The organism is Aeromonas sp. s10, from assembly GCF_040907975.1.
Classification (GTDB): Bacteria; Pseudomonadota; Gammaproteobacteria; order Enterobacterales; family Aeromonadaceae; genus Aeromonas; species Aeromonas caviae.
Genome location: NZ_JBFOCV010000028.1, coordinates 1 through 57,265 on the forward strand (window position 1 = coordinate 1; position 57,265 = coordinate 57,265).

Consider the following 57,265-nt stretch of genomic DNA (forward strand, 5'->3'; position numbering starts at 1 on the left):
CTGTTCGAAGACTTCGCGGTGAGCCTGGTGGACAGCGACGGGGACTCGGCCTCGAACACCCTGAGCGTGCAGATTGTCGATGACGTGCCGACGGCCAACGATGATGCTGACAGTGCTACTGAAGGTGTGTTCACTCCGGTGACGGGTAATGTCATTACCGGGGCGGGTACCATCGGCGGCACAGCCGGTGCCGGGGTGGACGTCATGGGGGCTGATGGTGCGGCAATCAGCCAGGTCGTGAGCTCGAACGGCAATTCAGACAGTAATCCTGCCGGTGGATTCACCGTGACCGGGCTGTATGGGACGCTGACCATGGGGCTGGATGGCGAATACAGTTATACGCTCACGGCGGCATCGGTTCCCGTGGGGGCCTCGGAGGTATTTACCTACACGCTCAAAGATGGCGATGGTGATACGGATCCGGCAACACTGACCATCAATATTGCTCAGGATACCCGTGTTCCTGTATTGACCATCGGCAATGCGACGGTTGATGAGGAGGGACTGCCTGAGGGGACCGCTGCCAGTGGTAATTCGGAGATATTCAATGGCAGCTTCACCATCAACACCCAAGGTGAAAATCTGACTACCTTGACCATCGGTGGGCAGGCTTACAATTTGACCAGTGGCGGCAGTCAGACCTTGATCAACAATACGGAAGGAATGCTGACGGTAACCGGTGTCAGCGGCCCCACAGCCGGTGTCTACACGGTGAACTATACCTACACGCTCAAAGACAATGTGCTGACTCACAACGTTCAGGGCAACAGTGATACAGCGAATGGTCCGAGTTTCGTCGTGTCGGCTACGGATGCCAGTGGCGACAGTGGCACGGGTAACCTGCAGGTTGTGATCAGCGATGATGCCCCCATTGCCAATGCTGTTACCAATGCAGGCCAGGCGACTCAGGTGCAGAACACGAATCTGATGTTGATCCTCGATATCTCCGGCAGTATGGGTGACCCATCGGGCTATCAAGGCATGACTCGGATGCAGGTGATGCAGAAGTCCGCGTTGGAGCTGCTGGACAAATACAGCGCCTACGGCAGCGTCATGGTCAATATCGTGACCTTCTCCACTTCAGCCGCCAATCCGACCGGGGTGTGGGTTTCGATCGATGTAGCCAAGGCCATCATCCTTGGCCTTACCCCCACGGACTCGACCAACTACGATGATGCACTGAACGAGGCAATCAAAGCCTTTGGCGATACAGGTAAACTCGCTAATGCGCAAAATGTCTCTTACTTCATGTCGGATGGTCTGCCAAATGCCAGCTCGTTGAGCGGTACCCCCGCCACAGTTCCTGATGGCAACAACTCGCTTGGCGGTGGGAACGGGATCGATGGTGACGGCACGACACTGAGCGGTGAAACCAAGGACTGGGCCGATTTCCTGACGGCGAACAACATCAATTCGTACGCGCTCGGGATGGGCTCGGGAGCGACCCAGTCTGCACTGGATCCTATTGCCTACAACGGGGTCAGTGGTGCCAGCCCGGCAAATACCACCGCAGTGGTGGTGACTGACTTCAGCCAACTGACCGCGACCCTTTTGAGCACCGTGGTAGCTCCGCCCCTGGCAGGACAACTTATCAACGGTGTAGCGGCGAGTGCCGGGGCCGATGGTGGCTGGCTCAATGCCATTACCGTGGGAGGGGTGACTTATACCTACAACCAGAAGACGGACTCCGCCGGCGTCTCGGGAGGGACATCAGCCGGGACCTTCAATACAACGACCAACGAATGGACCATTACACTTGCAGGCGGCATCCTCAAGGTGGACATGGACAACGGCGCCTACACCTATACTCCGCCGTCATCCATTCCGGTCGGGGGGATAAACCAGGTCGTGGGTTACAGTGTGATAGACAACGATGGGGATACTGCGTCCAGCACCTTGTCCATCGTTATCAACCCGGCGGTCGGTCCTACCGTGGTTCGTGATGACTTTATCATCACCAACCAGGACCCTGCGACCATTCCGGATTGGGCCCTGCTTGCCAATGACACCGGGCCTCTGGCTGCGACCCAGATGATCACGGGCGTCTCGGGAGCTGTGGGAGGGACCGTCACAGACAATGCAGGCTCGGTAACATTTGACGATACTTCCGGCAATGCTACCCCCAGCTCTTACGAGGGTTCGTTCAACTACACCAATAGCACGACCACAGATACGGCCAAGGTGTATGTGGATGTGCAGAGCGGTTCGACACTCACCGGGAGCTATCTCGACGAGATCCTGATCGGGGGGTCTGGAAACGATACGCTCAACGGGAATGCCGGGAACGACATCCTGCTTGGGGGGCTCGGCAACGACACCTTGAATGGCGGTGAAGGCAATGATCTCCTGATCGGTGGCGCTGGCAACGATACCCTGAACGGCGGCAACGGCAATGATACGGCCAGTTACTTCGACAGCGCTGCTGGGGTCACGGTCACAGTCAATGGCGCCAATCAGAATACCGGAGGGGCAGGGACAGACAGCCTGAGCAACATGGAAAACCTGGTAGGGTCCATGTTCAACGACAGCCTGACCGGCGATGGCAATGCCAACGTCCTGAGCGGACTGGCAGGTAACGACATCTTGAGTGGTGGTGGTGGTGACGACCTGCTGATTGGGGGTACCGGCAGTGATACCCTGACTGGTGGGGCTGGCAAGGATACCTTTAAATGGATGGCAGGTGATGCAGGAGGCACGGATACCATCAAAGACTTCACCACGGGGGCCAATGGAGATGTCCTGGACCTGAGTGAACTGCTCAGTGGTGAGCATGCCGATGCGAGCACACTGGATCACTATCTTACCTTTGCTCCTGGTCCGGGCAGTGGCAAGTCGACCCTGACCATTGATCTGGATGGCGCGGGAAGTGGCACCACGACTCATACCATCCTCTTTGACAACGTGGATCTGACGGCCGGTAAATCTAATCTGCAGATCATTCAGGATCTGCTGGATCAGGGCAACCTCAAGGTCGATCCGTAAGCAGGGTATGGGGGCCGGGTGTGCCCGGCCCCTGTTATTTGACGGAGTGGGCAGATAAGATAGCAGCAGTATCAGGAGAGGGTCACCATGCAGTCATTCAACTGGGTCGACATCGACGGCATTCGCTACAGCTGGAACGGGCAGGACAATATCGTCTGCACCGGCCGCTTTGGTTATCAGGCCACGATGACGGGTGACACGCTCAATGGTCTGGAGCTGGAGAGCGAAGATGGTGAGGTGGCGGGGTTGCTCAATGTGGACTTTGCCGCCTCTCGTATCAGCTTCACGCCAGCAGAGGATGCGCCCCTGCCCCACATGATGGTGCTGGTCGGCCATGAGTGGGGGCAGCAGGAGTATTCGTTGCAGAGCCTGAGCGATACCTCCTTGCAGGGGCTGCTCAGCCACGGTGAGGAGCTTGACTGGGGGGCGCTGGCCGTCGTGACGACGTCCGAGCCGAATCTGCCATCACAAGGTCATGTTCTGTCGTGGGATTCGTTCCACTTTGAGGATGAATCGCTGTTTGGCAGCCAGGCGCCTGCTCCCGTGATGACAAGCCATGGCAATTCAGGAGGAGGGGAGATCAGCATCAATATCGACATGACCAATCAGGTGCTGGACCAGATCCCGCCGACACACGATATATGAATCCCAATCGACGACATGCATAATGACCTCCATCTAAATGATGGAGGTTTTTTTATGTGGCGTCCCCTTCTTACCCTATCCGCGCTGGTTGTCAGTGCTCCGTTGCTTGCCATCGAGGTTCCTCAGGCCCCCCATCTGGTCGTCAGTGGCTATGCGGAACAGAAGGCTGAACCAGACATGCTGACGCTCAATGTCGCCGTCACGGCACTGGAGAAGCAGGGCATCAAGGCCAAACAGCAGGTAGATACCAAGGTAGCTGCCTTCTTTGGCCAGCTGGAGAGCCTGGGCATCAAGCGCAGCGACGTCGAGGCGGGCAACCTGGTGATCTCCCCCGAGTATCAGTATCCCCAGAACAAGCAGCCTGAAATGGTGGGTTACCGTGCCCAGCGCCAACTGGCCGTCAAACTCTATCAACTCGACAAACTCAGCCAGTTGATGGATACCGCCCTCAAGGCGGGTCTGGAGTCCGTGACCCAGATAGAGTACGGCCTGAAGTCACCACAGGTCATCAAGGAGCAGGCCCGGCTTGGTGCTGTCGCTGATGCCACGAGCAAGGCGGAATCCCTGGCCAAGGCTTTCGGCATGAAGCTTGGCAAAGTGTATAGCGTTGAATACCGCAACAGTTCTCCCATGCCGGTCTATACCCGTGCCATGAAGGCTGCGGCAGCCCCTGCCGCCGACATGATGGAAAACAGCTATCAACAGCAGCAGATCAGCATCACTGACAATGTAGAAGCCGTCTTCCTGCTGGAATAACACAGCCCCTTTGTCCATCACTCAAACCCGAGGCAACCCCTCGGGTTTGTCATTGCAGGGGCTGGCAGGACAAGCGAGCCGCTAACTGGGTCAGGTGAAACGGGAATGGAGTAAAAAAATGCCGGTCACTGACCGGCATTTTTGTTGGAGGAGGCTCGATGCCTAGCCCAGGTTGGTCGCCAGCTTGCGTTGGCTCTTCTGTTTGAGCAGATAGCCGATTCCGAGTACCAGGACCCAGGCCGGGATCAGCTCGACCGAGATGCGGGTGCCGTCGTTCATGTACATGATCACCAGGATGGCGGCCATGAAGGCGAGGCAGAGGTAGTTGCCAAACGGGCTCCACAGTGCCTTGAACTTGGTGGTGACCCCTTCTGCAGCCTTCACCTTGCGGAACTTGAGGTGTGCCAGGCTGATCATGGCCCAGTTGATGACCAGGGCGGAGACCACCAGAGACATCAGCAGACCAAAGGCCTTGCCCGGGATCAAATAGTTGATGAGCACACACAGCAGGGTGGCCGCGGCCGAGATGGTGATGGCGGTCAGGGGCACGCCGCTCTTGTTGGTCTTGAGCAGGGCCTTGGGGCCGTTGCCCTGCTTGGCCAGGCCAAACAGCATGCGGCTGTTGCAGTAGACGCAGCTGTTGTACACCGACAGCGCGGCGGTCAGCACCACCAGGTTAAGTACGTTGGCTACCAGGTTGCTGTCGAGCGCATGGAAGATCATCACGAACGGGCTGCCGCCTTCCACTACCTTGCCCCAGGGATAGAGGGAGAGCAGTACGGTGAGGGCACCGATGTAGAAGATGAGGATGCGGTAGATCACCTGGTTGGTGGCCTTGGGGATGCTCTTCTCGGGATTGTCCGCTTCCGCTGCCGTGATGCCGACCAGCTCCAGACCGCCGAAGGAGAACATGATGAAGGCCATGGCCATCACCAGCCCGCCTACGCCGTTGGGGAAGAAGCCACCCTGGGCCCAGAGGTTGCTGACCGTGGCCTCGGGGCCGCCGCTGCCGGAGAACAGCATCCAGCCGCCGAATCCAATCATGCCGAGAATGGCGACCACCTTGATGATGGCGAACCAGAACTCCATCTCGCCGAACGCCTTGACGTTGGAGAGGTTGATGGCGTTGATCAGCACGAAGAAGAAGGCCGCCGACATCCAGGTCGGGATCTCGGGCCACCAGTACTGGACATAGATACCGACTGCCGTCAGCTCGGCCATGCTCACCAGCACATAGAGCACCCAGTAGTTCCAGCCGGAGGCGAAGCCGGCGAAGTCACCCCAGTACTTGTAGGCAAAATGGCTGAATGAGCCGGCAACCGGCTCTTCCACCACCATCTCGCCCAGCTGGCGCATGATGAGGAAGGCGATGAAGCCGCCGATGGCATAACCCAGCAGCACCGCAGGGCCCGCCATCTTGATGGTGTCGGCAATGCCGAGGAACAGGCCGGTACCGATGGCACCGCCCAGTGCGATGAGCTGGATATGGCGGTTTTTCAGACCGCGCTTAAGCTCCTCGCCGTGTTGTTGAAGATCCATGCTTCCTTCCTTACGTCGCTGAAATCACTCGGCTCGCGTCCCGTCAGCCACAGCACGTCCTCTGCCTGGCGCGGCATCTTGTGCCGAAAACGTGACGAAATCCGTATTTATATCGTTACGATTTGCCGCTGGCTGTTTTTTGTAGCGGCTACCAACCCGAGCAGAATAGTGATAATCGACCGTCCATGCACCTGTTTTCCTCATCATTGGCTGCTGTTTTGTGCGCCATGCAGGTTTTTCATGATCTGGAAAGGGGTTTTGAGAGTGATTGCTGATTTTGTGTTCTGGTGGATTTGCGCCTGTTGACGCGAATTGGTTTTTATGATGCTTTTGCCTTTTGATAAAAAGGGACTCATATGATGGAGCGTATAGTCGGTGGCCTGGTGATGGCCGTGCTCTGGCTCGGGATCTGGCTCTCCCCCATGTTGCTGACGATGGCGATGAGCAGCCTTGTTGTCTGGGGCTGGTTGGGAGCGGATTACCTGGTGAACCACGTCGCCATGGTGCTCATCCTTGCTGCCGGGATGGGGTTGGTGCCAGCCTGCTGGCTGAGCGAGCGAGTCCGCAAGGGCAGGGGACTCATCCATTTTCACGGCATGTTGATGAACAACAAGGAGCTCAACAAGCCCTGAGCCTGCTTGCCCCGCGAGTGATAGGATGCCAGCGACGATGCTGGCATCATTTTTTCATCCTGTTTCTCTGTTTCGTTATCTTGCCACTCACCTGTTTAATGGTGCGTTGTGCTGTCACAGCCTTGAAGGTTAGCAGAGCTGGCGGCGAAGGCCGGTTGCTTCCAGGATCTTGGCGCTGATCTCCTCGACCGAGTGGGAGCTGGTATCGAGGAAGCGGATCGCCTCCTGGCGGAACAGCCTCTCGACGCTGGCCAGCTCCTGTTTGCATTGATCAAGTGAGGAGTAGCGGCTGTTGGCGCGGCGCTGGTTGCGGATCTCGTGCAGCCGCTGCGGCATGATGGTGAGGCCGAACAATTTGTGGCGATTGGCCTTGAGGGCGGCGGGCAGCTCCAGCGATCCCATGTCCTGCTCGATAAAGGGATAGTTGGCGGCGCGAATGCCAAATTGCAGCGCCAGATAGAGGCTGGTCGGTGTCTTGCCGCAACGGGAGACCCCGATGAGGATGATGTCTGCCTCGTCATACTCCCTGGTGGTGATGCCATCGTCGTTGGCCAACGCAAAGTTGACCGCCTCGATGCGATCGTCGTAAAGCTTGCGGTTTTCCATGCCATGGGTGCGATGCAACCTGGGTTCGGCCTTGATACCGAGCTCCTGTTCGAGAGGGCTCACGAAGGTGTTGAGAAAATCGTGGCTGCTGGCCTGGGCCTTGAGCACCTCTTCACGCACCATGGGGTCGACGATGGTGTGAAACAGGATGGGGCGCACCCCGGTCTGGCGAAACTGCTCATCAATGCGTGCCCGTACCTGGCGCGCTTTCTCCTGGGTCTCGACAAAGGGGATGGTGACCTGTTCGAAGGCCAGGGGAAACTGGCTCAACACGGCGTGGCCGAAGACTTCGGCGGTGATGGCGGTGCCGTCGGATACATAGAATACGGTGTGCACTGCGGACTCCTGTGGTGCGCTCCAGAGGGCGGCGAGAAATAAGTATCTCTCGAAACCATATCGTTTTTGTCAACAGATCTGCCATGCCCAAGTTGTGAACTCGCTTGCAAACCTGAGTCGTTACCTTTTTGTGTCGCTATTGTAGAATGCCTGTGTCAAACGACCATCCCCAACTCTTGCTCGGGGATTTTTTTGACAATAAATAGAAAACGTTTTCATGGTCGTTGGCAACAGACACTAACAAAAACACACGACTTGGCACAGCAGGTGAATTGTCACCCTGGCCCCCCAACCTGGAGACATGCAAATGCAACAGTACGTACTCTGGTACGAACAGCTCGGTATGCAGGACGTTGAACGCGTCGGCGGCAAGAATGCATCCCTTGGCGAGATGATCAGCAACCTCTCGGGGGCCGGCGTGTCCGTGCCGGGCGGGTTTGCGACCACGGCCTTTGCGTTTAACGAGTTTCTGGAGTTAAGCGGCCTCAACGGCAAGATCCATGACCTGCTCGACAGTCTGGATGTGGATGACATCGCAGCCCTCAACCGGGCCGGTCAGCAGATCCGCGACTGGGTGGTGGAAGCGCCCTTCCAGCCCGCTCTGGAGCAGGCGGTGCGCGAGGCCTACGACAAGCTGAGCGCCGGGCTCGAGGCATCCTTTGCCGTGCGCTCCTCCGCCACCGCGGAAGACATGCCGGATGCGTCGTTTGCCGGTCAGCAGGAGACCTTCCTCAACGTGCGCGGCATCGATGCCGTCATGACTGCCATCAAGCATGTGTTTGCCTCTCTGTTCAACGATCGCGCCATCTCCTACCGGGTCCATCAGGGCTATGACCACAAGGGGGTCGCTCTCTCCGCCGGGGTACAGCGCATGGTGCGCTCGGATCTCGCCGCCTCAGGCGTCATGTTTACCCTGGACACCGAATCCGGCTTCAACGACGTGGTCTTCATCACCGGCGCCCAGGGCTTGGGCGAGATGGTGGTGCAGGGGGCCGTCAACCCGGACGAGTTCTATGTGCACAAGCCGACCCTCAAGGCCGGGCGCCCCGCCGTGGTGCGCAAGACGCTGGGCTCCAAGCTCATCAAGATGACCTACTCCGGGGATGCCGGTCATGGCCGTCAGGTGAAGGTGGTCGACACCACCGATGCCGAGCGCAACCGCTTCTGCATCACAGACGAGGAAGTGATGGCCCTGGCAAAGCAGGCCCTCATCATCGAGCAGCACTACGGTCGCCCGATGGACATCGAGTGGGCCAAGGATGGTCAGGATGGCAAGCTCTACATCGTTCAGGCCCGTCCGGAAACCGTGCGTAGCCGCCAGGAAGCCAATACCCTCGAGCGCTTTGCCCTCAAGCAAACCGGCAAGGTGCTGATCGAGGGGCGCGCCATCGGCCACAAGATTGGCGCGGGTCCGGCCCGTGTCATCTCCTCCATCAGCCAGATGGATGAAGTGCAGCCCGGCGATGTGCTGGTCACCGACATGACCGATCCGGATTGGGAGCCCATCATGAAGCGCGCTTCCGCCATCGTCACCAACCGGGGTGGACGCACCTGTCACGCCGCCATCATCGCCCGGGAGCTTGGCATTCCGGCAGTGGTGGGTTGCGGCAACGCCACCGACCACATCCAGGATGGTCAGCTCATCACCGTCTCCTGTGCGGAAGGGGATACCGGCTTCATCTATGACGGCGAGCTCGACTTTGACGTGGCGGTGACCGAGGTGGGCAACATGCCGCGCCTGCCCATCAAGATCATGATGAACGTCGGCAATCCGGACCGCGCCTTCGATTTTGCCCAGTTGCCGAATGCCGGCGTGGGCCTGGCCCGCCTCGAGTTCATCATCAACCGCATGATCGGGGTCCACCCCAAGGCGCTGCTGGAGTTCGATCAGCAGACCCCGGAACTCCAGGCCTCCATCACCAGGATGATCGCGGGCTACGAGAGCCCCAGGGAGTTCTACGTGGCCAAGCTGACGGAAGGGATCGCCACCCTGGCGGCCGCCTTCTGGCCTGAGCGGGTCATCGTGCGGATGTCGGACTTCAAGTCCAATGAGTACGCCAACCTGGTGGGGGGGCGTGGTTACGAACCCCATGAAGAGAACCCCATGATCGGTTTCCGCGGTGCGTCGCGCTACATCGCCGACAGCTTCCGCCCCTGCTTCGCCCTCGAGTGCGAGGCGATGAAACGGGTGCGGGATGTCATGGGGTTGACCAACGTCGAGGTGATGATCCCCTTCGTGCGTACCCTGGGTGAGGCGGAGCAGGTGGTGGAGATACTGGCTGAGAACGGCTTGCGCCGTGGCGAGCGCGGCCTGAAAGTCATCATGATGTGCGAGCTGCCCTCCAATGCGCTGCTGGCGGACAAGTTCCTCGAGCACTTCGACGGCTTCTCCATCGGCTCCAATGACATGACCCAGTTGACCCTGGGGCTGGATCGGGACTCCGGGCTCATCGCCCACCTGTTCGACGAGCGCAACGAGGCGGTCAAAGCACTGCTGGCCATGGCCATCGCCGCCGCCCGCAAGGCGGGCAAGTACGTGGGGATCTGCGGCCAGGGGCCGTCCGATCACCCGGACTTCGCTGCCTGGCTGGTCGAGCAGGGGATCGATTCCGTGTCGCTCAACCCCGATACCGTGGTCGACACCTGGCTCTATCTGGCCGAGCAGCACAAGGCCGGCTAAACCCGTTCCCGCTTTTTGATGACACGGCGCCGCAATGGCGCCGTTTTTGTCTGCGCCCCCCTTTTTCTGTTACAAGGGGAAAGAGCAAGGTGCTCCGCACCCATCACAGGACGATCCCATGACCTCATTGCAGTGGCAATCCGCCACCCTGGCCCTGCGTGGCCACCACACCCTGGTTATTCCCGAACTCTGTCTCACCCCGCAGGCCTGCTGGGCCTTCGTCGGCAGCAACGGCAGCGGCAAGACGGCGCTGGCGTCGGCCCTGTGCGGCGAGCTGGTCGTGCGTGCCGGAGCGGTATCGGGTCGAGTCCGGGCCGAGCGACTCTCGTTCGAGTCGCAGCAACAGCTGGGGGAGCTGGACTGGCAGCGGCGCAATACCGACATGCTGGGGGAAGAAGAGGAGGCGGGGTATCGGGTATCGACCCTGATGCAGGAGGCAGGGGGTGAGGAGCATGAGGCCCGCGCGCTGCTGGCCCGTTTTGGCATTGAATCCCTGTGGGAGCGCCCCTATCGCTACCTCTCGAGCGGGGAGGGGCGCAAGCTGCTGCTGGCCCGGGCCCTGCTGGGGCGACCCGAACTGCTGGTGTTGGACGAACCCTTCGATGGTCTGGATCAGGGGGCCAGGGCTTCTTTGATGATGTTGCTGGCCGACCTAGTGTCAGAGGGGCTGCGCCTGGTGGTGATCGTCAACCGTTTTGACGAGATCCCCCCCTTTGCCACTCACCTCGGCCTGCTCGGTGAGTGTCGTCTGCTGCTGGCGGGGGAGCGCGAAGCGGTGCTCGGCAGCCAGGAGGTTGCCCAGCTGGCACGCGCCGAAACGGTATCCCCCCGTTTGCCGCCACCGCTGACGACCCCCGAGCCCCTGCCTCCCGGCCCTCGGGTCGTCATGAAAGCCATGCGTATCGCTTACGGGGATCAGGTGATCATCGATGGGCTCGACTGGACCATTGACGAGGGGGAGCACTGGCAACTGGTGGGACCGAATGGCGCTGGCAAGTCGACCCTGCTCTCCCTCATCACCGGAGATCACCCGCAAGGTTACAACAATGAGCTCCATCTGTTCGGACGGCGGCGGGGCAGCGGCGAGAGCATCTGGGAGATCAAGCGCCACATCGGGCTCGTGAGCCCGGCGCTGCATCTGGACTATCGTGTCAGCTGCCCGGTGCAGACAGTGATCCTCTCCGGTTTCTACGACTCCATCGGGCTTTATACCCGGCCGGGAGATCGTCAGCTGGCGCTGGCCAACCAGTGGCTGGCCCTGCTGGGGCTGGCCGATCAGGGGGCGCAGCCTTTCCACTCTCTCTCTTTCGGTCAGCAGCGACTGGTGCTGATCGCCCGTGCCCTGGTCAAACATCCGCCGCTGCTCATCCTGGACGAACCCCTGCAGGGACTGGATCCCCTCAACCGTCACCTGGTGCGGGAGATGGTAGCGCGCCTCGTTGGCGAGGGAACCCAGCTGTTGTTCGTTTCCCATCATGCCGATGATGCGCCCCCCGGTCTGACCCACAGGCTGAGCTTCGTGCCAAGGGAGGAGGGAGGTTACGACTATCTGCAGGAGCGTCTGGGGAGCTGAGCCGCCCGGGCGGCATGGTCAGAGAGGGGCTGGTTCGGCGAGGAGCGGCGGCATCCCCAGCAGCGTCCACCACAGCCCGAAGAAGAGCATGATCCCCAGCCAGAGCCAGGCCAGATAGTGACGGGTGGCGGCCATACCCGTCACCGTCACCATGAGTGCTGTCCCGAAGGCGATGAGGGCGAACAGAAAGGGCGCCATGTTGTCCATCATGGCGGTCATTTCACCAGGGAGAGGATCTGGCGAAATGCCGGATGGCGGCAATCCCCCATCAGATCAAAGAGACACATCTCCACCGACGTCAGCGCAGCTCCCCTGGCCGCAAGCTGGCCGATGGCGAGATCCCGGTTGGCAGCGCAGCGAGACGACACCGCATCCACCACCAGCGAGACCCCGGCACCGCTGGCCAGAAGCCCCTGCACGCTCTGGAAGACGCAGATATGGGCCTCGATGCCACATACCAGCCAATGCTCTACCCCGCTTTCGGCCAGCGCGGTCGCCACAGTGGGCTCCCCCAGGGCGCCGAAGCTGAATTTGGGCAGCACAAGATCGCCTGCCTGCAGCGATTGCAATTCGGGCACGGTGGCACCGAGCTTGTCCGGGTTCTGCTCCAGCCAGACAACCGGCAGCCCCAGCACCCTGGCCCCTTGCACCAGCCTGGCGGTATTGGCAATCAGGGCGTCGCTCTCCTCGACCAGGCGGGCCAGCTTGCCCTGGATATCGACCACCAGCAGGCCTGGGTGATGGTGTTTGTGCATTTTTTGTCTCCTTTCTCCGTTGCGGATGAGATACAGCGCCATCCTGGGAGCCATTCTCGCGTACATCTTGATACAAATTGTGAGCTGACCGACGGCGTGGCGGGCACTAGGATGCGCGTCATGGAGCCCGTTTTCTCAGTTGTGGTGTGCATGACAAGGGGCGACGCATCAACCCGCTACTGCGTAGTTGGACGATTTTCCATTAACGATGAGAAGTACCATGAAGAAGATAATCCTGTTCGTCTCCCTGGCTGGCCTTTTGGCCGGTTGCGCCAGCCCGGCACAACGCATGGCGGAATGCCAGGCGCAAGGGATCAGCAAGGACGCCTGCTACCAGGCCGAGCAAAACCGCCAGGCGTCCATCATGAACGCCGCCGAGAAGCAGGCCTTGGAGAACGCCAGCAAGGCGGTCAAATAATCTAACCCGACTCATTACGTGTACTTCTCAGGCCCTGGATTCACCGAATGCAGGGCCTTTTGCTGGGTGGCACAGTGCTGCGATGTGTTTGCGGCGTGTGAGGACTCAATGTAGGTCATCGCCTCGATGTTGCTGCCATCGGGATCGCCCAGGAAGGCGGCGTAGTAATTGGGGGCATAGTGGGGACGCAGTCCCGGCAACCCATTGCAGGCAAAGCCTGCCTTGATCCCCGCGTGATGGAACGCATCCACCTGTGTCGCGTCGTCGGCCCTGAATGCGAGATGGCAGGAGGCGCCCTGCTGCCCCCGCTCAATCAGAAAGCCCACGTGATCGCGGCCCATCAGGCCAAAACCGGCCGCCGTCTCATCAGACCATTTGAGTTCTATCAAAAGAGGAGCCAGCACGGTGGCGTAGAAGTGCTGACAGGAGTCAAAACGCACCACCTTGATTTCAACATGATCGAACACGGTGACTCCTTGCGTGGCCTGGGTGTAGAGCAGCCCATCAGGCCCTCATGGGAACCGTTGAAATGGGTATCGAATGACCACAATAAGTCAGTTCGACGCCAGGCAGGGAGAGGGCAAGGCGCATAACTGCGTGCTCCGTCAAAGATTTTTCATCCAGTTGCGGGATGCGCTTTGCTTCGTGCTGGCCAAGCTTGCCCGGTTTTGTTGCTTGGCGAAGGCTACGAGCTCTGTTATGGTGTGCTCAGTTGGCCGTTTAGATGGCTAGATGGTTGTGCGCTGACTGCATGTTCGCGCCCCTACCGCTCACCGTTTTGATGATCATGTTGACAGGGAGTTTTTTATGCAACGTCGTTCCTTCTTCACCCTTTCCGCCCTGGCGTTGCTCGCCAGCAGCCTGCCGCTGTCCGCCTTTGCCATCGATGAGGCGAAGAAAGAGATCGTCATCGGCACCACGGTTGGTGACTTTGCCGATATGGTCACCGACGCCATCAAGCCGCAGCTCGAAGCCAAGGGCTACAAGGTCAAACTGGTGGAGTTCACCGATTACGTGACCCCCAACATCGCCCTGGCGGACGGGTCGCTTGACGTCAACTGCTTCCAGCACAAGCCCTATCTGGAGAGCTTCGCCAAAGACCGGGGTCTCTCTCTGGCGCCCATCACTCAGGTGCCGACCGGCCCCATGGGGCTCTACGCCGGCAAGCTGGGGGATCTGAAGGCGGTGAAAGAGGGAAGCACGGTCGCCATCCCGAACGATCCCACCAACCAGGCGCGGGCACTGCTGATGCTGCAGGATCTGGGCTGGCTGAGCCTCAAGGAGGGGATCAATCCCCTCAAGGCGAGCGAGTTCGACGTGGTGAAGAACCCCCACAACCTCAAGCTGGTGCTGCTGGAAGCGGCGCAGCTGCCGCGCTCCCGTGAGGATGTGGACTTCTCCGTCATCAACGGCAACTTTGCCGCCTCAAGCGGGATCCCGTTCAGCTCCGGCCTCTTCCTCGAGCGCAGCTATGACTTCATCAACTGGGTGGTGGTAAAGAGCGCCGATGCGGGCAAGCCGTTCGCCAAGGATGTGGCGGCCGCCTACAACTCCCCTGAATTCAAGGCTTATGCCGCCAAGCGCTTCGTCGGCTACAAGTATCCCGAGGGCTGGCAGCAGAAGGGGTGAGTGGCGTACAAGCGATAAAAACGGGCACCCAGGTGCCCGTTTTTTATTGGACGTCAGTAGTGGCGCAACCACCAGCGGGCGGCCAGGAGGGCGGTGAGGCTGCCAAGCAGGGCGCTTGCCAGCACATCCAGGGGCCAGTGCATGCCGATAAGGGTGCGCGAGAGGCCGATCCCGATGGCCCAGAGTGGCAGCAGCCAGGCCCCGGCGGGTGCCCGGGCCAGCCAGATCAGGCCGAAGAACTGGGCGAGGCTCATGGCGGCGATGCTGTGACCGGAGGGAAAGGCATAGTTGACCTCTGCCTGCCAGTGCTGGCCGAGCCAGGCGGGCAGCGCCAGCAACTGGGTCGCGGCGTGGACCTGTTCGCTGCGAAGGGCCTGGCTTCCCCCATAGAACTGGCGGATGGCGGGGATCAGCTCCTGGCTCTCCAGCCAGATGAGGTAGGGCCTGGGCTCCTCGGTCAGCAGCTTGATGAGGCTCTTGATGACCCAGTCGCTCGCCAGCACGGCAAAGAGGGCGCCAGTCAGCGCCAACAAGGCGCGACCGTCCAGCGTCAGCTTGTGTCTTGTGAGCAGCAGCAGGGCGGCAATGGTGAAGACCAGCCCCGGTAAGTCCACCATGCGGGTGAGGGCGTAGGGCCACCATAGCCAGCCTGATTGCAGGGCCTGGGTCATGAACGGCTGCCAGGGCAGGCAGGCGAGCAGCAGCAGGGGAAGGAGCAGGAGGGCATTGAAATGAAGCACCTTGCGGCGTGGCAACGAAGAGGAGTGAGTCGGCATCAAGGGGTCCGGTTCGGTGGCGCGAGCGGCTAGAAAGAGGCGTCATTGTGCCAGTCAGGTTGCTCTGGTCAAGGCGAAGGGGGTGAGGGCAACAGGTTGTTACATATGATGCTGCCGGACATCGTGCCCGCACCTGAGGCCGGAAGGTGGAAAGATGGCCGCAGAGAGGTCTGCCAACAAGCCTCTGAAAATCCGCCGCGTTTGGGCTAGAATGGCGCGCCTGTGGCCCTTGTGGACGAGATGCGTGCCGATGAAGATCGTCGTTGATGAAAATATGCCCCATGCGGTGGAGCTGTTTGCGGAATTTGGTGAAGTGGTTCCCCTGCCGGGACGAGAAATAAGGGCCGCGGATCTGCAAGAGGCGGATGTGCTGCTGGTGCGCTCCGTGACCCGGGTCAACGAAGCGCTCCTGGCGAGTTGCCCCAGGCTGGGGTTTGTCGGCACGGCCACCATCGGCACGGATCACATCGATCAGGGGCTGCTGGCGGCGCGGGGCATTCCCTTCTTCAGCGCCCCCGGCTGCAACAAGGTGTCGGTGGGGGACTACGTGCTCTCCGCCCTGCTGGTTCTGGCCGAACGCCATGAGCTGACCTTGAGCGAGATGAGCCTCGCCGTCATCGGCGCCGGCAACACCGGCGAGAGCGTGGCCGGCAAGGCCGAGGCGCTCGGGATGAAGGTGCTGCGCTGCGACCCGCCCCTGGCCCGTAGCGGCGCCGCTGGCGACTTCGTGGATTACCGCACTGCCCTGGATGCCGACATCGTCAGCTTCCATGTTCCCTATCTTCGTGAAGGGGATGAGGCCACCTTCCACCTGCTGGGAGCCGAGGAGATCGCCGAGCGTCCGGCCGGGCAGATCCTCATCAACGCATCCCGCGGCGAGGTGTGGGACAACCGTGCCCTGCTTGTCCGCCAGCAGGGACCCCATCCCCTGCGACTGGTGATGGACGTGTGGGAAGGAGAGCCCGAGCCCCTCAATGAACTGGTGCCCCATACCGAGCTGGCCACCCCGCACATCGCCGGTTACAGCCTGGAAGGCAAGGCCCGTGGCACCTGGATGCTCTATGAGGCGCTGTGCCGGCAACTGGGGCGCACCCCGCGCCAGGATCTGCAATCCCTGCTGCCTGCCCCAGAGGTGCGCGAGCTGACGCCGGGGCAGCCGGCGGATCAGGCGCTCATCAAGCAGCTTGTCCACCTTGTTTATGACGTGCGCCGTGACGACGCCCGTTTTCGCAACCGGATCGGGCTGCCCGGCAGCTTCGATGAGCAGCGCAAGCGCTACCCCGAGCGGCGCGAATTGGGCGCCCTGCAACTGAAAGGGCCCTTCGCCGACGACAGACTGGCCCGACTGGGCTTTGCCGTCTCGGAGCAATAAACCCGATTTCAACAAGGGGAGGGGCTTGCCCAGGCGGCGTTTTCCCCCGGCCCGGCATCATGGCGGGCCTGTCATCAAACCGATACGCGTGCCAGCCGGGGCCCTTATGCCCGGCCCCGACGGGCCGCATCACAGGAGAACAGATCAGTGAGTCAGCAATTCAACGTAGCGGTATTGGGTGCCAGCGGCGCCGTGGGTCAGGCCATGATCGAGATCCTGGAGGAGCGCGCCTTCCCGGTAGCGACCCTCTATCCGCTCGCCTCCAGTCGCAGCGCTGGGGACACGGTGCGTTTTGGCGGCAAGAACGTCGACATCCTTGATGTGGAGGCCTTTGACTGGAGCCAGGTGGAGATCGCACTCTTCTCCGCCGGTGCCGAGGTCTCGGCCAAATGGGCGCCCATCGCCGCCGAGCACGGCTGCATCGTCATCGACAACACCTCCTGCTTCCGCTACGACGAGGACATTCCCCTGGTCATTCCGGAAGTGAACCCGGACGCGCTGGCCGATTTTCGCAACCGCAACATCATCGCCAACCCCAACTGCTCCACCATCCAGATGCTGGTGGCCCTCAAGCCCCTGCACGATGAGGTAGGCATCAGTCGCATCAACGTGGCGACCTACCAATCCGTTTCCGGCTCCGGCAAGGAAGGGGTGAGCGAGCTGGCGGGCCAGACCGCCCACCTGCTCAACGGCCGCCCGGTGGAGCCGACCCTCTATCCGCAGCAGATCGCCTTCAACCTGATCCCGCAGATCGATGCTTTCACCGACAACGGCTACACCCGGGAAGAGATGAAGATGGTGTGGGAGACCCAGAAGATCCTGGGGGATGCCAGCATCGCCGTGAACCCCACCTGCGTGCGGGTACCGGTCTTCTACGGTCACGCCGAGGCGGTTCATGTGGAGCTGCACCAGCCGCTGGACGCCGAGCAGGTCAAGGAGCTGTTGCGCAATGCCCCGGGGGTGACCCTGTTTGATGATGAAGGGGACTACCCGACCCCGGTGCGCGATGCCACCGGCCAGGATGATGTGATGGTCGGGCGGGTGCGCCAGGATATTTCTCATCCGAGTGGTATCAATATGTGGATCGTGGCCGATAACGTTCGTAAGGGCGCGGCAACCAACAGCGTGCAGATTGCCGAACTGCTGGTACGCGACTACCTCTGAGGCCGGATGTCGGCCCCGGGCGGGGAGGGAACCCCGCCTTGATGTGGGCGCCCTGGCCCCGGTATGTGACCGGGAACCCACTCTCCGGTTTTTGGAATACCGTGTGATATCAGTGGACTAGGTTTTTTTCTACACTCTGGTTCGCGTCTGGGGCTGCTTTCTGGTCGCCGCCGGGCGCGAAATATGTCGGATCGCTGGCTTGAGACCGGCGCCTGATTTATATTGAGCCGATTGTTTTGGGGTAACTATCCAGATTTTTCAATGTGATAGGGCCGTCATACGAAGGAACGAATATGGGACATTCCCGCATAACGCTGGCAACGCTACTCGCATTGGGGCTTCTGGGCACGGTTCAGGCCGAAGAGGGGGCGCGAGAACCCTTCTTTGTCGAACTCAAGGGACCGGATGGCTCACCGCCCCCCGCGGTGCAACCAGAGCCCCGGGCCCAGCCCGTGGCGCCCGTCACCCTGCCCAGAGCCGAGCCCATCGTGCGTCAAGTGCCTGCTGCGTCGGCTGGCAGTTATGGTCCCGTGCGTCCCACCGATACCCTCTGGAGTCTGGCGAGCAAGCATCGCCCTTCCAACCGGGTAAGCGTCTACCAGACCATGGTGGCCATCTATGACAAGAACCCCCGAAGCTTCGCAGACGGCAACATCAACCATATTCTGGTGGGTTCCCACATCCTGCTGCCCACCGCCGCAGAGGCGGGGCGCATCACGGATGCCGAAGCACGCCGTCGCTTCAACAGCGACAACGCGAGCTGGAAGGGGCTGAGCCCCAAATACCTGGCCAACAAGCAATCCCACGTCGCCCAGCCGGTGGCGAGCAAGCCTGCTCCGGCCAAGCCGGCTGTGGTGGCCAAGAATACACCGCCCAAGGCGGCGCCGATCCCGGCGGCACCCAAGGCGACGGCTCCAGCCCCCGAGGTGAAGGAGACCGCCAAGGCGGCTGTCTCCACCCCCGTGGTGGTGAGCGCTGCTGCGAGCAGCGCCGCCAGCACGGCGCCGGCGCCCCTGCCCGCCACTGCGGTGGGCAAACCCTCCACCGAGATGGCGCTGGCCCTGGAAGATGCCAACGCCCAGCTCGGCCAGGTCACCGAGATGAACCACAGGCTCAAGCTGCGCCTGCAAGCCCTGACCGAAGAGGTGGAGACCCTCAAGGCCCAGTTGCAGGATCAGACCGCCCTGCAAAAAGAGGTGGCGGAACTCAAGGCCAATCCGACGCCTCCCGTGGTGGCGCCGGTGCCCAAACAGAGCTGGCTGATGGAGCTGCTCTCTTCGCCGCTCAATCTCGCCATGATCATCCTGCTGCCGGTACTCCTGGTGCTTGCCCTGGTCACGCTCTGGCTGCGTGCTCGTGCCCGCCGCGAGCTGGAAGAGCAGGAGAAGAGCCTCTCCGAGTCGACCTCCATGGTCATGGGAGACGAGAACAGCGAGTTTGATCAGTTGATGACGGTGGGCATCGCGGATGACGAGCCCCTCCATGGCATGCCGGATCTCAACGAGCCGGAAGTGAGCAGGAAGCAAGATGGCGCCAGTGCCGCCGCCGATGTCATCTTCCGGGATGACGAGACGGCGCTCTCCGCTTTTGATGTGGAGCCTGCGGTGACGACGGCGAACCGGGATCCGGATCTGGTGCCCGAGCTGGATCTAGCCCACGAGGGGGACTTCGATCTGCCCGTGGTGCCGGAACTCGATCTCTCCGACGAGCCCAGCTCCTCTGCTCGTGGTCATGACGAGATCATGACCGAGGAGGAGCTGCAGGCCGCCCTGTTTGCCGAGCTGGACGCGGATCTGGAAGCGGATCTGGCCCAGGCCCAGGAGGAGAGCCGCAGCCAGCGTGACGAGACACTGGCCAACTTCGATCTGAGCGATCTAGAGACCGGGTTTGGCGAGCCGACCGACGATGAGCGTGCCGCCAAGGCGCCGCACATCGACGAGACGGGGTTTGGCAAGGACGATGTGGACGACATGCTGGCCGAGCTCGGGCTGGAGCCCACCAAGCCGGCGACGTCCGAGTGGGATCCCAGCGAGCTGGCCCTGGCGGACTTCGAGGATGCCTTCGCCGAGGTGGAGTCCCATCAGGGGGAGGTGAAACCCCGCGAGCAGGTGCAAGACAGCGACTTCGTTGAAATCGACAAGCTGCTGGCCGATGCCGATGCCAGCAGCACGGAGCAGGAACCCTATCAGGGTTTCTCCCTGGATGTGGGGCTGGACGGTTTCCCCGAGGTGCTGCCGGAGTCCAACGGCTTTGATGTGGATGCCGATGACGGCGGGGTGGGGGCCAAGCTGGATCTGGCCCGGGCTTACCTCGAGATCGACGACAAGGAGAGCGCCCGCGAGCTGCTGGAAGAGGCGGTGGCCCAGGGCAGCGAGCACCAGCGCAGCGAGGCGCAGAAGCTGCTCAAACGCCTGGGCTAGGCAGGCCCTTGTCATCGATGCACCAGAGAGGGCAGCCCACGGGCTGCCCTCTCTCTTTGGGGGCCCCGCACCGCAGCCTCGCCCGGTCTGGGACTTTTGAGCTCGAGCGCGTATAATCCGCCCCGTTTCTTTCACTGCATCCTTTCATCAGAAGACACCGTTACCCATGCGAATTGCCCTTGGTATTGAATATGACGGCAGCCGGTACTTCGGCTGGCAGCGCCAGCGCGAAGTGATCAGCGTCCAGGAGGAGCTGGAAAAAGCCCTCCGCCGCATCGCCAACCACCCCGTCTCCATCCAGTGTGCCGGTCGCACCGATGCGGGGGTGCATGCCACCGGCCAGGTGATCCACTTCGATACCGAGTCGAACCGCGCAGAAGGCGCCTGGACCCTGGGGCTCAACTCCAACCTGCCCCCAGACATCGCCGTGCGCTGGGTCAGGGAGGTGGACGAGCATTTCCATGCCCGCTTCAGCGCCACCGCCCGTCGCTACCGTTACGTCATCTACAACCACAACTACCGCCCGGCGATCCTGGGCCAAGGCGTCAGCCACTACCACGAAGCCATCGATGCGACGCTGATGCATAAGGCCGGCCAGAGCCTGCTGGGGGAGCATGACTTCAGCACCTTCCGGGCCGTCGCCTGTCAGTCCAACACCCCCTGGCGCAATGTGACCCACCTGTGTGTCAGCCGTTCCGGCCCCTACATCGTGCTCGACATCAAGGCCAACGCCTTCCTGCATCACATGGTGCGCAACATCACCGGCTCCCTGCTGCTGGTGGGGCAGGGGCTTCAACCGGTGGAGTGGATTGCCGAGGTGCTGGCGGCGAAGGATCGCAACCTGGCGGGCCCGACCGCCAAGGCGGGCGGCCTCTATCTGGTGGATGTGGATTACCCGGCCGAATTCGGGTTGCCCCGGCCGCCCCTCGGCCCGCTGTGGCTGCCGGACTCGGCACCGGGTACGACCAGTTTTTAGTAACTGGGCCCGAAAATTTGTGGTTTAATGATCCGTCGTTTATTGCCATCGAGCCGTTAAGTCATTGAACAATCAAGGCTCGATGTGTTTTGTCAGGCACAAATGCATTAAGGAATTCCATGAGCTGGCTTGAGAAGATCCTTCCCAAGAGCAAGATCACCACACCGCGTCGTCACAACATTCCGGAAGGGGTGTGGACCAAGTGTACTGCTTGCGAACAGGTGCTCTACCGGGCAGAGCTGGAGCGCAATCTCGAAGTGTGCCCCAAGTGTGACCATCATATGCGCATCAGCGCACGTGCCCGTCTCGAGAGCTTCCTCGACGCCGAGGGACGCAGCGAAGTCGCGGCCGAGCTGGAGCCGCAAGACATCCTGAAATTCAAGGATTCCAAGCGCTACAAGGATCGTTTGTCTGCCGCCCAGAAAGAGACGGGCGAGAAGGATGCGCTGGTGGTGATGAAGGGGACCCTCAAGGGGGTACCGGTCGTCGCCTGTTCATTCGAGTTCTCCTTCATCGGGGGCTCCATGTCCTCCGTGGTCGGTGCCCGCTTCGTGCGCGCCGTCGAGGAGAGCATCAAGGAAGGCCGCGGCCTGGTCTGCTTCTCCACCTCCGGTGGTGCGCGGATGCAGGAAGCCCTGTTCTCCCTGATGCAGATGGCCAAGACCAGTGCGGCGCTCGACAGGCTCACCAAGGCGGGCCTGCCCTTCATCTCTGTGCTGACCGACCCCACCATGGGTGGCGTTTCCGCGAGTCTGGCCATGCTGGGTGACATCAACGTAGGCGAACCCAAGGCGCTGATCGGCTTTGCCGGCCCTCGCGTCATCGAGCAGACTGTGCGCGAGAAACTGCCGGAAGGCTTCCAGCGCTCCGAGTTCCTGCTGGAGAAGGGTGCCATCGATCTCATCATCGACAGGCGCGAAATGCGCAACCGTCTGGCCGGTCTGCTGGCCAAGCTGATGAACACTCAGGTCATCGAAGACTGAAGATGAGTTCACACATGCAACAATCCCAAAGCCGGTCGCTGGTCGACTGGCTTTCTTATTTGGAGCAGATCCACCCGGCCAACATCGACATGGGGCTGGAGCGGGTCGGCACGGTTGCCCGCCACATGGGCCTCACCGAACTGCCGTTCAAGGTGATCACGGTGGCGGGCACCAACGGCAAGGGCTCCTCCTGCGCCATGGCGGCCAGCATCCTGATGGCCGCCGGCTACCGGGTCGGTGTCTACTCCTCCCCCCATCTGCTGCGCTTTACCGAGCGGGTGCGCGTCAATGGCCAGGAGCTGGCCGATGGCGATCACTGCGCGGCCTTTGCCGAGGTGGAAGCCGCCCGGGGCGACATCGCCCTCACCTTCTTCGAGTTCGCCACCCTGGCCGGTCTGTGGCTGTTTCGCCGCGCCGCGCCCGATGTGCTCTTGCTGGAAGTGGGGCTGGGGGGGCGGCTTGATGCCACCAATGTAGTGGAATCGGACGTCGCCCTGATCACCTCCATTGCCCTGGATCACTGCGACTGGCTCGGGGATACCCGGGAGGCGGTGGCGGTGGAGAAGGCTGGCGTCTATCGCAAAGGTAAACCCGCCATCAGCGGGGAGCCCAATCCGCCGTCGACCATCGCAAGCGAAGCGGCGCGCCTCGGCGCCTGCTTGCGTCAGGTCGGCATCGATTTTCGTGGTGACGAGCATGAAGGTGACTGGGATTATCACGGCCTGCACCACTGGTCGGGATTGCCCAAACCGGCCCTGCCGCTGATGAATGCGGTCACCGTGCTGGCGGCCCTGGAGTCCCTCGGTCTGCCATTGGCGGAGTCCGCCATCCGCGACGGCCTGGCCAATGCCCGCCTGGCTGGCCGGATGCAGCAGTTGCAAACCTCGCCGCTGGTCATCGTCGACGTGGCCCACAATCCCCACTCTGCGGCCTATCTCGCCAGCCAGTTGCGCCTGCTCCCCGGCAAGGGCAAGCGCCGCGCCGTGGTTGGCATGCTCAAGGACAAGGACATGGCGGGGTCGCTGGCCGAGCTTGACGGTCTGATTGACGAGTGGTTCCTGGCAAGCCTCCACGGCCCGCGCGCGGCCACGGCCGCCCAGTTGGCGACGGCCCTTGGCAGCGGCCGGGGCGTGGCGCTCACCTTTGCCTGCGTGGGGGATGCCTACGGCGCCGCCTTGGCCGCATCGAGTCCTGACGATATGGTCATTGTGTTCGGCTCGTTTTACACTGTCGCCGACGTGCTGGCTCTGGGCTCGGTCTGAGCCGTTCGCTCCCCTGGCTCCGTCATCGTGACGACGGGCCGGGTTTTGCACTGGATAATCCCCTTTCAGGCCAAGTGGGTGGCGAGGGACCCGGCTTCGCCAGCCGGCGTGAGGGGAGGCGTTCTTTGCGAAGTGTGCAAGATTGCAATGGATCCTAAGTAACATGGGTGGAAATTAACTTGGCTTCGAAGTTTCAAAACAGATTGGTGGGGACCGTCATCCTGGTCGCCCTGGTGGTCATCTTTCTGCCGGACCTGATGGACGGCAACAAGCTGGAGCAGAAGGACGAGGCCTTCGCCAAGATCCCCCTGCGTCCGGAGCTCGAGCCCGCCAAACCTGCGCTTCAGGTCTCGGCGGCGAGCACCCTGCCTGCCGAGCATCTGGCGAGTCAGCAGCAGGCCTCTGCCGCGACCCAGTGGCAGGTAGAGGAGATTGGCGATACCGTGACCCTGGCCAATCAGGGGGGAGCCAATCCAGCGGGAGCCAGTCAGGCGCCCATCACCCAGCAGCAGCCGGTACAGGCCGTGGCGCAACCCAAGCACCAGCCCAAACCCGAGCCCAAGCCGGAAGTGATCGCCAAGAAACCGGTGGAGCAGCCCAAACCCAAGCCGGTGCCAACCAAGCCGGTAGAGGTGCAAAAACCGGTGGAGGCCAAGCCACAGGCGGGCCAGATCAAGACCATGGATGATCTCATCGCGAGCAAGATGGCCCTGCCGACTACGGCACCGGCAGCAGCAGCCCCGGCTCAGGGGAGCTGGATCCTGCAGCTTGGCGCCTTCAAGAATGCAGACAGCGTCAATGCCCTGGTGAGCAAGCTGAGGGCGGCGGGCTACTCGGCCCAGACGTCGCCGAGAACCCCGGTGCAGGGGCAGATCAACCGGGTCTTCATCGGGCCGGATGTCTCCAAGGCCAAGTTGCAGGGCATGCAGAGCCGGATCAGCCAGATGACGGGCTTGAGCGGCTCCGTGGTGGCCTACAACCCCTGACAAGACGATGAAATGAAAAGACCGCGCCTCATGGCAACATGGGCGCGGTCTTTTTTTGTGTCCAACACGGGGGAGGCAGTGTGGATATCGGGCTATCGGGCTGCCGAGGAGGCCTAGATGCACTTCACCGGCTTGGGGAGGCCTGCGATCTTGGTGGCCTGCTTGGCGGGGCCTTCCGGGAACAACTTGTAGAGGTAGCGGCTGTTGCCCTTCTCCAGGCCATACTGCTTTTCCATCGCCTTGACCAGGGCGCGGATGGCGGGGGAGGTGTTGAACTCCAGATAGAAGGCCCGCACGAAACGCACCACTTCCCAGTGCGGATCCTCCAGCACTATCCCCTCTTTCTCGGCCAGCACCAGGGCCAGCGCCTCGCTCCATTGCTCGCTGTGGCGCAGATAGCCCTGGGCATCGGTCTCGATGAGTTGGCCGTTGAACTGCAAATGATGTGGCTCGGACATGACGCTTCCTCGAAAAGGCTATCTCAATGGGGCGGGCATGGTAGCGCCTTGCGTCCCGTCCGGCAACCGGGGCGGCGCTTGGCGCCTGCCTCGGGCGGGATAGGCCCGGCGGCTATGGCTGGCTAGGTCCGGCCCTGACCTGTCAGCAACTGGCCGTCGTTGGCCAGCATCAACAGCTCGTCTGCCAACTGGCTGATGAGGGTGAGCTGCTGGCTCAGCATCAGCTGCTCCTCGCTGCTCTCCGGAGCGATGGCTGGACAGGCTCCCGCGAGCGGCGTCGGCATCTCCCCCGCCAGGTGACCGGCGGCCTGCTCCAGGGTCTGGCTGATGTGGCGGCTTATCTCCTCCAGCCCCTCGATGGGCTCGAGTTTGTCGCGATGGGCCCCAAGCGCCGAGATATAGGAGAGCAGGGCATGGTTGCGCCAGGTGAGAGTGAAGCAGAGATCCAGGAAGCGGCGGCGCTTGCTCGGCTCTACCAGCATGCTCTGCCAGGCCATGGCCAGCTCGCTGTCGGCGAGGTGGGCACACTTGCGGGCCACCCGGTAGTCCAGGGATTCATCCCGTTGGCGATGCAGGCTGGCGAGCACCGCCGAGAGGTACTTCGCATTGGCGGACAGGGAGTTGGCGATAAGGGTCGGCAACCGCTTGTATTGCCAGTCGGGCCAGAGCCAGGCCACCAGGGCGTAGGAAAGCAGGCAGCCGAGTAGGGTATCGAGCAGCCGGGGTCCGAGGATGGCGAAGCCGATGCCATCCAGCAGGTTGAACGCCATCAGCACGTAGAGGGTGATGAAGCAGACGGCGGCGCTGTAGTTGCTGCGCACCTGGGTGAAAAACAGGAAGGCGGCCAGCCCCATGATCCCCAGTTGCAGGTGCAGCTCGGGGAAGAACCAGAGCACGGGCACGCCGATGAGGATACCGGCGAAGGTGCCGAGCATCCGCTGCACCAGGCGACGGCGGGTGGCGCTGTAGCTCGGCTGGCAGACGAACAATACGGTGAGCAGGATCCAGTACCCCTTGTCCAGGTGAAACGCCTGCAGAATGCCATAGCCCACTACCAGCCCGAGGGAGAGCCGCAGGGCATGGCGAAACACCATGGAGTTCGGGGTCAGGTGCTGCCTGAGCAATGCCAGCAGGGGCAGGGCGATCGGCCGTGCCAGGGGAGGCAGGCTGGTGGGCGGCGCGGCGGGGTTTTGCAGCTCTTCGGCGCTTTGCAGCAACTGGTTGATGCTGGCCAGGTTGCGACGCAGGAACTTCATCGGTGTCAGCAGGGTCTTGGGGTAGTGCTGCTTGAGGTGGGTGAACTCCAGCTGATCGCCGAGGGCCTCCAGGGTCCAGTGAATGCGTTTGTGGTGGGTGTAGGGCTTGTGCACCAGGATGGCGTAGCCAAGCTGCTGACAGGCGTCGGCAAGCTGTGACAGCACCTCCTGGAAGCCGTCGAGGACGATGCCCTGCTTGAGCTCCGCTTCCAGCTTGCTGTAGGGGTAGTGGCTGGAGGTGGCCCGCTCCTGGATCTCCAGGGCAAGCAGGTAGAGGCGCAGCAGGCCCGCGAGCTCGGGGGCAACCCCGTGGCGGCCGGGGGCATGAAGACGGGCATTGAGCGCCGTCTTGGCCTGGTTCAGGGCATTGACCAGGTTGATGTTGAGCTGGGCCAGATTGTGGCGGATGGCCTGGGCGCCGTGTTCGTCGGCCGGGAAGAAGCGGGATTTCTCCTGCAAGTAGCGGGCGAGGGCGAAGTAGCTCTGGGCCAGTTGCTCGTGCAGGGTCTTGTAGGGCAGCAGCCAGAGCCAGACCAGGGACACCAGGCCGTACCAGAGGGCCCCGGCGCACAGGGCCAGCGGCTGATAGAGCAGATCAGGTGCCTTGGCGGCCCCCAGCATGGTGTAGATGGCAATCAGCAGGGAACCAAAGCTGATGGTGGCGTAGCGTTGGCCGAGGGCACCCACCATGACGAAGAGGAAGGTGGAGCCCGCGAGCCCGATGGCAAAGAGCCAGGGAGTGGGGAAGAGATACTGCACGCACAATGAGGCGAACAGGAAGCAGAGCAGGGTCATGGCGAGGTTCTTGACCCGGCCCCAGAGGCTGTCGTCGGTCTCGGCGATGGCACCGGCCACCACCCCGAGGGAGAGCAGCACGGTGAGCTGGATGTCACCGGTTGCCAGCGCGAAGGCGAGCAGCCCCGCGATGGCGAGCAGGACTTTGAGGGCGAAATAGATGTGGCTGTCTGTCAGTAGACGGCGTAATAAACCTGAAAAGTCCATGGGCATGGGATGAAGGCAACCCTTGAGCGAAACGAAAGCAACAGCATAACCCGTCGATAACGAAACGGCCCTGATTTGGATCAGGGCCACTTCGCTTCATATCCTTGATTTGCAACTTATCCTGACAGAAATGGGCGCCAATAAAAACCCCGCCGAAGCGGGGTCTTGTGCATCTTAAGCATCCATCAGTTACGGTTGCCGCCAAGCAGGCTCAGCAGGCTCAGGAAGATGTTGTAGATGGAGACATACAGGGTGACGGTGGCAGAGATGTAGTTGGTCTCGCCGCCGCGCACGATCTGCTGGGTGGTCAGCAGGATGGCGCCGGAGGAGAAGAGCATGAACATGGCGGACAGGGCCAGGCTCAGGGCGCTCATCTGCAGGAAGATGTTGGCGACCATGGCTACCAGCAGTACCCAGAACCCGACGAACAGCATGCCGCCGAGGAAGGAGAGGTCCCGCTTGGTGGTCAGGGCATAGGCAGACAGGCCGAAGAAGGTGAGCGCAGTACCGCCCAGCGCCGTCATCACGATCTCGCCGCCGCCGTTGTTCATGTACATGTTGATGATGGGGCCGAGGCTATAGCCCAGCAGGCCGGTCAGGGCGAAGGTGAACACCAGCCCCATGCCGTTGTCACGGTTCTTCTCGGTCAGGAACATCAGGCCGTAGACACCGATGAGGAACACGGCCCAGTGCAGGGGCGGCATGTTCATGACGGTCGCTACCCCGGCTACCACGGCTGAGAAGCCAAGAGTGAGGGAGAGCAGCATGTAGGTGTTGCGCAGCACCTTGTTGGTGTCGCGCACGGCACCCTGGGTGCCAGTGTAGATAGAACGGGTATCCATCTTGATGTCCTCTTGATTTCCGGGGTGAAGCGACCAAGTGTGCTTCGTTAACGCATTGTATGCACTGAATGTGTGGATGACGAGCGCTGATTTCAAGCGCCACCCCACCTGCGTGGTCCCTACTATCCCAGAGCAAAGATGTATTGCGCATGAACAAGGAGGCTCAAGGCGTTGCAGAGGGCGCCTGTTCCTGCTCTTTACCCTGTCTGGCGATCCGCGTCGGCGAGAAGCCGAACTGCTTTCTAAACGCCGTGATGAAATTGGCCACATGGTCATAGCCGGCGTGGGCGGCGGCGCCTTGCAGAGAGAGGCTGCGCGCCTCTAGCCTAGCCCGCGCTTCTTGCAGCTTTCGCTGGCGAAGGTAGCGCTGCAGGCTCATGCCCAGCTCTTTTTTTGCGGCTCGCTGCAAGGTGGAGACGCTCATGCCGAGGGTGGCTGCGATCTCGGTCAGGGTCATCTCGTCCACTTTTTCATCCCTGAGCAGCATCTTGAGGCGCGTCGGTTGCTCGTTCTGGCGCTGGCAACAGGGGGAGGCGGCCTGCTGGAGGTTGGTCATCAGGCTCTCCCAGACACTGAGGGCAAAGGCCTTGCGCATCAGCATCTCGGAGGCGTTCTGGCTGCTGGTGAGATTGAGCGCTTCCGCAATCTGTCCAAGGGCAGCGGGCAGGGTCCAGTCGACGCGGCTCAGATGGCGGCTGAAGGTCTGTGCGAAAGCCTTGCGATGCGCCTGTGCCAGGTTGTGGGAGAGCCAGGTGTGGTCCAGGGAGAGGACGATGCTGCGGCTGCGCACCTGGGCTTTGGCCGCCCCCTGCACGATGTCGGGCTCGGTATAGAGGATGGCGGTTGCCACTATGGGGTCGGACTCGTGGAAGCGACACCCCTTGAGCCTGTGAGTGGCGCCATAGGTCATCAGGGCCCGGCTCTCGAGGGGAATGGCGATGATCAACTGCGGCGGCAACTCCCGCTCGGTGGCGAAGTCTGCCTTGTGAACGATGTCCTTGTTGTGAAAGCGAAGACCCTCCTGGATCACCAGGTTCTCCACCCTGCCGGTGAAGCGCCCCCGCTGGCGTGCGCTGGTATCCCTTGCCACTGTGTCAGTCATGTGCAATTTGACCATGTCGAAGAGTGAAATGACCACACCGCAAAACTGCGGCGGAAGATGGAGTGATATATTAGCCCCCGGAAAATCAAATGAAAATGATTATCATCTCTATCTTGGAGTCACTCTTACTATGGTTGTCTTGAAGGATAAAGCGCGAAGCCCGCTGGCTCTGGCCATCTCTGCCGCTCTGGCCGTCACCGTTGCCGCCCCGGCAGGGGCACACACACCGGACATCAAGCCGGACGAAACCCTGGTCGTCTATGGCAATCCACTCTACGGGATGTCGCCGTCGGAGGAGACGGGAGGCTATGGGGTCGACTCGGCCACCGTCGGCACCAAAACGCCGGCGGCCCTCAAAGACATCCCCCAGTCGATCACCGTGTTGACCAACGACTACATCGAGGAGCGCAACTTCGTGGCGGTGGACGATCTGGCCAAGTACACGCCGGGTCTGCGCACCCTGGTCAACGACAGCGGTCGCTCCTCCATCTTCTCCCGTGGCTATGAATACGACGAGGTGAACCTCAACGGCCTGCCATCGCCCATGCAGAGCAAGTACGGCACCCTGCCGTCGCTGGCGGCGGTGGATCGGGTGGAGATCATGCGGGGCCCCTCCGGCCTCTTCAACAGCACCAGCGAGCTGGGGGGCGTGATCAACATGGTGCTCAAGCGTCCGACCGACGCCTTCAAGGGCTCGGTCACTGCGCGCTATGGCAGCTGGGACAGGCATTACCTGGAGGCGGACATGGGGGGCGCACTCAACGACGAGGGTTCCCTGCGCGGCCGCGTCGTGGTGGCCAACGCCGACATCAAGAACCAGGTGGACTACAACAACAACGACAACGGTACCTACTACGGCACCCTGGAATTCGATCTCTCGGATCGCACCCGCCTCTCCGTCTACGCCCTGCACCAGACCAAGGACATCCTGCCCACCAACGGCCTGCCGGCATACAAGGACGGCTCCCTGCTCGACATCGGCCGCAGCACCTACCTGGGGTCGGCTGAAGACTTCTTCGACGCCGACACCACGGATGTGGGGGCCTCGCTGCAACACGCCTTTGCCAACGGCGGGGTGGGTCAGGTCTCGGCCCGCTACATGGATCACGACATGCGGCTGGAGCAGACCTTCACCAACGGCCCCGTGGACGCGGCGGGCAACACCGGGCTGATGTTCAACGGTCAGGGGAACCAGCAGAAGAACATGGCCTTCGATGCCAACTACAGTCAGATGTTCGATCTGTTGGGGCACAAGAGCGAGTTTGTGCTGGGCTCCGACTACAAGCGCTACGAGTCGGACATCCAGACCTACACCAACCGCAACCTCGGCAAGATCAATGTGTTCGATTTCGACCCGACCCGGGTCGCCAAGCCGGACTACAGCTACACCAAGAATGACCATGAGGAGCAGTCGGAGCTCGGTCTGTATGGCAAAGTGACCTGGCGGCTGATGGAGCCGCTGGCGGTGATCACCGGGGCCCGCGTCTCCTGGTACGATCTGGATGCCGTCAGCACGACCCTGAGTTCCGGAGCCCAGAGCGGCGAGTCCAGTGAGTTCAACGGCAAGCTCACCCCCTACGCGGGGGCCGTCTATGACCTGAGCGACGCACACGCCTGGTATGCCAGCTACTCCAAGGTGTTCAAGCCCCAGACCAGCCAGGACGAGAGCGGCAACCTGCTCAAGCCCCGGGAGGGCAGCCAGTGGGAAACCGGCATCAAGTCCTCGCTGCGTGACGGCCTGCTCAACACCCGGGCGACCCTCTTCCTGATGAAGGACGACAACATCGCGGCCCAGGCCTACGACGATCAGGGCATTGCCATCACCAACACCTACTGGGCTACCGGCAAGGTGGAGACGCAAGGGGTGGAGCTGGAGGCGAGCGGCTATCTCAGCCAGAACTGGATGGTGATGGCCGGTTATACCTTCACCGACATCGAGGAGAAGGCCGGGGATCACAACCCGAAATTCGACACCATCCCCCGTCACGCCCTCTCACTCTGGACCGACTACCACCTGGCCGACTGGGTGCAGGGGCTGCACCTCGGGGCAGGAATGACGGCGGTGAGCGACTACGGCTTCAACCAGAAGGGGGTCGAGACCCATCAGGGGGGCTATGCCCTGTTCGATGCGGCGGTGCGTTACGAGATCAACGACAGAATGCAGGCGACCCTGAACCTCTACAACCTGCTCGACCGGGAGTACTTCTACCGGGTCGGCTCCACCAGCACCTTCAACATGTACGGCGAGCCGGCGAACCTGATGGCAGGCTTCACCTACAAGCTGTAACGACCGACGACAGCAGGGCCTGCGGGCCCTGTTGTCGTCTCTGTGCGCCGCCCTACGGGGGATCCCCAAGGCTGGCGACACAATCCTGGTTCATCCCATGACAAGACTCATCACCCTGCTGCTCACCATGATCACACTCTCTTCTGCCCAGGCAGACATGCTCCACTACGCCCAGCGCTTCACCCACCATTCGGCCCTGCTGGGGGAGACGCGGCAATACAGTGTCTCCCTGCCCCAGGAATATGAACGCGAGCCCGGGGCTCGGTTCCCCGTGCTCTATCTGCTCGACGGGGAGAAGAGCCTGCTGGAGGTTGTCGGCATCACCCGGGCCCTGCGGGCCGGGCTCAATCCGGCGATTCCCCCCCTCATCATCGTTGCGGTCCACAACACCGACCGGATGCGGGATTACACCCCGAGCCACACCATGACCTTGCCCAATGGGGCACAGGCGGGGCCCGGCTATGCCGTGACGGGGGGCGGGCCCCGATTCCTGCGCTATCTGAGTGAGGAGCTGCGCCCCCTCATCGAGGAGAGGTTTCGGACCCAGGCGCCAGCCCTGCTGGTGGGTCACTCCCTCGGCGGCCTGCTGGCACTCGATGCACAGGCGCAAGACGGCGGCCAGTTCCAGGGGGTGATCGCCATCGACGCCAGCCTCTGGTTCGATTACCCCCGCAATTACGAGCGCATCGCGTCGGAGTTGACCGGGCCGCTCAGGCACGCCTCCTCGCTGTTTGTTGCAGTGGCCAACAATCCCTTCACCCCGGGATTCGGGCGCTCGGCGTTTCACCGGGATCGCCTGCAGCAGTTTGCCCGGCAGGTGGTGGCAGCGCCCGGCCCGAACCTGCACGTCACCAGCCGCTACTTCGAGGAGGAGGATCACCACAGCGTCTACCACCCCGCCGTCTATCAGGGACTCCAGTGGCTGTTTCAGGGCTACCGGCTGGATCTGGCGCCCGGGCACTTCAGCCGACAGGGGGTGATCGCCCGCTTTGATGCCCTGAACCGCCACCTCGGCAGCGCACTGCGCCCGGAGCTGGGGAGCCTGCGGGACATCAGGGAGAAGGCCGCGCGCTGGCCGCAGATGGCGATCCCCGTGGATGAGGCCGATGCCCTGCTGGCCCACTACTACGGGTCTAAGCCGTGAAAAGCCGATTTTTTGCCTGTGTCTGGAATCGTCACAACGGTGCCGGAGACGGGTGTCGGTCCGGCGCCATCCCTGGGTAGACTGCCGAAACGAGGGGCGCCGGGTCGGTGCCCCGACAGAGGCAGGGAGTGAGCGATGGCGGTTGCAGGAAAGAGGGGAGGCATGCTGGCTCTGTGGTGCGGCGCACTCCTGATGTCGGGGTGCAGTGGGTTTGCGCCTGCGCCCATTCCCGTCACCTATCTGAGTCAGGATCCGCCCCCAGGCAGGCTGCCCCTTGGGGAGACCGCCTATGTGGATGACGGTCGCTGCCCACCCGGGCAGGTCAAGCGGCTCATCGGCGGGGACGCGAAGCACAATGTGCCAAGAAAGGTGGAGTGTGTGGCAAGACCGCAATGATGATGTGATTTTCACAGCCTGAAACATCCAAAAAAGAGCCCTGAGGCAGTCGCCTTGGGGCTCTTTTCGTCTGGCTGGCCTGGTCGGTGTGATGCCGCAGCGGGCTAGAAGGCATCTCCAGGGACCCGCACCCAGCCTTCCATCAGGATGCGGGCGGAGCGGGACATCACCGCTTTGGTGACCGTCCACTGTCCCGCTACCTGCTCTGCCTGGGCTCCGACTCTCAGGGTGCCGGAGGGGTGACCAACGCGCACCGCTTCGCGCTCGCCGCCCCCGGCGGCCAGATTGACGAGGGTGCCGGGAATGGCCGCCGCCGTGCCGATGGCCACGGCGCAGGTGCCCATCATGGCGTGGTGCAGCTTGCCCATGGAGAGGGCCCGCACCAGCAGATCGATCTCGCCGGCAATAATCTCCTTGCCGCTGGCGGTGCGGTAATCCTTGGCGGGTGCGACGAAGGCAATTTTCGGGGTGTGCTGGCGAGTGGCCGCCTCTTCGGGGCGCTTGATGAGCCCCATGCGCAGGGCACCGGCAACCCGGATCGCCTCGAAACGGGCGAGCGCTTGCGGATCTGTATTGATCGCCTCGCGCAGCTCGGTGCCCTCATAACCGATGTCCTCGGCGTTGACGAACACGGTGGGGATGCCTGCGCTGATCAGGGTGGCTTTCAGTACGCCGCTCTTTACAACAGACGCGGGCACCTCCAGATCGTCCACCAGATTGCCGGTGGGGAAGAGGGCGCCGCCCTCCTCACCCTCGTCGGACGGGTCGAGAAACTCCAGCACGATCTCGGCGGCGGGGAAAGTGACGCCGTCCAGCTCGAAATCGCCGGTCTCCTGCACCTGGCCGTTCGTCACCGGCACGTGGGCGAGGATGGTCTTGCCGATATTGGCCTGCCAGATCCGCACCTCACAGGTGCCGTGCTCCGGGATGCGGGACGGGTCCACCAGGCCGGCGTGGATGGCGAAGGCCCCGGCGCCGGTGGAGAGGTTGCCGCAGTTGCCGCTCCAGTCCACGAATGCCTTGTCGATGGCGACCTGGCCGTAGAGGTAGTCCACATCGTGATCGGGTTGCTGGCTTTTGGAGAGGATCACGCACTTGGCTGTGGAGGAGGTGGCCCCCCCCATGCCGTCCATGTGGGCGCCGTAGGGGTCGGGGCTGCCGATGACCCGCAGGAAGAAGGCATCCCGTGCCGGGCCCGGCTGCTGGCAGCGCTCGGGCAGGTCAGATAAGCGAAAGAAGACCCCCTTGCTGGTGCCGCCGCGAAGGTAGGTGGCCGGGATTTTTACTTGTGGTATATGGGCCATAGAGAGTGTCCTGAAAAGAGTCATGGATCCTGCTCCCTCTGGGAGAAGGTGCCCGAAGGGCGGATGAGGGGGATTTCCCCTCACACCAACCCTCTCCCAAAGGGAGAGGGTGCCTTATGCCTTCCCCTTTTTCAAAGGGGCGGAGCGGGGTTGCGATTTAGCTTGCGGCCTTTTGCGCGGTCGACGCCAGGAAGTCCTGGGCGAAGCGTTGCAGCACGCCGCCCGCCTCATAGACCGAGACCTCCTCGGCGGTGTCGAGGCGGCAGGTCATGGGCACCTGGATCACTTCGCCGCTGCGACGGCGGATCATCAAAGTGAGATCGGTGCGCGGCTGGCGTGCTCCCACCACGTCATAGGTCTCGGTGCCATCGAGACCCAGCGTGAGGCGGGTGGTGCCCGGCTTGAACTCGAGCGGCAGCACCCCCATGCCGATGAGGTTGGTGCGGTGAATGCGCTCGAAGCCCTCTGCCGCGATCACCTCCACCCCGGCAAGGCGCACCCCCTTGGCTGCCCAGTCCCGGGACGAGCCCTGACCGTAGTCGGCACCGGCCACGATGATGAGGGGCTGCTTGCGTGCCATGTAGGTCTCGATGGCTTCCCACATCCGCATCACTTTGCCGTCCGGCTCGACGCGGGCGAGGGACCCCTTCTGCACCACGCCGTTCACTACCGCCATCTCGTTGACCAGCTGGGGGTTGGCGAAGGTGGCGCGCTGGGCGGTCAGGTGATCGCCGCGGTGGGTGGCGTAGGAGTTGAAGTCCTCCTCCGGCAGGCCCATCTTCGCCAGGTATTCCCCCGCCGCGCTGCCGGGCAGGATGGCGTTGGAAGGGGAGAGGTGGTCGGTGGTGATGTTGTCCGGCAACAGCGCCAGGGGCCGCATGCCGCGCAGGGTGCGCTCGCCCGCCAGTGCCCCCTCCCAGTAAGGCGGGCGACGGATATAGGTGCTTTGAGATCGCCAGTCGTACAGGGGCGTCACCTTGGGACCCTGATCCTCTTCCTGGGTGAACATGGGGATATAGACCTGGCGGAACTGGGACGGCTTGACCGACGCCTTGACCACGGCGTCGATCTCTTCATCAGACGGCCAGATATCCTTGAGGCGAATTTCCTTGCCGTCCACCACCCCCAGCACATCTTTCTCAATGTCGAAGCGGATGGTGCCCGCGATGGCGTAGGCCACCACCAGGGGGGGCGAGGCGAGAAACGCCTGCTTGGCATAGGGATGGATGCGGCCGTCGAAGTTGCGGTTGCCCGAGAGCACCGCCGTGGCGTAGAGGTCCCGCTCGATGATCTCCTGCTGGATGGCGGGATCCAGGGCACCGGACATGCCGTTGCAGGTGGTGCAGGCAAACGCCACGACGCCGAAGCCGAGCTGTGCCAGCTCATCCATCAGCCCCGCCTCTTTCAGGTAAAGCGCGACCGTCTTGGAGCCGGGGGCGAGGGAGGATTTGACCCAGGGCTTGCGCATCAGGCCGAGCCGGTTGGCGTTGCGGGCCAGGAGGCCTGCGGCAATCACGTTGCGCGGGTTGCTGGTGTTGGTGCAACTGGTGATGGCGGCGATGATGACGGCGCCATCGGGCAAGAGGCCGTCAGCCTCCTGGGCACGAGCCTTGTCCAGATCCACCGCGATGCCCCGCGTGGCAAGTTCGGTCACCGGCAGGCGACGGTGGGGATTGGAGGGGCCCGCCAGGGTGCGCACCACGCTCGACAAGTCAAAGTGCAGCACCCTCTCGTACTGGGCGCCCGCCAGGGCATCGGCCCAGAGACCGGCCTCCCTGGCATAGGTTTCCACCAGCCTGACCTGCTCGTCGTCACGGCCGGTGAGCTTGAGGTAGTCGAGGGTCTGCTGGTCGATGAAGAACATGGCCGCGGTGGCGCCATATTCCGGCGCCATGTTGGAGATGGTGGCCCGATCGCCGAGGGTGAGGGCGGCGGCCCCCTCCCCACGAAACTCCAGGTAGGCGCCGACTACCTTCTGCTGGCGCAGGAATTCGGTGAGCGACAGCACCAGATCCGTGGCGGTGATGCCGGGTTGCGGCTTGCCGGAGAGCTCCACGCCGACGATCGAAGGCAGCCGCATCCAGGAGGCGCGTCCCAGCATCACGTTCTCGGCTTCCAGCCCGCCCACCCCCACCGCGATGACGCCGAGGGCATCCACGTGGGGGGTGTGGCTGTCGGTACCGACGCAGGTATCCGGGTAGGCCAAACCGCGATCGGCGTGGATGACAGGGGACATCTTCTCCAGGTTGATCTGGTGCATGATGCCGTTGCCTGGCGGGATCACCTCGATGTTCTTGAACGCCTGCCTGGTCCAGTCGATGAAGTGGAAACGATCCTCGTTGCGGCGATCCTCGATGGCGCGGTTCTTCTCGAACGCATCGGGGTCGAAGCCGCCGCACTCCACGGCGAGGGAATGATCGACGATGAGCTGCACCGGCACCACAGGGTTCACCTGGGCGGGATCGCCCCCCTGCTCGGCGATGGCGTCGCGAAGGCCCGCGAGGTCCACCAGGGCGGTCTGCCCCAGGATGTCGTGGCACACCACCCGCGCCGGGAACCAGGGAAAGTCGCGATCGCGCTTGTTGTGCACTATCTGGCCGAGGCACTCGGTGAGAATGGCCGGATCGCACTTGCGAACCAGGTTCTCGGCGTGGACGCGGGCGGTGTAGGAGAGCCTGTCCCAGGCGCCGGGGGCGATGGCGTTGACCGCCTCCCGGGCGTCGAAGTAGTCAAGCTGTGTGCCGGGCAGGGGCTTGCGATATTGCGTGTTGATCATCACTTGCGCTCCTTGAGCGGCACGAAGGTCAGATCGGCCGGACCGACGTAGTTGGCGCTCGGGCGGATGATCTTGCCGTCGATGCGTTGCTCGATGACGTGGGCCGACCAGCCTGAGGTGCGGGCGATGACGAACAGCGGGGTGAACATGGCGGTGGGCACCCCCATCATGTGGTAGCTGACGGCGCTGAACCAATCGAGGTTCGGGAACATCTTCTTGACTTCCCACATGGTGGATTCCAGCCGCTCGGCGATATCGAACATCTTGGTGTTGTGCTGCTCCTGGCTGAGGGCGCGCGCCACCTCCTTGATTACCTTGTTGCGGGGATCGGAGACGGTGTAGACCGGGTGGCCGAAGCCGATGACCACCTCTTTTTTCTCGACCCGGGCGCGAATGTCGGCCTCCGCCTCGTCCGGGTTCTCGTAGCGCTTCTGGATCTCGAAGGCCACCTCGTTGGCGCCCCCGTGCTTGGGCCCGCGCAGGGCACCGATGGCTCCCGTGATGCAGGAGTACATGTCCGAGCCGGTACCGGCAATGACGCGGCCGGTGAAGGTGGAGGCGTTGAACTCGTGCTCGGCGTAGAGGATGAGAGAGGTGTGCATGGCGCGAACCCAGGAGTCGCGTGGCTTGTGCCCGTGCAGCAGGTGGAGGAAGTGGCCGCCGATGGAGTCGTCGTCGGTTTCCACATGGATGCGTTTGCCGTTGTGACTGAAGTGGTACCAGTAGAGCAGCACCGAGCCCAAGCAGGCCATCAGCTTGTCGGCGATGTCCCGGGCGCCCGGGTGGTTGTGATCGTCCTTCTCCGGTGACAGGCACCCCAGCACGGAGACGGCGGTGCGCATCACGTCCATGGGGTGGGCGGAGGGAGGCAGCTGCTCCAGGGCGGTCCTCACTCCGGTGGGCAGGCCGCGCAGGGCCTTGAGCTTGGCCTTGTAGGCGGCGAGCTCCGCCACATTGGGCAGATGGCCGTGCACCAGCAGGTGGGCTATCTCTTCAAACTCGCAGCTGGTGGCCACGTCCAGGATGTCGTAGCCACGGTAGTGCAGGTCGTTGCCGGAGAGGCCCACGGTACACAGGGCCGTGTTGCCGGCGGCGGTGCCGGAGAGGGCGACGGATTTCTTCGGCTTGAAGCCGGTGGTTTCGGGCAGGGCGCTCATCACATGTTTCCTCATTCAGTCCGTTGAAGCGCCAGCCGCCAGCATGAGGCGGCTGGTCGCCGTCTTATTCCTTGGTCGACAAGTCCTGGGTGAACAGCCTGTCCAGGGTCTGCTCGTAGTGGTGGTAACCGAGAAAATCGTAGAGGGACTCCCGGGTCTGCATGGTGTCGACCACGGCGCGTTGGTGGCCGTCACGGCGAAGCGTCTGATAAACATTGAGGGCGGCCTGGTTGGCGGCGCGGGCGGCGCTCAGGGGGTAGAGCACCATGTCGACGCCATGCAAGGCGAGCGCCTCCTTGTCAAACAGCTCGGTCTTGCCGAACTCGGTCATGTTGGCGAGGATCGGCACCCCAGCCGCCTGCCTGAAACGGTCGTACTGGTCCAGCTCGGTGACCGCCTCGGCGAAGATCATGTCGGCACCGGCCTCCACATAGGCGGCGGCCCGCTCCAGGGCCGAGCCCAGTCCTTCCACCGCCAGGGCGTCGGTGCGGGCCATGATGACGAAGTGTTCGTCCTGGCGGGCATCCACCGCGGCCTTGATCCTGTCCACCATCTCCGAGACCGTGACCACCGCCTTGTTCGGCCTGTGACCGCAGCGCTTCTGGGCCACCTGATCTTCCATGTGGACGGCGGCCACACCGCCACGCTCGAAAGCGCGGATGGTGCGGGCGATGTTGAAGGCGCCCCCCCAGCCGGTGTCGATGTCCACCAGGAGTGGCACCTGTGTGGCAGCAGTGATGCGTTCGGCATCGATGAGCACGTCATTCATGGAAGTCATGCCGAGATCCGGCAGGCCGAAGGAGGCGTTCGCCACCCCGGCGCCGGAGAGGTAGAGGGCCTGGAAGCCGCTGCGCTCGGCCATCAGCGCCATGTAGGCGTTGATGGTGCCGACAATCTGCAGTGGCTTTTCGTTGGCCAGGGCTGTGCGAAAACGCCTGCCGGCCGAGGGGGAGAGGTTGGACATGGTGACTCCTTTCATGGGGTGCGTGTCTGCTGGATGTGTAGGGTGAACGGCATCATCTCACACTACGTTTACGTTAACGTCAATTATGCTTAGGTCCAAGGTCGCATCAAGTGTGCTCTCCCCTGACGGGGTTCCCTGCAACGCCAGTATCACAGACTCGTTGGAACCATTTTGGGGTGTGATGCATCGTGCGGGAGAGAGGTGAACCTGGGAAAATTACGGGTGTTTTTTGGCCAAACCTGGGCTTTGGGGGCCAATATCTTGCGCGGCGTCAAACAGGATGCAAATTGTGTCTCAGCCATCCTCCCCGACTGGGTCTCTGCGTTGCTTGCCCGTAGGCGTTTGGCTACGCTCAGTGGGTGATCAAACAAGGGGTGTGCGCCATGAAGAAAACCCAGGTTCATCTCATCGACGAAGAGGTGGATTTTCCTGCCAATGAACAGCTGGTCTCCACCACGGACCTGCAGGGTGTGATCACCTACGCCAATGATCACTTCTGCCGGGTAGCGGGGTACAGCCGGGCCGAGCTCATCGGCCAGCACCACAACATGGTTCGCCACCCGGACATGCCCAAGGCCGCCTTTGCTGACCTCTGGGGCAAGCTCAAGCAGGGCAAACCCTGGCGCGGCATGGTGAAAAACCGCTGCAAGGATGGGCGTTACTATTGGGTGGATGCCTATGTCACCCCCATCTTCGAGCAGGGGCGGATCAATGGCTACCAGTCGGTCCGCAGTCGCGCCGCGCCGGAGATGAAAGCCGTGGCCGGGCGCACCTATGCCAGATTGAAGAGCGTGGAGCGGGGGGAGCGAAAGGGCGGATTGAGCCTGCGCCCGATGCGCCACGGGCTGGCCATCGTCGGTGTCTTGCTGATGCTGGCGGGGGGAGCCTATCTGATGGGGCCCTGGGGGCCGCTGTTCACCCTGTTGCCTCTCTTGTGGCTGGCCCTGATCTATCGTGACACCCTCATCACTACCCCCCGTTATCTGCGACAGCTCGCGGACGAATATGACAGCCTGACCCGGCTCATCTATTCGGGGGAGGATGCCAGTGCCATTGCCGACTTCCACATCAAGTTGTTGCAGGCCAGGATCCGCACCGTCCTTGGACGAGTGGACGATGCGACCCTCTCCCTGCAGGATCTCGCGGTGCATCTGAAAACAGCCTCCAGCGAGGCGAGCGCCGACATCGCCGAACAGGATGTCCAGACCCAGCAGGTGGCGACTGCCATCACCGAGATGGCGGCGACAGCCCACGAGATTGCCCGCAATATCCTGGAGACGGACAACCAGATAGCCCAGGCCAAGGCGCACTGCCAACACACCGATCAGCAGCTGGAAGATACCCAGCACAGGGTGACGGAGCTGGCCACCCAGGCAGAGCATGCCTTCACGGCCGCCGTGGCACTGGCGGAGGAGTCGGACCGCATCGGTGTGCTGATGAGCGAGATCCAGGGCATTGCGGATCAGACCAATCTGCTGGCGCTCAACGCCGCCATCGAGGCTGCGCGGGCAGGGGAGCAGGGGCGAGGCTTTGCGGTGGTGGCGGACGAGGTGCGAACCCTCTCCACGCGCACCCACAAGGCGACCGAGCAGATCCAGAGCAGCATAGGCCAGATCCAGCGTACTCTGAACGGCTGGAAGGGCATGATGCAGCAGAACCTGCAACAGACCCAATCCTGCGTGACCCTGACCCGCCAGGGATCAGAGAGCCTGCATCAGGTGCTGGCGGAAATAGAACGGGTGGTGGACCTCTCGGCCCAGATCTCGACGGCGGCAGAGGAGCAGCAGGCGGTGGTGGAGGACATCAGCCGCAACGTCAACGCCATCTCCCAGCACTCCCACACCAACAGCAACAAGATGCAGGACATGGACGCCTCGAGCGACATCCTGCTCACCAAGGCTCGCCAGCTCAAATCCCTGGGGCAGACCTTCGGGTAAGAGCGGTCAGACTCATGCAATGCAAGAAGGCCACCCCTGGGGTGGCCTTCCTGTTTATTGGTTTCATGGGGGTATCGGTTCTGTGTGCCGGGAGATGAACCAGTCAGCCGGACTGCTCCGCCAGCGTGATGACGCGGCCGCCCTTGTCACAATACATGGCCCTGTCGGCCTGAATGAGCCACTGCTCCGGGCTCCAGTCATGCTGGTAGTGGCTGACGCCGATGCTGATGCCCACCTGCATCGGCTGGTCATTGACCACGAAGGGGGCCTGCATGGCCTGGCGGATCACGGCGGTGACCTCCTCTGCCTGACGGATATCGTAGCCCGGCAGCAGCAGGATGAACTCGTCCCCCGCCAAGCGGGCAAAATAGCACTGGTGGCCGATGGCGTCGTGGATCCGCCTGGCCAGCTGGCAGAGGATGGCATCCCCCTGGCTGTGGCCGAAGTTGTCGTTGATGCGCTTGAAGTCATTGAGATCGCAAAACAGCAGGCAGCCCGGATTGTCGCTTTGCACCTGGTGTTTCAACTGCTCCATCAGGCTCAGGCGATTGGGCAGCCCGGTAAGGGGATCGAGGCGGGCCAGTTGCAGTATCTCCTGCTCTCGCTGCTTGCGCAGGGCCACTTCCTGGTTGAGCCGCTTGTTGCTCATCAGAAGATAGAGGGAGAGCAGCAGGATGAGACCACCAACACCCAGGCTCAGCAGGAACCATGGACGCCAGAAGCTCCACTGTTCTGAGGGAACCTGATAGAGAAAACGGGTCAGGGAGACCGGTTTGGCAAGGAGGCCTATCTCCACCAGCTGCTGCATGATGTGAGCGAAGCGATCCGGATTCATATACCCGATCTCCACATAGAGCGGCTGGATCATCTCCTTGCTCATCTGCAACTCGTATTCCATGTGGGCCTGGCTGCGGTTGACGCCATACTCCGTGCGCAGCAGGGCGATGGCTTCCTCGGGGTGGGTGAGGGCATAGCGCCATCCCTTGAGGCTGGCTGCACGAAAACGTGCCACCCGCTCCGGATTGAGCCGCTCCTGTGCCTGGGTGGTGAAGAGAATGTCGCTGTAGAAATCGATGCCGTAGTTGCGAGGGTTGATGACGGACACCGAGATGCCGCGCTCTTCCAGATAGAAGGGCTCATTGCTCAGATAGGCGTTGAAGATGTCTATCCGGCCGGCGATCAGATCGTCGATGTTGACCGAAGTGGGTACCGGGATGAGCTGGCGCTCGTGAAGCCCCTGATAGTAGAGGGTGGCCAGCAGTTCGGCATCCTGATGACCCGGAAACATCATGATCCGTTTGCCACGCATGTCCGCAACGGTGAGAATGCCGCTGTCGCGGCGTGCCAGGAAGATGGAGGGAGAGTGCTGGTAGACGCTGGCCAGCGCCAGCAGCGGCTTGCCCTGGGCGTAGTGGGTCAGCACCTCGGTGTTGCCGACGCCAAAGTCGGCGCGTCCGGCCAGCACCTCCTGAACCGGACTTATTCCCTTGCCACCTGGCCTTATCTCGACATCCAGACCGGCGTCGGCGTAATACCCCTTGGCCTTGGCCATGTGATAGCCCACAAACTGGGGCTGATGCAGCCAGCGCAACTGCAATACCACCTTCTCCGGCAGATCACGTGTCCGTTCACTGGCCTGGAGGGGCGAGAAGCAAGTGATGCCAAGCAACAACAGCCAAAACAGGCATTTTTTCATTCGTGCGATTCTTGTGCTGAGGATCCATGAAGATGGCCTGCAGGCCTGCATTCAAGTTGTTAACAAATAACATTCTAAAGGGTTATACATGTACCGGATACAATTGCAGCACAAAGATTTCATGGTGATCAACAAGCGTCCGGGCATTGGCATGCACGATGATGCCGGCGAGCCGGGTCTCGTCAATCGGGTCAGAATGGATACCGGTCTTGACCTCTATCCGGTCCATCGACTGGACAAGATGACCTCTGGGTTGGTGCTGCTGGCCCGCACCCCCGAAGCGAATCGCGCCCTCAGCATGGCTTTCGCGGCGCGGGAAGTGAGCAAGCAGTATCTGGCCCTCTCCGATCGCAAGCCGAAGAAGAAGCAGGGCTGGGTGAAGGGGGACATGGAGAAAGGGCGAGGCGGCAGCTGGATGCTGAGCCGCACCCAGGATAACCCGGCCATTAGCTGGTTCGACTCCGTTTCGGTGCGCGAGGGGCTGCGCCTTTATCGTATCAAGCCCCGGACCGGCAAGACCCACCAGATCCGGGTGGCCTTGAAGAGCGTGGGAGCCCCCATCCTCGGAGATGAGCGTTACGGCGGCACGGCGGCGGATCGCGGTTATCTGCACGCCTGGCGCCTCGCCTTCACCCTGGCAGGTGAGAGCTTCGATCTCGTTTGTCCGCCCGATGAGGGGGCGCTGTTCCTCCTGCCCGAGTTGCATGCCGCCATCGCAGAGATCACCGAATGAGCGCTGCAACCGCGAGAGTCCCAGCCCGTGGCTGGATCCTGGCCGACTTCGATGACACCCTGGCGCCGGATGACAGCCATGCGGGGTTGCTGCGTTTCATCTTGCGCCGCCGTATCTGGCCGCTGCTGCTGTGGCCACTGATGGCGTTCGGTGCCGTGATCTATCTGCTGCCAGGTCAGCGCAGTCGCGGCATTGCACTCATCTGGTGGGCCATCACCCTCGGGCTATCCCCCCTGGCCTGGCGCGCCCTGGTACGGCAGTACAGCCTGACCCGGCCCGGTCTGTATCGGGAGGCGCGAGCCCTCCTGACGGGGGAGGGGCACCGCTGCTGGGTCATCTCCGCCAGTCCCCGCGCCCTGGTCCGTGCCCAGCTCCATCGTCAACTGCCAAGGCTCCCTCACCGCATCATCGGCTCGCGGATGGGTTACCGTTTCGGCGGCCTGGTGCCGCGCTTCTATTGCCATGGCAGGCACAAGCTGCTGCCCGAGCTCCTGACCCTGGAGGCCGCACTCACCCTGAGTGACAGCCTGCACGATCTGCCCCTGCTGGCGTTGGGGGAGCAGGCCTGGCTCATCAACCCGCAAAGGACTCGATTGCTAAAAGCGAGGGCGGTGCTGCCCCATATCGAACCCCGTTATTGGTCGCTGTAAGGCAAAGCTGACAGCCTTGCGGGACGCTAACGAGCGCAGTGCAAGGTTGGGGCTGCTATGTCACATTTCATTTACATTTTTTGGCGCGGATCCCCGCCAAACTATCTGAACGCCGCCCCTTCTCATTCCCTGCGCTCGCCACTCTAATGAAACAAGTTGTTAACAACGCCGTGCGGGCTGCCTGTCGAGCCCTTGCGGCGTGAACCGTTTCGTTATCAGTTCATCGCAAGGAGCGCATCATGACCACCCCTTCTTCCCGTACTCACACCATCAACCCCCTTGGCACCGACGGGTTTGAGTTCGTCGAGTACACGGCGCCGGATCTCAAGGGCATTGCGGCCCTCAAGGCGTTGTTCGTCTCACTGGGCTTTGCCGAAGTGGCCAAGCACAGGCACAAGCAGTGCTGGCTCTATCGCCAGGGGGACATCAACTTCGTGGTCAATGCCGAGCCCCACTCCCAAGCGGAGGAGTTTGCCCGGGCCCATGGTCCGAGCGTGTGCGGCATGGCGTTTCGGGTGAGCGATGCCGGCCGTGCCCAGCAGTACGCCATTGGCCAGGGGGCCAAGCCGTTTGTGGGCAAAATCGGCCCCATGGAACTCAACATCCCCGCCATCTACGGCATCGGCGAGAGTACCCTCTCCTTTGTCGATCGCTATGGCGAGCGGGGCTCCATCTATGACGTGGACTTTATCTTCTACCCCGACTGGCAGGCCCGCATGGCCGAGGTGGACGCGGGGCTCTATGAGATCGACCACCTGACCCACAACGTCCATCGCGGCAACATGAACCTCTGGTCGAATTTCTACGAGCGGATCGGCAACTTCCGGGAAATCCGCTACTTCGACATCGAGGGCAAGCTGACCGGACTGCACTCGCGCGCCATGACGGCCCCCTGCGGCAAAATTCGCATTCCCATCAACGAGTCGGCGGACGACAAGTCCCAGATAGAGGAGTACCTGCGCCAGTATAAGGGGGAGGGGATCCAGCACATCGCGCTCGCCTCTGCCGACATCTATCACACCATCCGCACGCTCAGAGGGCGGGGAACCGGCTTCATGCCGACGCCGGACACCTACTACGAGAAGGTGGACAGCCGGGTCGCGGGTCATCAGGAGGATCTGGCCGCGCTCAAAGAGCTGCGCATCCTCATCGACGGCTCGCCGACGAAGGACGGCATCCTGCTGCAGATCTTCACGGACACAGTCATCGGTCCCGTGTTCTTCGAGATCATCCAGCGCAAGGGCAACGAGGGCTTTGGTGAGGGCAACTTCCAGGCATTGTTCGAATCCATCGAGCTGGATCAGATCCGCCGTGGCGTGCTGGACGGATCCACGCAAGGGGAGGTGAACAGTGCCGCGCAGGGCCAGAAAAACGGAGAACCGAGCGATGCGTAACTGGATAAGCTTCCCCCATCGGGAGGGAACCCACTCCCGCCAGGCCCATGCCGATCTGCCGGAGCAGGCCATCTATGAGCGCGAGCTGGGGCGCTCGGGCTTCTTCGGTCCGGCCACCCACATGCACCACAAGCATGCCCCCACCGACTGGGTCAACTGGGAAGGGCCGCTTCGGCCACGGGCGTTTGACTTGAACGATCTGCAGGAGGAGGTGAGCTCTCTCTCCCCCTGGGTAATGCCGGATATTCTCAGCAATCCCCACTGCCGCTACCGCATCTGGCGCCTGCATGAGCCCATGCCGTTTCTGGTGCGAAACGCCGATGGCGACGAGCTCCTGTTCATTCACGAGGGGAGCGGTGAGTTTTACTGCGACTACGGGCACCTCATCTTGAGAGATGGCGACTATGTGGTGATCCCCCGTGGCACCATGTGGCGCATCGAGCCCACCGCGCCCCTCTTCATCCTGATGATCGAGGCGACGGAAGACAGTTATCAGCTGCCGGACAAGGGACTGGTGGGCAATCACGCCATCTTCGATCCGGCGGCCCTGGACGTGCCCGCCATCAACGAGCGCTTCCTGGCCCAGCAGGATGAAAACCCCTGGTCGCTGCAGATCAAGCGCCACGATCAGGTCTCGGTCGTCACCTGGCCGTTCAACCCCCTGGATGCACAAGGGTGGCACGGGGACTTGTGCGTGGTGCGCCTCAACTGGCGGGATATCCGCCCGCTGATGAGCCACCGCTACCACCTGCCTCCCTCGGCCCACACCACCTTCGTGGCGAGCCGTTTTGTCATCTGCACCTTCGTGCCGCGCCCCATCGAGAGCGACCCAGGTGCCCTGCGGGTGCCCTTCTACCACAGCAACGACGACTTCGACGAAGTGCTCTTCTACCACGCCGGGGACTTCTTCAGCCGGGACAACATCAAGCGGGGCATGGTCACCTTCCACCCTGCCGGCTTCACCCATGGTCCCCATCCCAAGGCCTTTGCGGCGGGGTTGGCCCATGCCAAGACCTTCACCGACGAGGTGGCGGTGATGCTCGACACCCGGGATGCCCTGGCCGTCGGCCCGATCTGCGAAGGGGTCGAACACCCCGGTTATGTCACCAGCTGGCAGCGTCCAGAGACGCTCGGCAAATAAGGAATTCGATATGAAACTGGCAACCCTGAACAATGGCAAGCGCGACGGCGCCCTGGTGGTGGTGAGCCGCGATCTGGCGCGCGCCGTCCATGTGACGACCATTGCCCCGACCCTGCAGTCGGCCCTCGACCAGTGGGGAGAAGTGGCGCCGCAATTGGCGAAGGTTTATCAGCGACTCAACGAGGGCGCCTGCCCCGACGCCTTCCCCTTCGATGAGGAGGCGTGCCTCTCCCCGCTGCCCCGCGCCTACCAGTGGATTGACGGCAGTGCCTACGTCAATCACGTGGAGCTGGTGCGCAAGGCGCGCGGCGCCGACATGCCAGAAAGCTTCTGGCACGATCCCCTGATGTATCAGGGAGGCTCTGACAGCTTCCTGCCGCCCCGTGGCCCCATCGTGATGGGCTCCGAGGAGTGGGGGATCGACTTCGAGTCGGAAGTCGCCGTCATCACCGACGACGTGCCCATGGGCACCCGTTCGCAGGGGGCGGCGACCCACATCAAGCTCTTGATGCTGGTCAACGACGTGAGCCTGCGCAACCTCATTCCCGGGGAGCTTGCCAAGGGCTTTGGCTTCTTCCAGTCCAAGCCCTCCAGCAGCTTCTCGCCGGTGGCCATCACCCCGGACGAGCTGGGGGATGACTGGCGCGATGGCAAGGTCCACCTGCCCCTGGTGACCCACCTCAACGGCGCCCTGTTCGGGCAGCCCGACGCCGGGGTGGACATGACCTTCAACTTTGATGAGCTGATTGCCCATGCCGCCAAGACAAGGCCGCTCGGGGCGGGCTGCATCATCGGATCGGGCACCGTTTCCAACTACGACAGAAGCCGGGGATCCTCCTGCCTTGCCGAGCGGCGGATGCTGGAAATTATCGAGTCAGGTCAAGCCACTACACCCTTTCTGCGCTTTGGTGATACAGTGTCCATCGCGATGCAGGATCGCAACGGGATGAGTCTGTTTGGCACCATTTTGCAGCGGGTCACGCAAGCAACGGCCGAGCGGGCGAGCTAGGAGAGCCCGACCCCTGGAGGGGCGGGCGACACGGCAGGTGGCAGACACCTGCCACCACAGGGACACACTATGCTGCAGTTGTTTGGATATTGGCGCTCATCGGCCAGCTTTCGCGTGCGTTTGGTACTGCAACTCAAGGGGCTCGATTATGAGCAGCACCCGGTCAACTTGCGGCAGGGTGAGCAGAAGGAGAAGGCCTATCGCCGGGTCAATCCCCAGGGGCTGGTGCCGTTTCTCGTGGACGATGACGTGCATCTGGGTCAGTCGGTGGCCATCATGGAGTACCTCGACGAGACCTATCCCGCCTACCCCCTGATGCCCTCCGCCCCCATCGAACGTGCCCGGGTGCGCCAGATCGTCAACATGATCGCCTGTGACACCCACCCCCTCAACAACCTGCGCGTGCTGCACTACCTGGAGCAGGAGCTGGGGCAGAGCAAGATGGCGCGGGATGCCTGGTATCGCCACTGGATAGACGAGACCTTCACCGCGCTGGAGCAGCTTCTCATGACCACCGCCGGCATCTATTGCGTGGGCAACGAGGTCACCCTGGCGGACTGCATGCTGGTGCCCCAGGTCTACAACGCCCGCCGCTTCGACATGACCCTGGATGACTACCCCACCATTGCGCGCATCGTCGCCAACTGCGAGCAGTTGCAGGCCTTTATCAAGGCCGCCCCCGCCAATCAACCGGATGCGCAGGGGTAACAATCGTATTTCACGCAAGCCAATGTTAGAAGGAGTTAATGATGGGGATTAAGCCTGGTCCAAAAAGAAAAAATGAAGATGGAACTCCGGATAAACGACAAAGGGTTACGCCTGAAAAGCAAAAAGATCATCCAGACCTGAAGCCGCATAAGCACAGGCCAGGTCATTGAGATGAAGGCAGCTTTATAAGCAGCCTTCATTATTGGCTAGCATCAGCGGAAGGTATGTCACTGTTTTGCTCGAAGATATAAAACCTTTAGTGTTGATCCTGGCGCTGGCCGTTCCTCCGTAATAAATAAATCTGTCTTGGCTTTGACAAGATCTGACAGTTTTTTGAAGCCATAAAGCCTAGAGTCGAAATCAGGCTGCAGTTTTGTGAGGTAACTACCAAAGGTTCCTAATTGTGCCCAACCAGCATCGTCACTTGACTGTTCTAGTGCAGCCAAGAGGAAATTTGCAGGGAAAATTGGCTTTGTTTCTGAGGATGGCAGGTGTTCTGTCGGTTTATGTTCGTTTTCAATTTTCTTATCTAATATTATTTGTTGGGCTGCAGCACCTGGACGAAGGAATTCAGTAAACACAAACTTATGACAGGCATTGCGAAAAGCATCAGGAGTCTTCTTTTCACCAAAGCCAAGAACAGTAAGCCCTTCTTCACGTAGTCGCATAGCAAGACCAGTGAAATCAGAGTCGCTTGTTATCAGACAAAAGCCATCGAACTTTCGTGTGTAGAGCAAATCCATTGCGTCGATTATTAGGGTACTGTCAGTAGCATTTTTACCTGTGGTGTATGCGAACTGCTGGATAGGTTTTATGGCATATTGTTGTAAGACTTTTTTCCAAGATGCGCTTGTTGGCGCAGTGAAGTCACCGTATATACGTTTTACAGTGGCCTCTCCAAACCGTGCAATTTCTGCCAGCAACCCCTCAATAACTGCTGCTTGGGCATTGTCTGCATCAATGAGCACAGCCAAACGTAGGGTTGGTTCTTCAGCTTCAATTTTTGCAACCAGTCGTGGTGATACCAAGGTAGCTCCTATTCTCTGATGATGTCAGCCTATGTGTCATAAACACGTTAATCATCTTACCCAGCCTGAGCAACATCATCCATCACATTAATAGGTAAACGATCAGAGAGAGTTGGTTTTTTTCATTGATGTGTTTTGATTGCGAACTTAGAAAAACAAAAGCCCCTCGAAAGGGGCTTGGTTATCTCGCAGTGAAACTGTCCGCTGGGATTATCAGTAACCCTGCTGGTGGACGTCCATCACGGCGCGACCGGAGGGGTCGGCCATCTCCTTGAACTTGGCATCCCATTCGAGCGCGGTCGGGGTGGAGCAGGCGACCGACTTGCCGTAGGGCACGGTGCGGGCGGCGGACTCCAGCGGGAAGTGCTCGTCAAAGATGGCGCGGTAGTAGTACGCCTCCTTGGTGAGCGGGGTATTGACGGGGAAGCGGAAGGCCGCGGCCTCGAACATCTGATCCGTCACCTCTTCCTCGACCATGGCTTTCAGGCTGTCAATCCAGGAGTAGCCCACACCGTCGGAGAACTGCTCCTTCTGACGCCACGCCACTTCGTGGGGCAGCAGATCCTCGAAGGCTTCCCGCAGGATGTGCTTCTCGATCTTGCCCTTGCCGCACATCTTGTCGGCGGGATTGAGGCGCATCGCCACGTCCATGAACTCCTTGTCGAGGAAGGGCACGCGGCCTTCCACGCCCCAGGCGGCCATGGACTTGTTGGCCCGCAGGCAGTCATACAGATGCAGGGAGGCGAGCTTGCGCACGTTCTCCTCGTGGAACTCACGGGCGTTGGGGGCCTTGTGGAAGTAGAGGTAGCCGCCGAACAGCTCGTCGGAGCCCTCTCCCGACAGCACCATCTTGATGCCCATCGCCTTGATGTAGCGGGCCATCAGATACATGGGCGTAGAGGCGCGGATGGTGGTGACGTCATAGGTCTCGAGGTGATAGATGACGTCACGCAGGGCATCCAGCCCTTCCTGCACGGTGAAGTGGATCTGGTGGTGGATGGTGCCGAGGTGATCGGCCACCTTGCGGGCGGCAGCGAGATCCGGCGACCCTTCCAGGCCCACGGCGAAGGAGTGCAGCTGCGGCCACCAGGCTTCGCTCTTGCCATCGTCTTCCACCCGGCGGGCGGCATAGAGCTTGGTGATGGCGGAGATGACGGACGAATCCAGACCACCGGAGAGCAGCACGCCATAGGGCACGTCGCACATCAGCTGGCGCTTGACCGCCGCTTCCAGGGCCGCTTTGAGCTCGGCCTTGTCGCTGACGTTGTGCTCGACCGGCGCGTACTCCATCCAGTCACGTTTGTACCACTGTTTGAGCTCGCCATCCTTGCTCCACAGGTAGTGTCCCGGCGGGAAGGTTTCGACGCTCTTGCACACGGGCACCAGGGCCTTCATCTCGGAGGCGACGTAGAAGTTGCCGTGCTCGTCGCGGCCGGTATAGAGGGGGATGATCCCCATGTGGTCGCGACCAATCAGGTAGGCATCCTGCTCGGCGTCATAGAGGATGAAGGCGAAGATGCCGTTTAGATCGTCCAGGAACGCCGGGCCCTTCTCCTTGTAGAGGGCCAGCAGCACTTCACAGTCGGAGTGGGTCTGGAACTGGAAGTCGACCTTGAGGTTCTTCTCCAGCTCCTTGTGGTTGTAGATCTCGCCGTTGACGGCCAATACGTGCGTGCGCTCGGGGTTGTAGAGAGGCTGTGCGCCGTTGCCCGGATCGACGATGGCCAGGCGCTCGTGCACCAGGATGGCCTTGTCGGAGCTGTAGACGCCGGACCAGTCAGGCCCGCGGTGACGCAGTCGCTTGGACATCTCCAAGGCCGATTTGCGCAGGGCAGTGGCGTCGGTCTTGATGTCCAGAATGCCGAAAATAGAACACATTGGCGGTAATCCTCTTGATTTTTATATGAGCCCCCCACGTTTGGGCTCGAAATTCCATTTACATTCCTCGCCAATCACAATGCCTAGCGGAAAACCCTTTTGCAAGCGGGAAAACCGCAGAAAATCATGCCGTAAGCGTCAAGTTGCGCAGGGGATGGCGGCCGTCCGGCCGCCTGAAGAGAGAGGGTCAGGGTTGACGTGCGCGTCAAGTCGCGGCGGGTTCGAAGATCACATAGAGCTTGCGACAAGGGGTGAGGGTCTCCCACTGCCCGACAAAACCGGCGGGAATGACGAACTGATCCCCCGGTTTGAGGTGCAGCCGGCCGCCCTGCTCGTCGTGGATCACCGCCTCCCCTTCCAGCATCTGGCAGTATTCGTGTTCGGTATAGTGAACGGCCCAGCAGCCCGGCTCGCAAGCCCAGAAGCCCACGTGAAACTGCTGGCTCGGGTCGGAGTAGTGGTTCCATGCCGTCTGGCTCGGCGTTCCGGCCCTGATGCGCTCGGGGGCCGGCATCATCGGGGTGGGGGAGACAGTGTGCTTGTCCAGCAGGATCCAGTCGTTCAGGCTCTTCATGGTGCGTCCTTGGGGTGGCGAGGGGAGCATCCTGCTCCCGTTTAGTTTGTTTAACGATGTTGCGCTTACGTTAAACGAAACGGGCCCCCTTTGCCAAGGGGGCCCGTGCAGGCTGAAGGCCACCGGAAGGGCGGCACCCGGGATCAGACGATGTCGATGTCCACCACGGAGTCAAAGATGTGGTTCGGTCGAAACGGCATGCGGTCGATGTCCGCCACCTTGCTCACCCCGGAGAGCACCAGCACCGTCTCGAGACCAGCCTGGAAGCCTGCCAGGATGTCGGTGCGCAAGTTGTCGCCGATGATGATGGTGTCGTCGGAGTGGGCCTCCATCCGGTTGAGGGCCGCGCGAATGATCCAGGCGCTCGGCTTGCCGACATAGAAGGGCTTCTTGCCGGTCATCCGCTCGATGGGGGCACACAGGGCGCCGCAGGCCGGGTACATCAGGGGGCCGTGGGTGTCGGGGTTGGTGGCGATGAAGCGGGCCCCCTGATCCACGAACTTGGCGCCCTGCTGCATCATGGTCCAGTTGTAGTTGCGGGTCTCCCCCACCACCACGAAGTCCGGGTCGATGTCGGTGATGGTGAAGCCGGCCTTGTAGAGCTCGTGGGTCAGGGCCCCTTCGCCGATCACATAGGCCTTCTTGCCATCCTGGCGCTTGAGAAAGTCGGCGGTGCCCATGGCGGAGGTGTAGAAGCACTCCTCGGGCACCTCTATTCCGGCGGAGCGGAAGCGGTTTTGCAGATCTTTCTGGGTCTGGGCCGGGTAGTTGGTGAGGAACAGGAGCTTGCTGCCCTGCTCCAGCAGGCGGTGGACGAAGCGGTCGGCGCCGGGAATGAGATCGTTGTTGTGCAGGATGACGCCGTCAATGTCACAGATGACGTTTTTCTTCATGAATTCTCCTTGTAGGGCGCAAGAGCGGGGACAGGGCATCCCTCTGTTCGTCTCTTCAATCGGTTATGGTTTTTGTGCCGCCATTATAAGGCCCTTTGATGACAAGTCTCCTCCGGCGGGCCAGATGGGTGCACAATGAAGGCGAAGGGAGGGCGCCGCCCCGGTGGTGCCCGCACGGAGTCTGACGATGGAGCCGTCATCATGGAGCACTTTATTGCCGGCTTGCCCAAGCTGGAACTGCACCTGCATATCGAGGGGACCCTCGAACCCGAGCTGATGTTCGCCCTCGGCCAGCGCAACGGGGTGGCGCTGCCCTGGCCCGATGTCGACAGCCTGCGCGCCGCCTATGAGTTCGACGGCCTGCAATCCTTCCTCGATCTCTACTACCTCGGCGCCAGCGTGCTCATCCACGAACAGGACTTCTTCGACCTCACCTGGGCCTATCTCGAGCGCTGCGTTGCCGATCACGTGGTGCACGTGGAGATCTTTTTCGACCCCCAGACCCACACCGCCCGCGGCGTGCCTTTTGCCACCGTGCTGGGGGGCATCGAGCGGGCGCTGCAGGCTGGAGAAGCAGCCTTTGGCATCAGCTGGCGGCTCATCATGAGCTTCCTGCGCCACCTGAGTGAAGAAGCGGCATTCGCCACCCTGGCAGAGGCCACGCCGCACCTGGCGCGCCTGCACGGGGTCGGCCTCGATTCGGGGGAGCAGGGCAACCCGCCCAGCAAGTTCGCCCGGGTCTTCGCTCGCTGCCGTGAGCTGGGGTTGCCGCTGGTGGCCCACGCGGGGGAGGAGGGGCCGGCTGACTACATCTGGCAGGCGATCCGGGAGCTCGGAGTGCGACGCATCGATCACGGGGTGCGCTGCGTCGAGGATCCCGCGCTGCTGAGCTATCTTGCCGACACACGGCTGCCCCTCACCGTCTGCCCCCTCTCCAACGTGCGGCTCAGGGTGTTTGACCAGATGGCCCACCACAATGTGCTGAGGCTGCTGGAGCAGGGGCTCTGCGTCACCGTGAACTCCGACGATCCCGCCTATTTCGGGGGATACCTGGGGGCGAACTTCCAGGCCCTGGCCGACGGGCTTGGCGCCAGCCAGGAGCAGCTGTGCCGCCTCAGTCTCAATGCCGTGGAGGCGAGCTGGCTGAGCCTTGCGGACAAGGTGCGCCTGACCCGGGACATTCGCCTCCATGCCGCCCTGCACGGGGTGAGCCTGCACTGAGCAGGCTGCCTTGCACACCTTGAATGGAGGAGGCCCGCCATGGCGGGCCTCTTTGTGCCATCGTTGGGCGGGTATCAACCCACCCTCACCAGATACTTTTCCCCTTGTCCCTCCTGCTTGACGCGAGTGAGCAGGGAGGGCAGGGCGTCGAAGTCGCCCACCACCAGCGGCGGCAGGGTCAGCTCGCCGCTCGCCATCAGCGCCATCATGGCGACACCGGCCGCCACCAGACGGCTCCACTGTTTGTCCGAGCCAAAGGCGTGCTGGGCGCCGAGGGCAATCTCGTGCAACGAGTGGCAATGGCTAAAGGCGGGCAGCGGGTTGCGCGCGATGCGCCCGAGCACCGTCACCATGTGGCCGTAATAGCCAAGGGCAGGCAGCAAGGCTTCTGCCTGCTGGCTGGAGACCAGATCGATGATCCCCTCGAAGGGTTCACCGCCGTTGGCGGCCTGCAACTGGGCCAGCCAGTCGGGATCCCGATAGTCCGACACCCCCTGCACGCCTAGCTGTTTGAGCCACTGGTGGTGGCGCGGGCTGGCGCTGGCAAAGACGCGGGCCCCCTTCTGGAGGGCAAGTTGCACCGCGAAGCGGCCGACACTGCTGCCAGCCCCCGTGATGAGCAGGGCCTCCCCGTGCAGGTGAGGCAGCTTGGCCAGTGCCTGCCAGGCGGTGAGGCCGGGGCAGGGGAGCGCGGCGGCCGCCTCGTCGCTCAGGGCATCGGGCACCGGCATCAGGGCGCGAGCCGGCACCAGGGTGTGGCGGGCAAAGCTGCCGCCGTGGCGCAAGTCGGTGTGATAGGCGACCCGGGTGCCGGGGCGCAGGTGGGTGACGTTGGCCCCCAGTGCCACCAGGGTGCCCATGCCATCGACGCCGGGCACATGGCCGGGCTGCCAGTGGGGATGACCCTGTTCGATGAGTTTCCAGTCCACCGGATTGAAGGCGATGATCCGGTTGGCGACGAGGACCTCGTCGGGCCCGGGGGTGGGGAGCGCTTGCCGGGTGAGGGTGAGCTGGTCCGGTTCGCCGGGGGCGTGCCAGCACCAGGCCTGGGTATGGGTCATGGTGACTCCTTGGATGAGAGGGGTGGGTGCCTTGATTGAATTACATGGCGTAACAATAGCTTGAGTTGTTGTTGCACTGGCGAGACAACAAGGCGGACCCCACGCTGGTGGGGCCCGCCCGGTAAGGCGTTCGGCGCCAGCCGCCTTATGCCCGCTCTGCCCCATAGACGGGGTAGTCCGTCAGCCCTTTCTCGCCGCCGCCAAACAGGGTGGCGGGATCATGGGGGGCGAACGGATGGCCGTGGCGCAGGCGGTTTGGCAAGTCGGGGTTGGCCACGAAGGGGCGACCGAAGCCAATCATGTCGGCCCAGCCCGCCTCGATGGCGGCGCGGGCGCGTTCCCCATCGTACTTGCCGGCGTAGATGAGGGTGTTGGGGAAGGCGTCGCGCAGCCCCTGCTTGAAGCTCTCCGCCATCAGGGGGGCGTCGTCCCAGTCCGCTTCGGCGACGTGCAGATAGACCACGCCGAGCTGGCCCAGCAGGCGCGCGGCGGCCAGATAGGTCTCCTGGGGGTTGGCATCCACGGTGCCGTTGAGGGTGGTGAGCGGCGCAAGGCGTACCCCGACCCGGTCGGGACCGATCTCGTTACAGACCGCCTCGGTCACCTCTTTGAGGAAACGCAGCCGGTTTTCGAGCGAACCGCCATAGCCGTCGGTGCGGGTATTGGACTCGGAGTCGAGGAACTGGTTGATGAGGTAGCCGTTGGCGGCGTGCAATTCGATGCCGTCAAAGCCCGCCTCCATGGCGTTGCGGGCGGCCTGGCGAAACTGCCCCACCACGGCGTCGATGTCGGCCTGGGTCATGGCGCGCGGGGTGACGGTCTCCACAAACCCCGGGGCATCGCTGCCGTTGTCGACGAATACCTTCACTCCCTTGGCCTGGATGGCGGAGGAGGAGAGGGGCTGGGCGCCGCCGATGTTGTCAGGATGGGTGACCCGGCCCACGTGCCAGAGCTGGGCGAACATAATGCCCCCCTCGGCGTGGACCGCGTCTGTTACCTGCTTCCAGCCTGCCACCTGCTCGGCGCTGTGGATGCCCGGCGTCCAGGCGTAGCCCTTGCCCAGGGGATCTATCTGGGTGCCTTCGCTGATGATGAGGCCGGCCCCGGCACGCTGGGCGTAGTAGGTCGCCATCATGGCGTTGGCCACGTCCCCGGGCTGGCTGGCGCGGGAGCGGGTCATGGGGGGCATGACGATGCGGTTGGCAAGGTGCAGCTGGCCGAGGCGAAGGGGGCAGAACAGGGGATCGTGATGCATGATGGATTCCTCAATCTTTGGGAGTGAGGTGACTCTAAAGGGGATTGTTATTGTGAAAAAGAGGGGGTATTGCAGAAGAGAATTGCCGTTATCGCAGCAATGGCCCGGGAGGGGCCGGGCTCGCGCCAGAAAAAAGAGGGCCAAGGGCCCTCTCTTGCTGTGATTGCCGCCGATGATCAAGGGGAGAGTGGGGTAACCCGTACTCGCTCGATGCGCCGCTCGCTCACGGCCATGACCTCGAAGCGGAACTGGCCGAGGTGCAACTGCTGACCGACGTCTGGCAGGCTGCCGAAGTGGGAGAGCAACATGCCCGCCAGGGTCACGTACTCGTCGCTCTCGCTCACCAGACCGTCGCAGTTCAGGGCCTGCTCCACCTGATGGATGTTGGTGGTGCCGTGGATGAGCCAGTGCTCGCCCTCGCGCACCACATCGGGGGTCTCGTCCTCGTCCGGCAGTTCGCCGACGATGGCCTCCAGCAGATCGTGGTTGGTGACCAGTCCCTGGATGACGCCAAACTCGTCCGCCACCAGGATGAGGCTGCCCCTGGCCTGGCGCAGCTCCGCCAGCAGCCGGATCACGTTGATGGTCTGGGGCACGATGACGGGCTCGTTCTGTCTGGCAAGCGCTGCCAGGGACTGCCCCTCGTTGAGGGCAAACAGCAGATCCCGAGCCTTGACCACCCCGATGATCTCGTCCAGCTCCCCGTCACAGACCGGGAACAGGCTGTGGGGGGCCCGTTGCAGCAGGGCGCGGATCTCGTCCTCGCTGTCGCTCACGTCGATCCACTCCATCTCGGAGCGCGGGGTCATGATGGTGCGAATGGAACGCTCGGCCAGCGACAGAACGCCGCTCACCATGTAACGCTCCTCTTCACCGAAACCGGGGGGCAGGGGCTGAGCCTGCACCTCT

The 57,265-nt window shown here is 62.2% G+C and carries 48 protein-coding genes (1 of these 48 cut by a window edge); 26 read left to right on the forward strand and 22 right to left on the reverse strand.

Going from position 1 to position 57,265, the window contains the following annotated elements:
- The 3 genes from AB5Y59_RS06765 to AB5Y59_RS06775 all read left to right on the forward strand — a co-directional run.
- A partial coding sequence (locus tag AB5Y59_RS06765) for a type I secretion C-terminal target domain-containing protein (RefSeq protein ID WP_368211697.1) occupies positions 1-2,982 on the forward strand: 2,982 nt, incomplete at its 5' end.
- Positions 2,983-3,069: 87 nt separating this feature from the next.
- Positions 3,070-3,627 (forward strand): hypothetical protein, encoded by a 558-nt coding sequence (locus AB5Y59_RS06770; RefSeq protein WP_010675157.1) that lies wholly within the window; start codon positions 3,070-3,072, stop codon positions 3,625-3,627.
- Between the two features lie 54 nt (positions 3,628-3,681).
- On the forward strand, positions 3,682-4,383 hold the full coding sequence (locus AB5Y59_RS06775; RefSeq protein ID WP_010675156.1) for an SIMPL domain-containing protein: 702 nt from the start codon (positions 3,682-3,684) through the stop codon (positions 4,381-4,383).
- Between the two features lie 162 nt (positions 4,384-4,545).
- On the opposite strand, the gene AB5Y59_RS06780 is transcribed toward AB5Y59_RS06775, so the two are convergent.
- On the reverse strand, positions 4,546-5,922 hold the full coding sequence (locus AB5Y59_RS06780) for an amino acid permease (RefSeq protein WP_010675155.1): 1,377 nt from the start codon (positions 5,920-5,922) through the stop codon (positions 4,546-4,548).
- A gap of 356 nt (positions 5,923-6,278) precedes the next feature.
- Here AB5Y59_RS06780 and AB5Y59_RS06785 point away from each other — a divergent pair, with 356 nt between their 5' ends.
- Positions 6,279-6,554, forward strand: coding sequence for a hypothetical protein (locus tag AB5Y59_RS06785; protein ID WP_080770124.1), 276 nt, complete (start codon positions 6,279-6,281; stop codon positions 6,552-6,554).
- 129 nt (positions 6,555-6,683) lie between these two features.
- On the opposite strand, the gene AB5Y59_RS06790 is transcribed toward AB5Y59_RS06785, so the two are convergent.
- Positions 6,684-7,496 (reverse strand): pyruvate, water dikinase regulatory protein, encoded by an 813-nt coding sequence (locus tag AB5Y59_RS06790; protein WP_010675153.1) that lies wholly within the window; start codon positions 7,494-7,496, stop codon positions 6,684-6,686.
- 307 nt (positions 7,497-7,803) lie between these two features.
- Here AB5Y59_RS06790 and ppsA point away from each other — a divergent pair, with 307 nt between their 5' ends.
- Complete coding sequence (ppsA, locus tag AB5Y59_RS06795) at positions 7,804-10,176, forward strand: phosphoenolpyruvate synthase (protein ID WP_368211698.1); 2,373 nt, start codon at positions 7,804-7,806, stop codon at positions 10,174-10,176.
- 118 nt (positions 10,177-10,294) lie between these two features.
- On the forward strand, positions 10,295-11,749 hold the full coding sequence (gene modF / locus AB5Y59_RS06800) for a molybdate ABC transporter ATP-binding protein ModF (protein ID WP_139737020.1): 1,455 nt from the start codon (positions 10,295-10,297) through the stop codon (positions 11,747-11,749).
- Positions 11,750-11,767: 18 nt separating this feature from the next.
- Here modF and AB5Y59_RS06805 read toward each other — a convergent pair whose 3' ends face one another.
- Positions 11,768-11,947 (reverse strand): hypothetical protein, encoded by a 180-nt coding sequence (locus AB5Y59_RS06805; protein WP_233462889.1) that lies wholly within the window; start codon positions 11,945-11,947, stop codon positions 11,768-11,770.
- Positions 11,948-11,964: 17 nt separating this feature from the next.
- Positions 11,965-12,504 (reverse strand): isochorismatase family protein, encoded by a 540-nt coding sequence (locus AB5Y59_RS06810; RefSeq protein ID WP_368211700.1) that lies wholly within the window; start codon positions 12,502-12,504, stop codon positions 11,965-11,967.
- A gap of 220 nt (positions 12,505-12,724) precedes the next feature.
- Here AB5Y59_RS06810 and AB5Y59_RS06815 point away from each other — a divergent pair, with 220 nt between their 5' ends.
- Positions 12,725-12,922, forward strand: a complete 198-nt coding sequence (locus tag AB5Y59_RS06815; RefSeq protein ID WP_010675148.1) for a hypothetical protein — start codon at positions 12,725-12,727, stop codon at positions 12,920-12,922.
- A gap of 14 nt (positions 12,923-12,936) precedes the next feature.
- Here AB5Y59_RS06815 and AB5Y59_RS06820 read toward each other — a convergent pair whose 3' ends face one another.
- Positions 12,937-13,389 carry a VOC family protein gene (locus AB5Y59_RS06820; protein ID WP_102948550.1) on the reverse strand — a complete coding sequence of 151 codons (453 nt, stop codon included), beginning with the start codon at positions 13,387-13,389 and terminating at the stop codon, positions 12,937-12,939.
- A 340-nt stretch (positions 13,390-13,729) separates the two neighbouring features.
- On the opposite strand from AB5Y59_RS06820, the gene AB5Y59_RS06825 reads away from it, so the two are divergent.
- A complete protein-coding gene (locus AB5Y59_RS06825; RefSeq protein WP_010675145.1) occupies positions 13,730-14,551 on the forward strand; it encodes a MetQ/NlpA family ABC transporter substrate-binding protein in 822 nt (273 codons plus the stop codon).
- 53 nt (positions 14,552-14,604) lie between these two features.
- On the opposite strand, the gene AB5Y59_RS06830 is transcribed toward AB5Y59_RS06825, so the two are convergent.
- Complete coding sequence (locus AB5Y59_RS06830; protein WP_368211701.1) at positions 14,605-15,327, reverse strand: phosphatase PAP2 family protein; 723 nt, start codon at positions 15,325-15,327, stop codon at positions 14,605-14,607.
- A gap of 250 nt (positions 15,328-15,577) precedes the next feature.
- On the opposite strand from AB5Y59_RS06830, the gene AB5Y59_RS06835 reads away from it, so the two are divergent.
- The 7 genes from AB5Y59_RS06835 (at position 15,578) to dedD (ending at position 24,490) form a co-directional block, all read left to right on the forward strand.
- Positions 15,578-16,699, forward strand: coding sequence for a 4-phosphoerythronate dehydrogenase (locus AB5Y59_RS06835; protein WP_045524344.1), 1,122 nt, complete (start codon positions 15,578-15,580; stop codon positions 16,697-16,699).
- A 147-nt stretch (positions 16,700-16,846) separates the two neighbouring features.
- On the forward strand, positions 16,847-17,863 hold the full coding sequence (locus AB5Y59_RS06840) for an aspartate-semialdehyde dehydrogenase (RefSeq protein ID WP_041214974.1): 1,017 nt from the start codon (positions 16,847-16,849) through the stop codon (positions 17,861-17,863).
- 293 nt (positions 17,864-18,156) lie between these two features.
- Positions 18,157-20,283, forward strand: a complete 2,127-nt coding sequence (locus tag AB5Y59_RS06845) for a FimV/HubP family polar landmark protein (protein ID WP_368211703.1) — start codon at positions 18,157-18,159, stop codon at positions 20,281-20,283.
- A 166-nt stretch (positions 20,284-20,449) separates the two neighbouring features.
- Positions 20,450-21,259, forward strand: coding sequence for a tRNA pseudouridine(38-40) synthase TruA (gene truA / locus AB5Y59_RS06850; protein WP_368211705.1), 810 nt, complete (start codon positions 20,450-20,452; stop codon positions 21,257-21,259).
- 119 nt (positions 21,260-21,378) lie between these two features.
- Positions 21,379-22,242, forward strand: a complete 864-nt coding sequence (gene accD / locus AB5Y59_RS06855; protein WP_010675139.1) for an acetyl-CoA carboxylase, carboxyltransferase subunit beta — start codon at positions 21,379-21,381, stop codon at positions 22,240-22,242.
- Positions 22,243-22,244: 2 nt separating this feature from the next.
- A complete protein-coding gene (gene folC, locus AB5Y59_RS06860; protein WP_368211706.1) occupies positions 22,245-23,504 on the forward strand; it encodes a bifunctional tetrahydrofolate synthase/dihydrofolate synthase in 1,260 nt (419 codons plus the stop codon).
- Positions 23,505-23,683: 179 nt separating this feature from the next.
- Positions 23,684-24,490: a cell division protein DedD gene (dedD, locus tag AB5Y59_RS06865; RefSeq protein WP_368211708.1), complete on the forward strand. Its 807-nt coding sequence runs from the start codon at positions 23,684-23,686 to the stop codon at positions 24,488-24,490.
- A 113-nt stretch (positions 24,491-24,603) separates the two neighbouring features.
- On the opposite strand, the gene AB5Y59_RS06870 is transcribed toward dedD, so the two are convergent.
- The 4 genes from AB5Y59_RS06870 to AB5Y59_RS06885 form a co-directional block, all read right to left on the reverse strand.
- Positions 24,604-24,948 (reverse strand): TusE/DsrC/DsvC family sulfur relay protein, encoded by a 345-nt coding sequence (locus AB5Y59_RS06870; RefSeq protein ID WP_368211709.1) that lies wholly within the window; start codon positions 24,946-24,948, stop codon positions 24,604-24,606.
- A gap of 122 nt (positions 24,949-25,070) precedes the next feature.
- On the reverse strand, positions 25,071-27,212 hold the full coding sequence (yccS, locus tag AB5Y59_RS06875; RefSeq protein ID WP_368211711.1) for a YccS family putative transporter: 2,142 nt from the start codon (positions 27,210-27,212) through the stop codon (positions 25,071-25,073).
- Between the two features lie 179 nt (positions 27,213-27,391).
- Positions 27,392-28,048, reverse strand: coding sequence for a Bax inhibitor-1/YccA family protein (locus AB5Y59_RS06880; protein WP_010675134.1), 657 nt, complete (start codon positions 28,046-28,048; stop codon positions 27,392-27,394).
- Positions 28,049-28,211: 163 nt separating this feature from the next.
- Positions 28,212-29,150, reverse strand: coding sequence for a helix-turn-helix transcriptional regulator (locus AB5Y59_RS06885; RefSeq protein WP_368211712.1), 939 nt, complete (start codon positions 29,148-29,150; stop codon positions 28,212-28,214).
- A gap of 130 nt (positions 29,151-29,280) precedes the next feature.
- On the opposite strand from AB5Y59_RS06885, the gene AB5Y59_RS06890 reads away from it, so the two are divergent.
- From AB5Y59_RS06890 to AB5Y59_RS06900, 3 genes are all read left to right on the forward strand, one after another.
- On the forward strand, positions 29,281-31,437 hold the full coding sequence (locus AB5Y59_RS06890; RefSeq protein WP_342040460.1) for a TonB-dependent siderophore receptor: 2,157 nt from the start codon (positions 29,281-29,283) through the stop codon (positions 31,435-31,437).
- A gap of 97 nt (positions 31,438-31,534) precedes the next feature.
- Positions 31,535-32,581, forward strand: a complete 1,047-nt coding sequence (locus tag AB5Y59_RS06895) for an alpha/beta hydrolase (RefSeq protein ID WP_368211713.1) — start codon at positions 31,535-31,537, stop codon at positions 32,579-32,581.
- Positions 32,582-32,773: 192 nt separating this feature from the next.
- Entirely contained in the window at positions 32,774-32,977 is a 204-nt protein-coding gene (locus tag AB5Y59_RS06900) for a DUF6719 family protein (protein ID WP_353933824.1), read from the forward strand.
- A 104-nt stretch (positions 32,978-33,081) separates the two neighbouring features.
- Here AB5Y59_RS06900 and prpF read toward each other — a convergent pair whose 3' ends face one another.
- The 4 genes from prpF to prpB all read right to left on the reverse strand — a co-directional run bounded on the left by prpF (position 33,082) and on the right by prpB (position 39,178).
- Entirely contained in the window at positions 33,082-34,281 is a 1,200-nt protein-coding gene (gene prpF / locus AB5Y59_RS06905; RefSeq protein WP_368211715.1) for a 2-methylaconitate cis-trans isomerase PrpF, read from the reverse strand.
- A 157-nt stretch (positions 34,282-34,438) separates the two neighbouring features.
- Positions 34,439-37,057 carry a Fe/S-dependent 2-methylisocitrate dehydratase AcnD gene (acnD, locus tag AB5Y59_RS06910; RefSeq protein ID WP_368211716.1) on the reverse strand — a complete coding sequence of 873 codons (2,619 nt, stop codon included), beginning with the start codon at positions 37,055-37,057 and terminating at the stop codon, positions 34,439-34,441.
- A complete protein-coding gene (gene prpC / locus AB5Y59_RS06915) occupies positions 37,057-38,214 on the reverse strand; it encodes a 2-methylcitrate synthase (RefSeq protein WP_069651426.1) in 1,158 nt (385 codons plus the stop codon). The genes acnD and prpC overlap by 1 nt, the downstream gene beginning before the upstream one ends.
- A gap of 64 nt (positions 38,215-38,278) precedes the next feature.
- A complete protein-coding gene (prpB, locus tag AB5Y59_RS06920) occupies positions 38,279-39,178 on the reverse strand; it encodes a methylisocitrate lyase (RefSeq protein WP_201925955.1) in 900 nt (299 codons plus the stop codon).
- Positions 39,179-39,561: 383 nt separating this feature from the next.
- Between prpB and AB5Y59_RS06925 the strand changes: the two genes are divergently transcribed.
- On the forward strand, positions 39,562-41,115 hold the full coding sequence (locus AB5Y59_RS06925; RefSeq protein ID WP_128318259.1) for a PAS domain-containing methyl-accepting chemotaxis protein: 1,554 nt from the start codon (positions 39,562-39,564) through the stop codon (positions 41,113-41,115).
- A gap of 103 nt (positions 41,116-41,218) precedes the next feature.
- Here the strand turns inward: AB5Y59_RS06925 and AB5Y59_RS06930 are convergent, their stop codons facing one another.
- Positions 41,219-42,811: a GGDEF domain-containing protein gene (locus AB5Y59_RS06930; RefSeq protein ID WP_010675126.1), complete on the reverse strand. Its 1,593-nt coding sequence runs from the start codon at positions 42,809-42,811 to the stop codon at positions 41,219-41,221.
- A gap of 88 nt (positions 42,812-42,899) precedes the next feature.
- Here AB5Y59_RS06930 and AB5Y59_RS06935 point away from each other — a divergent pair, with 88 nt between their 5' ends.
- The 6 genes from AB5Y59_RS06935 (at position 42,900) to maiA (ending at position 48,446) form a co-directional block, all read left to right on the forward strand.
- Positions 42,900-43,544, forward strand: coding sequence for a TIGR01621 family pseudouridine synthase (locus AB5Y59_RS06935; protein WP_102948537.1), 645 nt, complete (start codon positions 42,900-42,902; stop codon positions 43,542-43,544).
- Complete coding sequence (locus tag AB5Y59_RS06940; protein ID WP_049635979.1) at positions 43,541-44,194, forward strand: HAD family hydrolase; 654 nt, start codon at positions 43,541-43,543, stop codon at positions 44,192-44,194. The genes AB5Y59_RS06935 and AB5Y59_RS06940 overlap by 4 nt, the downstream gene beginning before the upstream one ends.
- 239 nt (positions 44,195-44,433) lie before the next feature.
- Positions 44,434-45,588, forward strand: a complete 1,155-nt coding sequence (hppD, locus tag AB5Y59_RS06945; RefSeq protein WP_041214989.1) for a 4-hydroxyphenylpyruvate dioxygenase — start codon at positions 44,434-44,436, stop codon at positions 45,586-45,588.
- Positions 45,581-46,729 (forward strand): homogentisate 1,2-dioxygenase, encoded by a 1,149-nt coding sequence (locus tag AB5Y59_RS06950; protein WP_069785201.1) that lies wholly within the window; start codon positions 45,581-45,583, stop codon positions 46,727-46,729. The genes hppD and AB5Y59_RS06950 overlap by 8 nt, the downstream gene beginning before the upstream one ends.
- Before the next feature lie 10 nt (positions 46,730-46,739).
- Positions 46,740-47,738, forward strand: coding sequence for a fumarylacetoacetate hydrolase family protein (locus tag AB5Y59_RS06955; protein WP_134997387.1), 999 nt, complete (start codon positions 46,740-46,742; stop codon positions 47,736-47,738).
- A gap of 69 nt (positions 47,739-47,807) precedes the next feature.
- Entirely contained in the window at positions 47,808-48,446 is a 639-nt protein-coding gene (maiA, locus tag AB5Y59_RS06960; RefSeq protein ID WP_201890112.1) for a maleylacetoacetate isomerase, read from the forward strand.
- 227 nt (positions 48,447-48,673) lie between these two features.
- Here maiA and AB5Y59_RS06965 read toward each other — a convergent pair whose 3' ends face one another.
- The 4 genes from AB5Y59_RS06965 to AB5Y59_RS06980 all read right to left on the reverse strand — a co-directional run bounded on the left by AB5Y59_RS06965 (position 48,674) and on the right by AB5Y59_RS06980 (position 52,819).
- Positions 48,674-49,474: an NYN domain-containing protein gene (locus tag AB5Y59_RS06965; protein WP_201890111.1), complete on the reverse strand. Its 801-nt coding sequence runs from the start codon at positions 49,472-49,474 to the stop codon at positions 48,674-48,676.
- A gap of 213 nt (positions 49,475-49,687) precedes the next feature.
- The gene (gene asnB, locus AB5Y59_RS06970; protein ID WP_010675117.1) at positions 49,688-51,352 is read right to left on the reverse strand and encodes an asparagine synthase B; all 1,665 of its coding nucleotides are present in this window, start codon (positions 51,350-51,352) and stop codon (positions 49,688-49,690) included.
- 205 nt (positions 51,353-51,557) lie between these two features.
- A complete protein-coding gene (locus AB5Y59_RS06975) occupies positions 51,558-51,926 on the reverse strand; it encodes a cupin domain-containing protein (RefSeq protein WP_039038770.1) in 369 nt (122 codons plus the stop codon).
- Between the two features lie 143 nt (positions 51,927-52,069).
- Complete coding sequence (locus AB5Y59_RS06980; RefSeq protein ID WP_010675115.1) at positions 52,070-52,819, reverse strand: HAD-IIA family hydrolase; 750 nt, start codon at positions 52,817-52,819, stop codon at positions 52,070-52,072.
- 201 nt (positions 52,820-53,020) lie between these two features.
- Here AB5Y59_RS06980 and AB5Y59_RS06985 point away from each other — a divergent pair, with 201 nt between their 5' ends.
- Complete coding sequence (locus AB5Y59_RS06985; protein ID WP_323951748.1) at positions 53,021-54,040, forward strand: adenosine deaminase; 1,020 nt, start codon at positions 53,021-53,023, stop codon at positions 54,038-54,040.
- Positions 54,041-54,114: 74 nt separating this feature from the next.
- On the opposite strand, the gene AB5Y59_RS06990 is transcribed toward AB5Y59_RS06985, so the two are convergent.
- The 3 genes from AB5Y59_RS06990 to AB5Y59_RS07000 all read right to left on the reverse strand — a co-directional run.
- Positions 54,115-55,101, reverse strand: coding sequence for a zinc-binding dehydrogenase (locus AB5Y59_RS06990; protein WP_368211720.1), 987 nt, complete (start codon positions 55,099-55,101; stop codon positions 54,115-54,117).
- A gap of 145 nt (positions 55,102-55,246) precedes the next feature.
- The gene (locus AB5Y59_RS06995; RefSeq protein WP_263308710.1) at positions 55,247-56,356 is read right to left on the reverse strand and encodes an alkene reductase; all 1,110 of its coding nucleotides are present in this window, start codon (positions 56,354-56,356) and stop codon (positions 55,247-55,249) included.
- A gap of 176 nt (positions 56,357-56,532) precedes the next feature.
- Positions 56,533-57,265, reverse strand: the 3' portion of a protein-coding gene (locus AB5Y59_RS07000) for a TerC family protein (RefSeq protein ID WP_322131861.1). The gene runs 809 nt beyond the window's last position; 733 of the gene's 1,542 nt are visible here — the last part of the coding sequence; the start codon falls outside the window, past its right edge; the stop codon is at positions 56,533-56,535.

Excerpts from the sequence above, each read along its gene's own strand:
- folC (WP_368211706.1), top strand. The coding sequence starts at position 22,245 with ATGAGTTCACACATGCAACAATCCCAAAGCCGGTCGCTGGTCGACTGG.
- AB5Y59_RS06895 (WP_368211713.1), top strand. The coding sequence starts at position 31,535 with ATGACAAGACTCATCACCCTGCTGCTCACCATGATCACACTCTCTTCT.
- AB5Y59_RS06870 (WP_368211709.1), bottom strand. The coding sequence starts at position 24,948 with ATGTCCGAGCCACATCATTTGCAGTTCAACGGCCAACTCATCGAGACC.
- AB5Y59_RS06770 (WP_010675157.1), top strand. The coding sequence starts at position 3,070 with ATGCAGTCATTCAACTGGGTCGACATCGACGGCATTCGCTACAGCTGG.
- AB5Y59_RS06785 (WP_080770124.1), top strand. The coding sequence starts at position 6,279 with ATGATGGAGCGTATAGTCGGTGGCCTGGTGATGGCCGTGCTCTGGCTC.
- prpC (WP_069651426.1), bottom strand. The coding sequence starts at position 38,214 with ATGAGCGCCCTGCCCGAAACCACCGGCTTCAAGCCGAAGAAATCCGTC.
- AB5Y59_RS06880 (WP_010675134.1), bottom strand. The coding sequence starts at position 28,048 with ATGGATACCCGTTCTATCTACACTGGCACCCAGGGTGCCGTGCGCGAC.
- hppD (WP_041214989.1), top strand. The coding sequence starts at position 44,434 with ATGACCACCCCTTCTTCCCGTACTCACACCATCAACCCCCTTGGCACC.
- AB5Y59_RS06940 (WP_049635979.1), top strand. The coding sequence starts at position 43,541 with ATGAGCGCTGCAACCGCGAGAGTCCCAGCCCGTGGCTGGATCCTGGCC.
- AB5Y59_RS06810 (WP_368211700.1), bottom strand. The coding sequence starts at position 12,504 with ATGCACAAACACCATCACCCAGGCCTGCTGGTGGTCGATATCCAGGGC.
- AB5Y59_RS06805 (WP_233462889.1), bottom strand. The coding sequence starts at position 11,947 with ATGGCGCCCTTTCTGTTCGCCCTCATCGCCTTCGGGACAGCACTCATG.
- AB5Y59_RS06775 (WP_010675156.1), top strand. The coding sequence starts at position 3,682 with ATGTGGCGTCCCCTTCTTACCCTATCCGCGCTGGTTGTCAGTGCTCCG.
- AB5Y59_RS06900 (WP_353933824.1), top strand. The coding sequence starts at position 32,774 with ATGTCGGGGTGCAGTGGGTTTGCGCCTGCGCCCATTCCCGTCACCTAT.
- prpF (WP_368211715.1), bottom strand. The coding sequence starts at position 34,281 with ATGGCCCATATACCACAAGTAAAAATCCCGGCCACCTACCTTCGCGGC.
- AB5Y59_RS06990 (WP_368211720.1), bottom strand. The coding sequence starts at position 55,101 with ATGACCCATACCCAGGCCTGGTGCTGGCACGCCCCCGGCGAACCGGAC.
- AB5Y59_RS06830 (WP_368211701.1), bottom strand. The coding sequence starts at position 15,327 with ATGCCGACTCACTCCTCTTCGTTGCCACGCCGCAAGGTGCTTCATTTC.
- AB5Y59_RS06995 (WP_263308710.1), bottom strand. The coding sequence starts at position 56,356 with ATGCATCACGATCCCCTGTTCTGCCCCCTTCGCCTCGGCCAGCTGCAC.
- AB5Y59_RS06950 (WP_069785201.1), top strand. The coding sequence starts at position 45,581 with ATGCGTAACTGGATAAGCTTCCCCCATCGGGAGGGAACCCACTCCCGC.
- prpB (WP_201925955.1), bottom strand. The coding sequence starts at position 39,178 with ATGTCCAACCTCTCCCCCTCGGCCGGCAGGCGTTTTCGCACAGCCCTG.
- AB5Y59_RS06955 (WP_134997387.1), top strand. The coding sequence starts at position 46,740 with ATGAAACTGGCAACCCTGAACAATGGCAAGCGCGACGGCGCCCTGGTG.
- AB5Y59_RS06985 (WP_323951748.1), top strand. The coding sequence starts at position 53,021 with ATGGAGCACTTTATTGCCGGCTTGCCCAAGCTGGAACTGCACCTGCAT.
- AB5Y59_RS06890 (WP_342040460.1), top strand. The coding sequence starts at position 29,281 with ATGGTTGTCTTGAAGGATAAAGCGCGAAGCCCGCTGGCTCTGGCCATC.
- AB5Y59_RS06845 (WP_368211703.1), top strand. The coding sequence starts at position 18,157 with ATGGGACATTCCCGCATAACGCTGGCAACGCTACTCGCATTGGGGCTT.
- AB5Y59_RS06980 (WP_010675115.1), bottom strand. The coding sequence starts at position 52,819 with ATGAAGAAAAACGTCATCTGTGACATTGACGGCGTCATCCTGCACAAC.
- AB5Y59_RS06885 (WP_368211712.1), bottom strand. The coding sequence starts at position 29,150 with ATGACTGACACAGTGGCAAGGGATACCAGCGCACGCCAGCGGGGGCGC.
- truA (WP_368211705.1), top strand. The coding sequence starts at position 20,450 with ATGCGAATTGCCCTTGGTATTGAATATGACGGCAGCCGGTACTTCGGC.
- AB5Y59_RS06975 (WP_039038770.1), bottom strand. The coding sequence starts at position 51,926 with ATGAAGAGCCTGAACGACTGGATCCTGCTGGACAAGCACACTGTCTCC.
- AB5Y59_RS06815 (WP_010675148.1), top strand. The coding sequence starts at position 12,725 with ATGAAGAAGATAATCCTGTTCGTCTCCCTGGCTGGCCTTTTGGCCGGT.
- AB5Y59_RS06825 (WP_010675145.1), top strand. The coding sequence starts at position 13,730 with ATGCAACGTCGTTCCTTCTTCACCCTTTCCGCCCTGGCGTTGCTCGCC.
- AB5Y59_RS06780 (WP_010675155.1), bottom strand. The coding sequence starts at position 5,922 with ATGGATCTTCAACAACACGGCGAGGAGCTTAAGCGCGGTCTGAAAAAC.
- AB5Y59_RS06835 (WP_045524344.1), top strand. The coding sequence starts at position 15,578 with ATGAAGATCGTCGTTGATGAAAATATGCCCCATGCGGTGGAGCTGTTT.
- asnB (WP_010675117.1), bottom strand. The coding sequence starts at position 51,352 with ATGTGTTCTATTTTCGGCATTCTGGACATCAAGACCGACGCCACTGCC.
- maiA (WP_201890112.1), top strand. The coding sequence starts at position 47,808 with ATGCTGCAGTTGTTTGGATATTGGCGCTCATCGGCCAGCTTTCGCGTG.
- AB5Y59_RS06930 (WP_010675126.1), bottom strand. The coding sequence starts at position 42,811 with ATGAAAAAATGCCTGTTTTGGCTGTTGTTGCTTGGCATCACTTGCTTC.
- acnD (WP_368211716.1), bottom strand. The coding sequence starts at position 37,057 with ATGATCAACACGCAATATCGCAAGCCCCTGCCCGGCACACAGCTTGAC.
- modF (WP_139737020.1), top strand. The coding sequence starts at position 10,295 with ATGACCTCATTGCAGTGGCAATCCGCCACCCTGGCCCTGCGTGGCCAC.
- yccS (WP_368211711.1), bottom strand. The coding sequence starts at position 27,212 with ATGCCCATGGACTTTTCAGGTTTATTACGCCGTCTACTGACAGACAGC.
- AB5Y59_RS06935 (WP_102948537.1), top strand. The coding sequence starts at position 42,900 with ATGTACCGGATACAATTGCAGCACAAAGATTTCATGGTGATCAACAAG.
- ppsA (WP_368211698.1), top strand. The coding sequence starts at position 7,804 with ATGCAACAGTACGTACTCTGGTACGAACAGCTCGGTATGCAGGACGTT.
- AB5Y59_RS06925 (WP_128318259.1), top strand. The coding sequence starts at position 39,562 with ATGAAGAAAACCCAGGTTCATCTCATCGACGAAGAGGTGGATTTTCCT.
- accD (WP_010675139.1), top strand. The coding sequence starts at position 21,379 with ATGAGCTGGCTTGAGAAGATCCTTCCCAAGAGCAAGATCACCACACCG.